Source organism: Pseudomonas sp., assembly GCF_048269965.1.
Lineage (GTDB): Bacteria > Pseudomonadota > Gammaproteobacteria > Pseudomonadales > Pseudomonadaceae > Aquipseudomonas.
On sequence record NZ_JBLWTV010000001.1, the window covers coordinates 332532 to 387186 of the forward strand.

General features: G+C 63.5%; 58 protein-coding genes (2 of these 58 only partly in view). 38 read left to right on the forward strand and 20 right to left on the reverse strand.

Going from position 1 to position 54655, the window contains the following annotated elements; genetic code table 11:
* Window positions 1-585, forward strand: the 3' portion of a protein-coding gene (gene pdxH, locus ACN0X6_RS01600) for a pyridoxamine 5'-phosphate oxidase (RefSeq protein ID WP_417701527.1). It extends 63 nt beyond the left edge of the window; 585 of the gene's 648 nt are visible here — the last part of the coding sequence; its start codon lies off the left edge, out of view; its stop codon occupies window positions 583-585.
* Between the two features lie 55 nt (window positions 586-640).
* Here the strand turns inward: pdxH and ACN0X6_RS01605 are convergent, their stop codons facing one another.
* Window positions 641-1225: a TetR/AcrR family transcriptional regulator gene (locus ACN0X6_RS01605; protein WP_417701529.1), complete on the reverse strand. Its 585-nt coding sequence runs from the start codon at window positions 1223-1225 to the stop codon at window positions 641-643.
* Window positions 1226-1415: 190 nt separating this feature from the next.
* On the opposite strand from ACN0X6_RS01605, the gene ACN0X6_RS01610 reads away from it, so the two are divergent.
* The 17 genes from ACN0X6_RS01610 (at window position 1416) to ACN0X6_RS01690 (ending at window position 17402) form a co-directional block, all read left to right on the forward strand.
* Window positions 1416-2684 carry an NADH:flavin oxidoreductase/NADH oxidase family protein gene (locus tag ACN0X6_RS01610; protein ID WP_417701531.1) on the forward strand — a complete coding sequence of 423 codons (1269 nt, stop codon included), beginning with the start codon at window positions 1416-1418 and terminating at the stop codon, window positions 2682-2684.
* A 78-nt stretch (window positions 2685-2762) separates the two neighbouring features.
* Window positions 2763-3578: an oxidoreductase gene (locus ACN0X6_RS01615; RefSeq protein ID WP_417701532.1), complete on the forward strand. Its 816-nt coding sequence runs from the start codon at window positions 2763-2765 to the stop codon at window positions 3576-3578.
* Between the two features lie 117 nt (window positions 3579-3695).
* Window positions 3696-4286, forward strand: coding sequence for a 2-hydroxychromene-2-carboxylate isomerase (locus ACN0X6_RS01620; RefSeq protein WP_417701534.1), 591 nt, complete (start codon window positions 3696-3698; stop codon window positions 4284-4286).
* Window positions 4283-4984 carry an SDR family NAD(P)-dependent oxidoreductase gene (locus tag ACN0X6_RS01625; RefSeq protein WP_417701535.1) on the forward strand — a complete coding sequence of 234 codons (702 nt, stop codon included), beginning with the start codon at window positions 4283-4285 and terminating at the stop codon, window positions 4982-4984. The genes ACN0X6_RS01620 and ACN0X6_RS01625 overlap by 4 nt, the downstream gene beginning before the upstream one ends.
* A gap of 232 nt (window positions 4985-5216) precedes the next feature.
* Window positions 5217-5735, forward strand: coding sequence for a ProQ/FinO family protein (locus ACN0X6_RS01630; RefSeq protein WP_417701537.1), 519 nt, complete (start codon window positions 5217-5219; stop codon window positions 5733-5735).
* Between the two features lie 109 nt (window positions 5736-5844).
* Entirely contained in the window at window positions 5845-6975 is a 1131-nt protein-coding gene (locus ACN0X6_RS01635; protein ID WP_417701539.1) for a CdaR family transcriptional regulator, read from the forward strand.
* A 185-nt stretch (window positions 6976-7160) separates the two neighbouring features.
* Window positions 7161-8528, forward strand: coding sequence for a GntP family permease (locus ACN0X6_RS01640; RefSeq protein WP_160020517.1), 1368 nt, complete (start codon window positions 7161-7163; stop codon window positions 8526-8528).
* Window positions 8529-8583: 55 nt separating this feature from the next.
* Window positions 8584-9717: a glycerate kinase gene (locus ACN0X6_RS01645; RefSeq protein ID WP_417701541.1), complete on the forward strand. Its 1134-nt coding sequence runs from the start codon at window positions 8584-8586 to the stop codon at window positions 9715-9717.
* A 114-nt stretch (window positions 9718-9831) separates the two neighbouring features.
* The gene (locus tag ACN0X6_RS01650; RefSeq protein ID WP_417701543.1) at window positions 9832-10293 is read left to right on the forward strand and encodes a hypothetical protein; all 462 of its coding nucleotides are present in this window, start codon (window positions 9832-9834) and stop codon (window positions 10291-10293) included.
* Between the two features lie 358 nt (window positions 10294-10651).
* Window positions 10652-13444, forward strand: a complete 2793-nt coding sequence (locus ACN0X6_RS01655) for a monovalent cation/H+ antiporter subunit A (RefSeq protein WP_417701545.1) — start codon at window positions 10652-10654, stop codon at window positions 13442-13444.
* 1 nt (window position 13445) lies between these two features.
* Window positions 13446-13775: a Na+/H+ antiporter subunit C gene (locus ACN0X6_RS01660; RefSeq protein WP_074860431.1), complete on the forward strand. Its 330-nt coding sequence runs from the start codon at window positions 13446-13448 to the stop codon at window positions 13773-13775.
* Window positions 13772-15283, forward strand: coding sequence for a monovalent cation/H+ antiporter subunit D (locus ACN0X6_RS01665; RefSeq protein ID WP_417701547.1), 1512 nt, complete (start codon window positions 13772-13774; stop codon window positions 15281-15283). Before ACN0X6_RS01660 ends, ACN0X6_RS01665 begins: the two co-directional genes overlap by 4 nt.
* A complete protein-coding gene (locus ACN0X6_RS01670) occupies window positions 15280-15777 on the forward strand; it encodes a Na+/H+ antiporter subunit E (RefSeq protein WP_160020513.1) in 498 nt (165 codons plus the stop codon). Before ACN0X6_RS01665 ends, ACN0X6_RS01670 begins: the two co-directional genes overlap by 4 nt.
* Window positions 15762-16031: a K+/H+ antiporter subunit F gene (locus ACN0X6_RS01675; RefSeq protein ID WP_013714638.1), complete on the forward strand. Its 270-nt coding sequence runs from the start codon at window positions 15762-15764 to the stop codon at window positions 16029-16031. Before ACN0X6_RS01670 ends, ACN0X6_RS01675 begins: the two co-directional genes overlap by 16 nt.
* A 13-nt stretch (window positions 16032-16044) precedes the next feature.
* Complete coding sequence (locus ACN0X6_RS01680) at window positions 16045-16383, forward strand: Na+/H+ antiporter subunit G (RefSeq protein WP_417701549.1); 339 nt, start codon at window positions 16045-16047, stop codon at window positions 16381-16383.
* 108 nt (window positions 16384-16491) lie between these two features.
* Window positions 16492-17004, forward strand: coding sequence for a GNAT family N-acetyltransferase (locus ACN0X6_RS01685; RefSeq protein ID WP_417701551.1), 513 nt, complete (start codon window positions 16492-16494; stop codon window positions 17002-17004).
* Window positions 17001-17402 carry a hypothetical protein gene (locus ACN0X6_RS01690; protein ID WP_417701553.1) on the forward strand — a complete coding sequence of 134 codons (402 nt, stop codon included), beginning with the start codon at window positions 17001-17003 and terminating at the stop codon, window positions 17400-17402. Before ACN0X6_RS01685 ends, ACN0X6_RS01690 begins: the two co-directional genes overlap by 4 nt.
* Before the next feature lie 63 nt (window positions 17403-17465).
* Here ACN0X6_RS01690 and ACN0X6_RS01695 read toward each other — a convergent pair whose 3' ends face one another.
* From ACN0X6_RS01695 to ACN0X6_RS01710, 4 genes are all read right to left on the reverse strand, one after another.
* Window positions 17466-19079, reverse strand: a complete 1614-nt coding sequence (locus tag ACN0X6_RS01695) for an NAD(P)/FAD-dependent oxidoreductase (RefSeq protein WP_417701555.1) — start codon at window positions 19077-19079, stop codon at window positions 17466-17468.
* A gap of 164 nt (window positions 19080-19243) precedes the next feature.
* Window positions 19244-20455: an MFS transporter gene (locus ACN0X6_RS01700; RefSeq protein WP_417701556.1), complete on the reverse strand. Its 1212-nt coding sequence runs from the start codon at window positions 20453-20455 to the stop codon at window positions 19244-19246.
* Window positions 20456-20472: 17 nt separating this feature from the next.
* Window positions 20473-21075 carry an NADPH-dependent F420 reductase gene (locus tag ACN0X6_RS01705; protein ID WP_417701733.1) on the reverse strand — a complete coding sequence of 201 codons (603 nt, stop codon included), beginning with the start codon at window positions 21073-21075 and terminating at the stop codon, window positions 20473-20475.
* 78 nt (window positions 21076-21153) lie between these two features.
* The gene (locus ACN0X6_RS01710) at window positions 21154-21918 is read right to left on the reverse strand and encodes a 3-oxoacyl-ACP reductase family protein (protein ID WP_417701557.1); all 765 of its coding nucleotides are present in this window, start codon (window positions 21916-21918) and stop codon (window positions 21154-21156) included.
* Between the two features lie 116 nt (window positions 21919-22034).
* On the opposite strand from ACN0X6_RS01710, the gene ACN0X6_RS01715 reads away from it, so the two are divergent.
* Window positions 22035-22964, forward strand: coding sequence for a LysR substrate-binding domain-containing protein (locus tag ACN0X6_RS01715; protein ID WP_417701559.1), 930 nt, complete (start codon window positions 22035-22037; stop codon window positions 22962-22964).
* Window positions 22965-23023: 59 nt separating this feature from the next.
* Here the strand turns inward: ACN0X6_RS01715 and ACN0X6_RS01720 are convergent, their stop codons facing one another.
* Entirely contained in the window at window positions 23024-23683 is a 660-nt protein-coding gene (locus ACN0X6_RS01720) for a COG3650 family protein (protein ID WP_417701560.1), read from the reverse strand.
* A 255-nt stretch (window positions 23684-23938) separates the two neighbouring features.
* On the opposite strand from ACN0X6_RS01720, the gene ACN0X6_RS01725 reads away from it, so the two are divergent.
* On the forward strand, window positions 23939-24820 hold the full coding sequence (locus ACN0X6_RS01725) for an RluA family pseudouridine synthase (RefSeq protein WP_417701562.1): 882 nt from the start codon (window positions 23939-23941) through the stop codon (window positions 24818-24820).
* Window positions 24821-24910: 90 nt separating this feature from the next.
* Here the strand turns inward: ACN0X6_RS01725 and ACN0X6_RS01730 are convergent, their stop codons facing one another.
* The 5 genes from ACN0X6_RS01730 to ACN0X6_RS01750 form a co-directional block, all read right to left on the reverse strand.
* Entirely contained in the window at window positions 24911-25933 is a 1023-nt protein-coding gene (locus ACN0X6_RS01730) for an AbrB family transcriptional regulator (RefSeq protein WP_417701563.1), read from the reverse strand.
* Window positions 25917-27437, reverse strand: a complete 1521-nt coding sequence (locus ACN0X6_RS01735; RefSeq protein ID WP_417701564.1) for a tripartite tricarboxylate transporter permease — start codon at window positions 27435-27437, stop codon at window positions 25917-25919. The genes ACN0X6_RS01730 and ACN0X6_RS01735 overlap by 17 nt, the downstream gene beginning before the upstream one ends.
* 1 nt (window position 27438) lies before the next feature.
* Window positions 27439-27882, reverse strand: a complete 444-nt coding sequence (locus ACN0X6_RS01740) for a tripartite tricarboxylate transporter TctB family protein (protein WP_417701566.1) — start codon at window positions 27880-27882, stop codon at window positions 27439-27441.
* A 90-nt stretch (window positions 27883-27972) separates the two neighbouring features.
* The gene (locus ACN0X6_RS01745; RefSeq protein WP_417701567.1) at window positions 27973-28953 is read right to left on the reverse strand and encodes a Bug family tripartite tricarboxylate transporter substrate binding protein; all 981 of its coding nucleotides are present in this window, start codon (window positions 28951-28953) and stop codon (window positions 27973-27975) included.
* Window positions 28954-28986: 33 nt separating this feature from the next.
* The gene (locus ACN0X6_RS01750; protein WP_417701735.1) at window positions 28987-30252 is read right to left on the reverse strand and encodes an OprD family porin; all 1266 of its coding nucleotides are present in this window, start codon (window positions 30250-30252) and stop codon (window positions 28987-28989) included.
* Window positions 30253-30520: 268 nt separating this feature from the next.
* Between ACN0X6_RS01750 and ACN0X6_RS01755 the strand changes: the two genes are divergently transcribed.
* Together ACN0X6_RS01755 and ACN0X6_RS01760 are read left to right on the forward strand one after the other, a co-directional pair.
* Window positions 30521-31192 carry a response regulator gene (locus ACN0X6_RS01755; RefSeq protein WP_417701568.1) on the forward strand — a complete coding sequence of 224 codons (672 nt, stop codon included), beginning with the start codon at window positions 30521-30523 and terminating at the stop codon, window positions 31190-31192.
* Window positions 31189-32586, forward strand: a complete 1398-nt coding sequence (locus tag ACN0X6_RS01760) for a sensor histidine kinase (RefSeq protein WP_417701569.1) — start codon at window positions 31189-31191, stop codon at window positions 32584-32586. Before ACN0X6_RS01755 ends, ACN0X6_RS01760 begins: the two co-directional genes overlap by 4 nt.
* Here ACN0X6_RS01760 and ACN0X6_RS01765 read toward each other — a convergent pair.
* The 3 genes from ACN0X6_RS01765 to ACN0X6_RS01775 form a co-directional block, all read right to left on the reverse strand.
* Complete coding sequence (locus ACN0X6_RS01765) at window positions 32569-33324, reverse strand: substrate-binding periplasmic protein (protein ID WP_417701571.1); 756 nt, start codon at window positions 33322-33324, stop codon at window positions 32569-32571. The genes ACN0X6_RS01760 and ACN0X6_RS01765 overlap by 18 nt on opposite strands.
* A 139-nt stretch (window positions 33325-33463) precedes the next feature.
* On the reverse strand, window positions 33464-34300 hold the full coding sequence (locus tag ACN0X6_RS01770; protein ID WP_074675378.1) for an HDOD domain-containing protein: 837 nt from the start codon (window positions 34298-34300) through the stop codon (window positions 33464-33466).
* Between the two features lie 46 nt (window positions 34301-34346).
* Window positions 34347-35288, reverse strand: a complete 942-nt coding sequence (locus ACN0X6_RS01775) for a YgfZ/GcvT domain-containing protein (RefSeq protein WP_417701573.1) — start codon at window positions 35286-35288, stop codon at window positions 34347-34349.
* Window positions 35289-35433: 145 nt separating this feature from the next.
* On the opposite strand from ACN0X6_RS01775, the gene ACN0X6_RS01780 reads away from it, so the two are divergent.
* Together ACN0X6_RS01780 and ACN0X6_RS01785 are read left to right on the forward strand one after the other, a co-directional pair.
* The gene (locus ACN0X6_RS01780) at window positions 35434-35688 is read left to right on the forward strand and encodes a succinate dehydrogenase assembly factor 2 (protein ID WP_004423874.1); all 255 of its coding nucleotides are present in this window, start codon (window positions 35434-35436) and stop codon (window positions 35686-35688) included.
* Entirely contained in the window at window positions 35672-36139 is a 468-nt protein-coding gene (locus ACN0X6_RS01785) for a protein YgfX (protein ID WP_417701575.1), read from the forward strand. Before ACN0X6_RS01780 ends, ACN0X6_RS01785 begins: the two co-directional genes overlap by 17 nt.
* Here ACN0X6_RS01785 and nadB read toward each other — a convergent pair.
* Window positions 36093-37724 carry an L-aspartate oxidase gene (nadB, locus tag ACN0X6_RS01790; protein ID WP_417701577.1) on the reverse strand — a complete coding sequence of 544 codons (1632 nt, stop codon included), beginning with the start codon at window positions 37722-37724 and terminating at the stop codon, window positions 36093-36095. The two genes, ACN0X6_RS01785 and nadB, sit on opposite strands and share 47 nt — an antisense overlap.
* A gap of 506 nt (window positions 37725-38230) precedes the next feature.
* Here nadB and rpoE point away from each other — a divergent pair.
* The 12 genes from rpoE to pdxJ all read left to right on the forward strand — a co-directional run bounded on the left by rpoE (window position 38231) and on the right by pdxJ (window position 48629).
* Window positions 38231-38812, forward strand: coding sequence for an RNA polymerase sigma factor RpoE (rpoE, locus tag ACN0X6_RS01795; protein ID WP_017677768.1), 582 nt, complete (start codon window positions 38231-38233; stop codon window positions 38810-38812).
* 30 nt (window positions 38813-38842) lie between these two features.
* Window positions 38843-39415, forward strand: coding sequence for a sigma-E factor negative regulatory protein (locus ACN0X6_RS01800; RefSeq protein ID WP_417701579.1), 573 nt, complete (start codon window positions 38843-38845; stop codon window positions 39413-39415).
* Window positions 39416-39430: 15 nt separating this feature from the next.
* Entirely contained in the window at window positions 39431-40378 is a 948-nt protein-coding gene (locus tag ACN0X6_RS01805; protein ID WP_417701581.1) for a MucB/RseB C-terminal domain-containing protein, read from the forward strand.
* Complete coding sequence (locus tag ACN0X6_RS01810) at window positions 40375-40860, forward strand: SoxR reducing system RseC family protein (RefSeq protein WP_417701583.1); 486 nt, start codon at window positions 40375-40377, stop codon at window positions 40858-40860. The genes ACN0X6_RS01805 and ACN0X6_RS01810 overlap by 4 nt, the downstream gene beginning before the upstream one ends.
* A 4-nt stretch (window positions 40861-40864) precedes the next feature.
* Window positions 40865-42289, forward strand: a complete 1425-nt coding sequence (locus tag ACN0X6_RS01815; protein WP_417701585.1) for a DegQ family serine endoprotease — start codon at window positions 40865-40867, stop codon at window positions 42287-42289.
* A gap of 149 nt (window positions 42290-42438) precedes the next feature.
* A complete protein-coding gene (gene lepA / locus ACN0X6_RS01820) occupies window positions 42439-44238 on the forward strand; it encodes a translation elongation factor 4 (protein ID WP_417701587.1) in 1800 nt (599 codons plus the stop codon).
* A gap of 6 nt (window positions 44239-44244) precedes the next feature.
* A complete protein-coding gene (gene lepB, locus ACN0X6_RS01825) occupies window positions 44245-45099 on the forward strand; it encodes a signal peptidase I (RefSeq protein ID WP_192981285.1) in 855 nt (284 codons plus the stop codon).
* Window positions 45100-45187: 88 nt separating this feature from the next.
* Window positions 45188-45565, forward strand: coding sequence for a DUF4845 domain-containing protein (locus ACN0X6_RS01830; RefSeq protein WP_017677761.1), 378 nt, complete (start codon window positions 45188-45190; stop codon window positions 45563-45565).
* Window positions 45562-46251, forward strand: a complete 690-nt coding sequence (gene rnc, locus ACN0X6_RS01835; protein WP_417701590.1) for a ribonuclease III — start codon at window positions 45562-45564, stop codon at window positions 46249-46251. Before ACN0X6_RS01830 ends, rnc begins: the two co-directional genes overlap by 4 nt.
* Window positions 46238-47143: a GTPase Era gene (gene era, locus ACN0X6_RS01840; protein WP_417701591.1), complete on the forward strand. Its 906-nt coding sequence runs from the start codon at window positions 46238-46240 to the stop codon at window positions 47141-47143. The genes rnc and era overlap by 14 nt, the downstream gene beginning before the upstream one ends.
* A gap of 57 nt (window positions 47144-47200) precedes the next feature.
* Window positions 47201-47890, forward strand: coding sequence for a DNA repair protein RecO (recO, locus tag ACN0X6_RS01845; RefSeq protein WP_417701592.1), 690 nt, complete (start codon window positions 47201-47203; stop codon window positions 47888-47890).
* Entirely contained in the window at window positions 47883-48629 is a 747-nt protein-coding gene (gene pdxJ, locus ACN0X6_RS01850) for a pyridoxine 5'-phosphate synthase (RefSeq protein WP_417701594.1), read from the forward strand. Before recO ends, pdxJ begins: the two co-directional genes overlap by 8 nt.
* 332 nt (window positions 48630-48961) lie before the next feature.
* Here pdxJ and ACN0X6_RS01855 read toward each other — a convergent pair whose 3' ends face one another.
* Entirely contained in the window at window positions 48962-49861 is a 900-nt protein-coding gene (locus ACN0X6_RS01855; RefSeq protein ID WP_417701596.1) for a LysR substrate-binding domain-containing protein, read from the reverse strand.
* Between the two features lie 116 nt (window positions 49862-49977).
* Here ACN0X6_RS01855 and ACN0X6_RS01860 point away from each other — a divergent pair, with 116 nt between their 5' ends.
* Entirely contained in the window at window positions 49978-50238 is a 261-nt protein-coding gene (locus ACN0X6_RS01860; RefSeq protein ID WP_417701598.1) for a hypothetical protein, read from the forward strand.
* 63 nt (window positions 50239-50301) lie between these two features.
* Here the strand turns inward: ACN0X6_RS01860 and cmoB are convergent, their stop codons facing one another.
* From cmoB to ACN0X6_RS01875, 3 genes are all read right to left on the reverse strand, one after another.
* A complete protein-coding gene (cmoB, locus tag ACN0X6_RS01865) occupies window positions 50302-51270 on the reverse strand; it encodes a tRNA 5-methoxyuridine(34)/uridine 5-oxyacetic acid(34) synthase CmoB (protein WP_417701600.1) in 969 nt (322 codons plus the stop codon).
* The gene (gene cmoA, locus ACN0X6_RS01870) at window positions 51267-52010 is read right to left on the reverse strand and encodes a carboxy-S-adenosyl-L-methionine synthase CmoA (RefSeq protein ID WP_417701602.1); all 744 of its coding nucleotides are present in this window, start codon (window positions 52008-52010) and stop codon (window positions 51267-51269) included. The genes cmoB and cmoA overlap by 4 nt, the downstream gene beginning before the upstream one ends.
* Before the next feature lie 216 nt (window positions 52011-52226).
* Entirely contained in the window at window positions 52227-52865 is a 639-nt protein-coding gene (locus ACN0X6_RS01875) for a lysoplasmalogenase (protein ID WP_417701604.1), read from the reverse strand.
* 153 nt (window positions 52866-53018) lie between these two features.
* Between ACN0X6_RS01875 and ACN0X6_RS01880 the strand changes: the two genes are divergently transcribed.
* The gene (locus tag ACN0X6_RS01880) at window positions 53019-54251 is read left to right on the forward strand and encodes an RNA polymerase sigma factor (RefSeq protein ID WP_417701606.1); all 1233 of its coding nucleotides are present in this window, start codon (window positions 53019-53021) and stop codon (window positions 54249-54251) included.
* Between the two features lie 142 nt (window positions 54252-54393).
* On the opposite strand, the gene rapA is transcribed toward ACN0X6_RS01880, so the two are convergent.
* A protein-coding gene (gene rapA / locus ACN0X6_RS01885; RefSeq protein WP_192981276.1) for an RNA polymerase-associated protein RapA crosses the window boundary here: on the reverse strand, window positions 54394-54655 show its end. 2582 nt of this gene lie beyond the right edge of the window; only the last 262 of its 2844 coding nucleotides appear in the window; the start codon falls outside the window, past its right edge — the gene reads right to left on this strand; it ends in the stop codon at window positions 54394-54396.

Here is a 54655-nt window from a genome sequence, read left to right on the forward strand (position 1 = left end):
GCCCCGCTGGAACCCTTTGCCCTGTTCCGCCAGTGGTTCGATGACGCGGTCAAGACCGAGCAACTGCCGGTCGAACCCAACGCCATGACCCTGGCCACCGTCGATGAAGAGGGCCGCCCGCACTGCCGGGTGCTGCTGCTCAAGGGGCTCGACGAACGTGGCTTCACCTTCTTCAGCAACTACGACAGCGCCAAGGGTCGGCAACTGGCGGCGCGTCCGTTCGCCGCGATGACCTTCTTCTGGCCCAGCCTGGAACGTCAGGTACGTATCGAAGGCCGGGTCGAGCAGGTTACCCCGGCCGAATCCGACGGTTACTTCCAGGTACGCCCGCTGGGCAGCCGTATCGGTGCCTGGGCCTCGCCGCAGAGCAAGGTGATCCGCGACCGCGCCGAGCTGGAGAACCTGCTGGCGGAAACCGAAAAACGTTTCCTCAACCAGACACCGCACTGCCCACCGCACTGGGGGGGCTACCGCCTGCTGCCGGAGCGCATCGAATTCTGGCAGGGCCGCCCCAGCCGCCTGCACGACCGCCTCAACTACCGCTTCAAGGGCGAGGCCTGGATTCGCGAACGGCTGGCGCCCTGACAGCCAGGCCGGCGTAGCGAGCGCGTCGGTCGGCTGCTTCCAAGCTTCTGGAGCGTTACCCAGTCGTCATCCGAGCTTCACGCGATTGAAGAATGGCTGTGCGGCAGGTCTGCAGAATTTCATCCGCCAGTGGAGAGTCATCAGGGCAGGCCCGGGACAGAACGAGTGCCCCCAACGCATGGGCAACGGTGTCAATTGTCCGAGCCCGCGCGTGCCGCAGCTCTTCTTCACTGCGAGTACCCCCGGCGGCCAGCAGGTCGGCCAGCATATTTTCGAGCCCCGTCGCGAACGTCGCCTTGATCGCATCGGGCTGTCGCGCCGCATCCCCACTCAGCGCCGCCAGGGTGCAACCGCCACTGCGGTCATCGCGATGCTCACGCGAGAGGTAGTGGCCAATGAAATCAGCCATGTCCACGCCGTCCATCAGTGACCTGGTCTTGGCGACCCCGCACGCGGCAGCTTCTGCCATCAGCTCCGCCTTGGAGGCGAAGTGCCGGTAGAACCCACCATGGGTAAGACCGGCAGTCGCCATCAACTCCGCCACACCTATGCCGTCGTAACCGCGCTGACGAAACAATGTGCAGGCGGTTTCGACGATGTGGGCTCGATTTGCCTCGACCTGTGCCTTTGTAACCTTCATGCCCGGCTCCTCTTTCTGCCGACATCGACACGGCAAGAATACATTGATGCTGATCATCATCAAAACATTTGACTATTTTGATTATGGTCATCATCATAAATTTCATCATCTTCGGAAAGCGCTTCTGGCGCCCTGAAGACCAAGAGACTTGCTGGCGAATCTTGCTCATTTCATCCTCAGGTAGCCCCACATGTCCCAATCTGCCTCGCTCAACACAAACTTCCTGGCGCAACAACTGCGCCTGCCCAACGGCAGCCTGTTGCGCAACCGTCTGGCCAAGGCGTCCATGAGCGAGGCGCTGGGCACCTACGACAACCGTCCGACCCAGGGGCTGGTCACGCTTTACCAGCGTTGGGCCGCGTCCGGCATTGGGCTGATCCTGACCGGCAACGTGATGATCGATCGGCGTGCACTGGGTGAGCCGGGTAACGTGGTCATCGAGGACGAGACGGACTTGCCTGTCCTGCAACAATGGGCGCGCGCCGCCACCGAGCAGGGTGCGGCTATCTGGGTGCAGCTCAACCACCCCGGCAAGCAAGCGACCAAAGGCTTGAACACCCGTAATATCGCGCCATCGGCGGTGCCGTTTCGCGAAGACATGGCGGCGTTCTTCGAAACGCCTGAAGAAGCCACCGCCGAAGAAATTCAGGACATCATCGAGCGCTTCGGCCGCAGTGCCGCCATCTGCAAGAAAGCGGGTTTCAGCGGTATCGAAATCCATGGCGCACATGGCTACCTGATCAACCAGTTTCTCTCGCCACACCACAATCAACGCACAGATCAATGGGGAGGCTCGCCGGAGAACCGCCGCCGCTTCCTGCTGGCCGTCTACGCCGAGATCCGTCGCCAGGTGGGCACCGACTTCCCGGTGGCGATCAAGCTCAATTCCGCAGACTTCCAGCGCGGCGGCTTTACCGAAGAAGAGTCGCTGGCAACGATTCACGCGCTTGTCGATGCGGGCATCGATCTGCTCGAGATATCGGGTGGCACCTACGAGGCCCCAGCCATGAGCGGCGCACTCCAGGAGCAGAAGAAGGCCTCCAGCATGGCGCGCGAAGCCTACTTCCTCGAGTTCGCCGAGAAAGTACGCGCTGCGGTGCAAGTCCCGTTGATGCTGACCGGTGGGTTTCGCAGTGCCGCTGGCATGAATGCCGCGCTGGCTTGCGGTGCAGTGGATGTCATTGGCCTGGCACGGCTGCTGGCGATTGACCCTGACGCGCCGGCTGCACTGCTGCAGGGCAAGGACAGCGCACACCAGGTGCACACCATCAAGACAGGCATCAAGCCGGTCGACCGCATGGGGCTGATGGAGATTCTCTGGTACTCCCTGCAACTCAAGCGAATCGCCAAGGGTGGCGAACCGCGTGCCAACGAGAGTGGCCTGCTGGCGCTCGTCAAGTCGCTGGCCATGAGCAGCTGGGGCACCTATCGCACCCGACGCTTGCGTGCGCGTACTTAAGACAATCACTCAGCGAAAACCTTGATTGCAACAGCTCGCCGAGCGGTTGCCGCAATCGCTCACGCATGAGGTACTGCCATGACTTCCAAAACCCCCATCGCACTGGTCACCGGCGCTTCATCCGGCATTGGCGAAGCCACGGCCAAGCGGCTGGCGCAGGCTGGCTACAAGGTTTACGGCAGCAGCAGGCGTGCAACCCAGGCCGCGCACAGTGCCGTCACGATGCTAGCGCTCGATGTCACGGATGATGCGTCCGTCTCGGCGGCGGTCAGCGAGCTGATCCGGCTTGAAGGGCGTATCGATCTGCTGGTGAACAATGCCGGTTTCGGCATTGCCCCGGCCGGCGCAGAAGAAAGCTCGATCGAGCAGGCTAAAGCGCTCTTCGATACGAACTTCTTCGGCATCGTGCGCATGACCCGCGCCGTGGTCCCGCACATGCGCCGCCAAGGCAGTGGCCGGATCATCAATATCGGCTCGATTCTGGGCGTCGTGCCCATGCCTTACATCGCGCTGTATTCCGCCAGCAAGCACGCCGTAGAAGGCTATTCGGAAGCCCTTGATCACGAACTGCGCACGCGCGGCATTCGCGTTGCAGTCATCGAGCCGGCCTTTACCAAGACCGCATTCGAGGCGAACACCATCGAGCCCGATGCCACGCTCGACGAGTACCACAGCGTACGTGCAAGCCTTGCCAAGGTGTTCAGCCAATCGATGGCAAGTGCCGATGATCCAGACGTCGTGGCCAGGGTCGTGGTCAAGGCGGCTGGCGCCGCGCGCCCCAGGTTGCGTTACACCGCAGGAGTCGCTGCCGGCCGCCTGAGCCTGCTGCGTACCTTCGCGCCAGCGGGAGTGCTCGATGCCGGCATCCGTAAAAGCCTGCAGCTCAATGACTAAACCGCTGCAAACACTGGATAGCCACAAACATTCCCGGCGGGCGCGCTCGACTGCTCCCCGGACCCGGCGCGGATGAAAAGACTCGCGCTTTCATACTGCACCCACAGGAGCTCGCACATGACGCAAACCTTTGAGTTTTTCTTTGATTTCGTCAGCCCCTACAGCTATCTGGCGTATAGCCAGCTGGACAGCCTGCCGGCGGACATCAGCCTGCGCCCCATGCATGTTCTGAGCGTTATGAAGGCCGTTGGCAATACGCCAACCACTGTCACCTGCTCCGCGAAAGGTCGTTACGCCGCTGCTGATCTCGCGCGTTGGGCGCGCCGCTATGGCGTGGTGGTCAAGCGTCCGGACATGCGCGCCATGAACAACGCTGCCTGCGCGCGGGCCGTGCTTGCTGCGCCGTCCAGTGAGCTCGCATGGCAGATCACCACTGCGTTGTTCAATGCCTGCTGGCGGGATGGTCAGACCCTGACCACGACTGCTGAAGTGCTCAGCGTGCTCGCAGCGGCAGGCATCGAAACGGCGGGCCTGGCCGGTCTGATCGATGCACCGGAAACCCTTGAGCAGTTGGAAAAAAACAACCAGGAAGCGGCCGAGCGCGGCGTCTTTGGGGCGCCGAGCTTTCTGCTCGGCGAGAGTTTGTTCTTTGGCAATGATCGACTCGATTTTGTTCGCGAACAGTTGGCAGGAGCTCAACCATCATGACTACAGCTACTCAGCAACCTCTGGCGCTGATTACCGGCGTTGGCCCGGGCGTCGGTTCATCCCTGGTTCGTCGTTTTGCCGAGAGCGGCTATCGCGTTGCGATGATCGCCCGCGATACTGCCCGATTGGCCGAACTTCAGGCCGAAGTGCCCGGCGCCTTTGCCATGCCCTGCGATGTCACCGACGTAACGGCGCTCAAGCAGGTGATCGAGCAGATTGGCGTACCGCAAGTCGTGGTGCACAACGCGGTGGGCGGTTCCTTTGCCCCCTTCCTGGAGACCGATCCGCAAACCCTGCGCCGCAACTTCGAAGTCAACACCATGGCGCTGCTGAACCTGGCGCAAATGGTGGCCCCGGGGATGATCGAGACAGGCGAGGGCGCCATCGTCGTCACCGGCAATACCTCGGCGCTGCGTGGTTCACCCAACTTTGCCGGGTTCGCGCCCACCAAGGCCGCACAACGCATTCTCGCTGAGTCGCTGGCCAGGGACCTGGGGCCCAAAGGGGTCCACGTGGCGTATCTGGTCATCGATGCCGTAATCGATGTGCCGTGGGCCCGAGAAATGTACAGCAACGCGCCGGATGATTTTTTCATCCAACCCAAGAGCATCGCCGCTGAAGTCTTTCACTTGGCAAATCAGCCCAAAGATGCCTGGACCTTTATCTCCGAGGTGCGCCCCTATCGCGAGAAATGGTAGTAGCGCAGGAACGGCATGAATCGGCCGGGGGCGTGCCCTTGATTGCGGTTGCCTTTGGCCTGTTGCTGCATCACCCCGCAACAGTCATGTAGCGAAAGCGGCCCTTCATAAGTCCCTCAAACGCCTGCCCATCACCTACCACCGAGCATGCCGGTTGCCAATAAGGCTGTACGAAACGAGCACATGAGATACCCTTGCGCGACGAACCAACCAGGACGCTGCGAACCGAACGATGGGTTTTGAACAATTAGCCGAGCTACGTGACCGCCTGCGCGCCGAGAAGCAGCAGGTACAGCAGGTAAAAACCGAAAGCGCGAAGCCGCAAAAGCGCAAGGCGCCGCCCAAAGCCAAGCCGCGCGAGCAGGATCCCACCGTCGAGGCGATCTGGCGGTTGCAGAAGCACTTCCCCCTGGCCTTCCCGGTCAATCCGGCGCCCAAGGTGCCGTTGAAGGAAGGCATTCTCAAGGATGCCGAGCAGCATCTGCAGTTGCTCGGTATCACCGCTGAGCAGCTCAAGGCGGGTATTGCCGCCTGGTGCCGTGGCGGTCGCTACTGGGCTGCGATGACGGAAAATGCACCGCGTCTGGATCTGCAAGGCCAGCCCGTTGGCGTGGTGACGGCGGCGCAGGCGCTGCATGCCAGGCAGCAGGCCAGGCGGCACCGTGCCGAGGCTCGGCGCAATCAGGCCAAGGCAAAAGCGCCAGCGGACGACAAGGCCGCCGAGAGCGTTGAGCAGCCAAGCGCGGAGTAAGCCCACTGGCAGCCTGATGGTTTTCAGGCTCGCTGGCGTCTCGATGGCCGCATCGTGAAGCGCCGCTGATCGGCCTACAATGGCGGCCTCACTCGCGAGGCCGCTTCCGATGCTCGAACTCGACTCCACCCTGGCGCAGCATATCGTCGACCGCGCCATGGCCATCCTGCCGCACAACATCAACGTGATGGATGCGCAGGGCATGATCATCGGCAGCGGCGACCCCAGCCGCCTGCACACCCGTCATGAAGGTGCGCAACTGGTGCTGGCCAACCGGCGCGTGGTGGAGATCGACGCTCAGGCAGCGGCGTGCCTGCGTGGCGTCAAACCCGGTGTCAATCTGCCGTTGCTGCATGCCGAGCGCCTGATTGGCGTGCTCGGTATCACGGGTGATCCCGAGGTCGTGCGGCCTTATGCCGAACTGGTGCGCATGGCTGCGGAGATGCTGGTCGAGCATCGCGTTCTGCAGGCCGAACGGCACTGGCAGCGGCATCAGCAGGAAGCCTGGTTGCGACAGTTGCTCGACCCCATGCTGCGCCTGTCCAGTCTCGAGGTCGATGCCGAACGCCTGGGGCTGCAACTGACCTGGCCGCGACAGATGTGCCTGCTGCAACTCGATGGAGAGGGCGATCCGCTGCCGCGTCAGGCGCGTGTGCTCGCTGCATTGGGGGGCAAGAGTGAACATCTGGTAGCGCCGCTCGGGCGTCACGAACTGCTCTGGTGTCGACCTTACAGCACCACGCGCGATGATCGTGCCTGGCTCCTGCAGGCTGACGAACGCGAGTGGGGCGTGAGCTCGCTTGCGCTCAGCGATCCGCTGCATGATCTGACCGAGCTGCGCCAGGCCAGCCTGGCTCTGCGCGATCTTCAGGCCTACGGCCAGGCGCGTTTTCCCGGTCGTCGGCTGCTGCGTCTGGACGAATTGCGCCTGCCGACGTTGCTCTATGCCCAGCGCCACAGCTGGTTGCTGCAGGGCTGGCTGGCACCCTTGCGTCAGGTGCTGACGCAGGACTCACAGGGCACGCTGAGGGCCACGCTGGAAGCCTGGTGCGCGCATGACGGCCAGGTGCAAACCTGTGCGCAGGCGTTGGGCATTCATCGCAATACGTTGCGCTATCGCCTGGAGCGCATCGCCGAACTCAGTGGCCTGGACCTCAATCGGCTGGATCAGCGCCTGCAGCTATCCTTGGGGCTGGGCTTGCTGGAACCCACCGAGACGGCTCAGCTGAACGCTCGGTAATCCGCTCCCGTTGGGGGAGGCGGGCCGATGGCTTTGTGCGATTGCACAGCCTTCTGGGTTTGGCTGCGGCTGTTTTAGTGCCAGCGCACAGGGCGAGGCTGGGGTTGGCTGAGCCACAATGTGGCGCCTCTCGGCATTCCCATCCGGGCCCTGCGCCCGCCATAACAACAATGAGGAGACTGGTCATGGGCCTGGTCCTGATTCTGGTGGCACTGATCGCGTTCATCGTGCTGTCCACTACCCGTTTGAAATTGCACCCCTTCCTGGCATTGCTCGCCGCTGCGCTGATCGCCGGTTTCGCCTACCAGCTGCCCGGCGGCGAAATCATCAAGACCATGACGGCCGGCTTCGGCGGCATCCTCGGTTACATCGGTATCGTCATCGTCCTCGGCACCATCATCGGCGTGATCCTCGAGCGCAGCGGCGCTGCCATCACCATGGCCGAGACGGTGATTCGTCTGCTGGGCCAGCGTTTCCCCACCCTGACCATGTCGATCATCGGCTATCTGGTCTCGATTCCGGTGTTCTGCGACTCCGGCTACGTCATTCTCAACTCGCTGAAGAATGCCCTGGCCGCCCGCATGAAGGTGTCCGTGGTGGCCATGAGCGTGGCTCTGGCCACCGGCCTGTACGCCACTCACACCTTCGTGCCACCAACTCCTGGTCCGATTGCTGCGGCCGGCAACCTGGGCCTGGAAACCTCGCTGGGTCTGGTGATTCTGGTCGGTTTGCTGGTCGCCGCGGTCACCGCTGTGGCCGGTATGCTGTGGGCCAACCGTTTCCTCAAGCAGAACGACCACGAGTTGCTGGAAGAAGCGCCGAGCGAACTGCTCGCCGATAACGTCGATTTCGATGCGCTGCGTGCCCGCTATGGCAAGCTGCCCAGCGCCTGGCAGGCATTTTCGCCAATCTTCGTGCCCATCATCCTGATCTGCCTGGGCTCGCTCGCTGCTTTCCCGAGCAAGCCCTTCGGCACTGGCGCATTCTTCGACGTGCTGAGCTTCCTCGGTCAGCCGGTTGCCGCGCTGCTGGTAGGCCTGGTGCTGGCGTGCTCGCTGCTCAAGGGCGAAGGCAAGCGTCAGCAGTTCCATGATCATGTGGCGCATGGCCTGAAAGAGGCGGCGCCGATTCTGCTGATCACCGGTGCCGGTGGCGCCTTTGGTGCCATTCTCAAGGCCACCGCGCTGACCGGCTACCTGGGCGACACCCTGTCGGCGCTGGGTATCGGTCTGTTCATGCCGTTCCTGGTGGCGGCCGCGCTGAAGAGCGCCCAGGGTTCCTCCACCGTTGCCCTGGTCACCACCTCGGCCATGGTTGCGCCACTGCTGGGCAATCTGGGGCTCGACAGCGAGATGGGTCGCGTGCTGACCGTGATGGCCATCGGTGCGGGTGCAATGACCGTTTCTCACGCCAACGACAGCTTCTTCTGGGTCGTGACCCAGTTCAGCCGCATGAAGGTGGCGACCGCCTATCGCGCCCAGACCATGGCGACCCTGATTCAGGGTATTGCCGGTATGGCCGCTGTCTGGTTGCTTAGCCTGGTTTTGCTGTAATCCCGCTTTGCCGGCAGGCGGCTACGGTCGCCTGCCTCCTTTCGAGGTACCTATCATGAAAATCGTCATTGCTCCTGACTCCTTCAAGGAGAGCCTCAGCGCGCCCGACGTGGCCGCTGCCATCGCCCGTGGCTGGCAGCAGGTGTTTCCCGAGGCCGAGTGTCTGCTGCGGCCAATGGCCGATGGTGGCGAGGGTACGGTCGATGCGTTGCTGGCCGCCGTGGGTGGCGAGCGTCGTGAATGCGACGTGCGCGGCCCCATGGGGGAGCCGGTCAAGGCACATTGGGGCTGGCTGGGGCAGGCTACGGCGGTCATCGAGATGGCGGCTGCCAGCGGTCTGCACTGGGTGCCGCGTGAACAGCGCGACGCCCGTCTGGCCAGCAGCTTCGGCACTGGCGAGCTGATTCGTGAGGCGCTGGATGCCGGTGCCACGCGAATCATCCTGGGGCTGGGCGGCAGTGCCACCAATGACGCCGGTTTTGGCCTGTTGCAGGCGCTGGGAATGCGTTTTCTCGATGCCCAGGGGCGTGAGCTGACGCCGGGCGGTGCGGCCTTGGCCAGTCTCGACCAGCTTGATCTGAGTGGGCTGGACGCGCGTCTGCTCAAGGTGCAGATCGAGGTCGCTGCCGATGTCGACAATCCCTTGTGCGGGCCACGTGGCGCGTCTGCGGTGTTCGGTCCGCAGAAGGGGGCGACGCCTGAGCATGTCGCCGAGCTGGACTCGGCACTCGGCCACTTCGCCCGTATCGCAGCGGCGACGCTGGGCGAGGATCACGCCGAGTTTCCCGGCGTGGGCGCCGCGGGTGGTCTCGGTTTCGCTGCGCGTGCCTTCCTCAAGGCCAGTTTCCGCCCCGGTATCGCGCTGGTGGCCGAACTGTCCGGCCTCGCCGCAGCAGTGGAGAACGCGGATCTGGTGATTACCGGGGAAGGGCGCATGGATGCCCAGACCCTGCACGGCAAGACACCGGTCGGTGTAGCGCGCGTGGCGCGTGCGGTCGGGGTCCCGGTCATCGCCTTGTCCGGTAGTCTGGGTGACAACTATCAGGCGCTGTACGAGGCGGGTATCGAAGCTGCATTCAGCCTGGCGCCGGGCCCGTTGTCCCTGGAGCAGGCGATGGCCGGCGCGGCGGCTGAGTTGCAGGCGCGTACCACGGATATCGCCCGGCTCTGGCGCCTCGCGCGGTCCTGACAGGGCGAACCTGACTGAACCTGGTCTGTCTTAAATAACTATTGTTCAGGCTCCGCCGTGACAGTTACGCTCGCCCGGCGTCTAATGGATCGAGATATCTCTGGAGGAATTGCTATGCGTAAACCCACTCTGCTCATTACCTCGCTGGCCGCGATGCTGGCCCTTGGGGGCTGTCAGTCCAGCCTGACTGGCGATACCTACAGCCGCGATGAGGCCCGAGCGGTGCAAACGGTACGCATGGGGACCATCGAATCGCTGCGCCCGGTGAAGATCGAAGGGACCAAGACTCCGATCGGTGCCGGTGCCGGTGCTGTGGTCGGTGGTATCGGTGGCAGTGGCCTCGGTGGCGGGCGCGGCAGCGCGGTGCTGGCTGTGGTCGGTGCCGTTGCCGGTGGTCTGTTGGGCGCCGCCGCTGAAGAAGGCCTGACCCGGACTCAGGGTGTTGAGATTACCGTGCGAGAGGACGACGGCACCCTGCGCGCCTATGTCCAGGAAGTCGAACCGAACCAGGTGTTCCGTGTCGGCGAGCGCGTGCGCATCATGACGGTCAACGGCACCAGCCGCGTCGCCCACTGATCGTGACAAACGAGCCGGAGCAGCGTTGGTTGCTCCGGCTTTTTGTTGTCTGTCATCCCTGGTCGACAACTCGTCGGGCTGCACAAAGAAGTGCTCCCGGCAATTTTTTGTGGCCTCGCTATAGTGGTGGTCGGCTGTCAGCAGCACTGCCAGTAGCCTGCATGTTACCAAGTGTGTTTAACGATAATTCAATGCATGACGTTGTGTTGATAGTTATGGATAATCGGCCGTTATGCTTGTGCCGACAACGACTTAGCGGAACCGTTGTGGTGCATGAACTATCACCGTCAGGGACTTGCGACTCCAATTCTCGTCGTTGGGTCAGCTGGTCTGGCGTGCCTGCTTAAGGGGTTTTCCGATGGCGCTTGCGCTGATTGTCGCCTTGCCATTTCTTGGGTTGTTTCTGCCGGTGCTTGCCGATCGGCTCGGACGCTCGGCCTGTGCCGCGGCTGCGGCTATGGCGCCCATCGTGGCGCTGGTACTGCTGTTCAGCTACCAGCCTGCGGTGTTCGCAGGCGAGGTGTTGCGGGTCAAGCTGGAGTGGCTGCCGCACCTGGGGCTGAATCTCAGTCTGCGCCTCGATGGTCTGGGCTTTCTGTTCGCCCTGCTGATTCTCGGCATCGGCCTGTTGGTCATCCTCTACGCGCGCTATTACCTGGCCAAGACCGAGCCGATGGGGCGTTTCTTCGCCTTCCTGCTGCTGTTCATGGGCGCCATGCTCGGCGTGGTGCTGTCGGAAAACCTGCTGCTGATGCTGATGTTCTGGGAGCTGACCAGCCTGTCGTCGTTCCTGCTGATCGGCTTCTGGGGTTCGCGCTCCGATGCCCGCAAGGGCGCGCGCATGGCGCTGGCGATCACCGGTGGCGGTGGCCTGGCGCTGCTCGCCGGTATCCTGCTGATCGGCCACATCGCCGGTAGCTTCGAGCTGTCTCAGGTGCTGGCGGCCGGCTACGCGATCCGTGCGCACGAGCTGTATCCGCTGGCGCTGGTACTGGTGTTGCTGGGTGTATTCACCAAGTCGGCGCAATTCCCTTTCCATTTCTGGCTGCCGCATGCGATGGCGGCGCCGACACCGGTATCGGCCTATCTGCACTCGGCGACCATGGTCAAGGCCGGGGTCTTCCTGCTGGCGCGTCTGTACCCGGCACTGGCCGGTTCCGAGTGGTGGTTCTACATGGTCAGCCTGACCGGTCTGGCCACGTTGCTGGTGGGTGCCGGCATGGCGCTGTTCCAGCATGACCTCAAGGGCCTGCTGGCGTATTCGACCATCAGTCACCTGGGCCTGATCACCTTGCTGTTCGGCCTGGACACCCAGCTGGCGGCTGTCGCAGCGGTGTTCCACATCATCAACCATGCGACCTTCAAGGCTTCGCTGTTCATGGCCGCAGGCATCATCGACCACGAAACCGGTAGCCGCGACATGCGGCGAATAAACGGTTTGTGGAAGTACATGCCACATACGGCCGTGCTGGCGATGGTGGCGGCCTCGGCCATGGCCGGCGTGCCGTTGCTCAACGGCTTTTTGAGCAAGGAAATGTTCTTCACCGAAACCCTGCACCAGCACCTGCTGGGCGGTTTCAACTGGGTGATTCCGGCTGCTGCGACCCTGGCCGGCGTGTTCTCGGTGGCCTACTCGCTGCGCTTCATTCACGACGTGTTCTTCAACGGCGAGCCGATCGACCTGCCCAAATATCCGCCGCACGAGCCGCCGCGCTACATGAAGGTGCCGGTCGAGGTGCTGGTGTTCCTCTGCCTGCTGGTCGGCATCGTGCCTGCCTACACGGTAGCGCCGTTGCTGGCGGCCGCAGCGGCTTCGACGCTGGGTGGTCAGTTGCCCGAATACAGCCTGGCGGTCTGGCACGGCTTCAACCTGCCGCTCCTGATGAGTTTCGTCGCGCTGTTCGGCGGGATCATCGTCTACGCCTGTCGCAAGCCGCTGTTCCGCTGGTACGAAGGGTTGCCGACCCTGGATGCCAAGGACGTCTTCGACCAGGTGGTGCGCTACATGACGCGTACGTCCGTACGCTTCACCGCGTTTCTGGAGTGCGGTTCGCTGCAGCGCTACCTGGCCTGGATGCTTGGCAGTGCCCTGATCCTGGTAGTGGTCGCGCTGTCGCCGCTCGAGCAGTTGGCCGGTAGCGTGCCGATGACCCCCATCGATCCGCTGACCGTCACGGGTATGCTGATCCTGATGGTGACTGCGGTGCTCACCGTGTTTTTCCACCGTCGCCGCCTGGTGGCGCTGATGATTCTCAGCGCCGCTGGTCTGATGGTGGCGCTGGCCTTCGCCCGCTTCTCCGCCCCGGATCTGGCGCTGACCCAGCTGTCGGTGGAGGTGGTGACCATCATCCTGCTGATGCTCACCCTGTACTTCATGACCGACCGCACCCCGGCCGAGTCCAGCAGTTTGCGTGGCCTGCGCGATCTGGTCCTGGCGCTGGGCAGCGGCACCATGGTGGCGATGCTGACTTACGCCGTGCTGACCCGCCCTTACCAGAGCATTTCCTCGTTCTTCCTCGAGAACAGTGTCTCCGGGGGCGGCGGTACCAATGTGGTCAACGTGATTCTGGTGGACTTCCGTGGCTTCGATACCCTGGGCGAGATCACCGTGCTGGCGATTGCCGCCATCGGTATCTACGCGCTGCTGCATGGTCTGCACCTGCCGCATCCTGCCCATGACAAGAACGGTCGTCCGTGGTCGACCGATGCCCATCCGATGATCCTCGACAACCTGGCGCGTGCCATGCTGCCGATGGCACTGCTGATTTCGGCGTTCATCTTCCTGCGCGGGCACAACCTGCCGGGCGGCGGCTTCATCGCCGGCCTCATCACGGCGGTGGCGCTGATTCTGCAATATATCTCCCATGGTGTGACCTGGACCCAGGAGCGCCTGAAGTTCAGCTATCACGCCACCGCCGGTTGGGGCGTGCTGATCGCCGGGTTGACGGGGCTGGGCAGCTGGCTCTTCGGCTCGCCGTTCCTGACTTCGGCGTTCGGCCACTTCCATATTCCGCTGATTGGTGAAATCGAGTTGGCCACCGCGATCCTCTTCGATCTCGGGGTGTATCTGGCCGTTGTTGGCGCCACCCTGCTGATTCTTTCCAACATCGGCCATGTCAGTCAGGACGAGTCGTGCAAGGAGGTCATCTGATATGGAGGCTGTATTCGCAATCACCCTCGGGGTGCTGACTGCCAGCGGCGTCTACCTGCTGCTGCGTGCGCGCATCTTTCCGGTGGTGATGGGGCTGACCCTGATCTCCTATGCGGTCAATCTGTTCATCTTCGCCATGGGCCGGCTCGGCACGGGTGTACCGGCGGTGATCGGCAAGAGCGCCGAGTACGGTGACCCGCTGCCACAGGCACTGGTGTTGACCGCCATCGTCATCGGTTTCGCCATGACCGCGTTCGTCGTGGTGCTGGCCCTGCGTGGCATGGGTGAACTGAAAACCGATCACGTCGATGGCGAGGAGCCGCGCGCATGAGTCACGCCATCATCCTCCCCATTCTGCTGCCGCTGTTCTTCGGCGCGCTGTTGCTGGTCGGCCACGGCTGGTCGCGTGACGTGAAGCGGGGTATTTCCCTGGTTGGCTGCCTGGCGTTGCTGCCGATTTGCCTGTATCTGGTGTGGCTGGCCGGAGCGGGGCAGTTGCAGGTTTATGCGCTGGGCAACTGGGCTGCGCCATTCGGCATCATGCTGCTGCTCGACCGCTTCAACGCGGCACTGTTGCTGCTCACCTCGCTGCTCGCCTGCTTCGCCCTGCTTTATGCCTGTCGCGGTGACGATGAGCGCGGGCCGAACTTCCATGCGTTGTTCCAGTTTCAGTTGCTGGGCATCAACGGCGCGTTCCTGACCGCCGACCTGTTCAACCTGTTCGTGTTCTTCGAGGTCCTGCTGATCTCCTCTTATGCATTGCTGCTGCATGGCAACCGCGCCAATCAGGTCAGGGCCGGTGTGCATTACGTGGTGCTCAACCTGCTGGGCTCGTCATTCTTCCTGATTGGCGTGAGTCTGCTGTATGGCCTGACCGGCACTCTGAACATGCCGGACCTGGCTGTGCGCGTGGCCAGCGCCGACGTTGCTGACGCACCGCTGATCAAGGCGGCCGCCTACCTGCTGCTGATCGTCTTCGGCCTCAAGGCTGCCGTGCTACCGCTGTGCTTCTGGTTGCCGCGCGCCTATGCCGCAGCGCCCGCTTCGGTGGCGGCGTTGTTCGCGATCATGACCAAGGTGGGCTTCTACGCCATCGTCCGTGTGTTCACCCTGGTGTTCGGCGAAGAGGCCGGGCCACTGGCCAATCTCGGCCATGAACTGCTCTGGTGGCTGGCACTGCCGACCATTGCCTTCGGTGTGATTGGCGCCTTGGGTGCGCGGCAGTTGCAGGCGCTGCTGGCCTATCTGGTGCTGGTCTCGGTGGGCACGCTGATGGCCGGCTTCGCCATCGGTAACGTGGCGGCGCTGAGTGCTGCGCTTTATTACATGGTGCACAGCACGTTGATCAGCGCCGCATTGTTCCTGTTGGCGGGGCTGGTGGTCGCCCAGCGTGACAGCGCCGGTGGCGATCTGCAGCAGGAGCGTGTGCTGCGTCAGCCGCTGGTGCTGGGTTGCATGTTCTTCTTCGCCTCCATTTCCGTGGCCGGGTTGCCGCCGTTCTCTGGTTTCCTCGGCAAGATGTTGCTGCTGCGGGCGGCGGAGCCGGGGTGGCAGGCCTGGAGCCTGTGGCCGGTGGTGCTGATCGGCGGTCTGCTGACCCTGGTGGCGTTGAGCCGCGCCGGTACCAGTCTGTTCTGGCTCGGTCAGCAGGCGGACGCAGCCCCTTCGACCGCTGCTCCGGCTGACCGCGTCAGCCTCCTGGCTGCGCTAGGCCTGTTGCTGGCCAGCCCGCTGCTGTTGATCGGCGCTGCCCCGATACTGGCCTACCTGGAGGCTGCAGCGGCGCAGTTGCTCGATCTGCAACCCTATCTGTCGATCATCGCTGGAGGTGCGGCATGAGGCGTTTCTTTCCCCACCCGCGGATGATGCTGGTACTGACGGTGCTCTGGCTGCTCTTGGTCAACACCTTCAATCTGGGCCATCTCCTGCTCGGGCTGTTTCTGGGGTGGTCGATCGTGCACCTGTGTGGCGATTTCCTGCTGAGCGTGCCGAAGGTGCGCAAGCCCTTGGGGCTGCTGCTGTTCATCGGCAAGGTGTTCTACGACATCGTGGTGGCCAATCTGCAGGTGGTGAAGCTGGTGTTGGGGCCGAAATCGCGCCTCGAGCCGGCATTCGTCGAGGTGCCGGTCGAGATCGAGGATGAGTTCGTGCTGTCGACGCTGGCCTGCATCATCTCGCTGACCCCCGGCACGGTTTCTGCTGGCCTCAGCTCAGACCACAAGACACTGCTGCTGCACGGGCTCAACGTGCCGGATCGCGACGAACTGATCGCGGCGGTCAAGAGCCGTTACGAAACGCCGCTGCTGGAGATATTCGAATGCTCGAGAACGTAGTCTTTCTGTGCATGGGCATCCTCACGCTGGCCATGCTGCTCAATGTTGCGCGTCTGGTCGAAGGGCCGAGCGTGGTCGACCGTGTCCTGGCCCTGGATACCCTGTACATCAACGCGTTGGCGCTGATCGTGCTGTTCGGCATCTGGCTGGCATCGGATCTGTTCTTCGAGGCTGCACTGCTGATCGCGGTGATGGGCTTCGTCGGTACGGTTGCAGTGGGTAAGCACCTGCTGCACGGCGACATCATCGATTAAGGGGGGAATGACCATGCCGTTCTGGCTGGAGTTGTTGATTTGTGCCTGCCTGATCCTGGGCAGTCTGTTCGCCCTGGTGGGTGCCATCGGTCTGTATCGGCTGCCGGACTTCTTCACCCGCCTGCACGGGCCGACCAAGGCCACGACGCTGGGCGTCGGCGCTACGCTGATCGCTTCGATGCTGTTCTTCGCGCACCACACCGGCAACCTCAGCCTGCACGAACTGCTGATCACTCTGTTCCTGTTCCTGACTGCGCCGGTCAGTGCGCATATCCTGTCCAAGGCCGCGATGCAGCAGAAGGTGGAGCTTTTCGAGCAGACGCGTGGCCAGCCTTGGGACGATGATCACTGATCCACTGTCAGGCATTTCTTGCCTCTGGCTGTCACTGTCGTCAGGCAATTACCCGCTCTAGACTGCGCTCTTGAATCAAACGAGGTATTGCCTCAGGGGAGTCAGGAGATGAGCGAGCGGGTCATTCGTCAGGCCTGTGTCGAGGATATCGAGGCGCTCTGCGCGCTGATTCTCGAGCATGGACCCAACCCCTGGAACCATTTGCCCGAAGTCGAGGTTCGCCAGCACCTGCAGGGTATTGCAGCCAGCACGACGCTGGCCGTGCTGGCCGAGCAGCAGGGGCAACTGCTGGGGTTCGTCAGTTATCGCCTGACCCAGGATTTCGCTGCTCATCAACCTGCCGCGCGTGCCGGGCAGGTGCATGGCTATATCTGCGAAGCGGTAGTGCATCACGACTGCGTCGGCCGAGGTTTGGGTGCGCGGCTTCTTCATGAGGCCGTCACCGAGCTGTGGCGGCTGGGTGTGTGCGACGTCTATATCGATCGCCACGAAGAGAACGCGGCGTCGGCGGGGATGATGCGCAAGGCCGGCTTCACCGAGCTGTTGACCTACGTCGACCCGGTGCGTCGACCGAATGGTTCGCGGCGTTCGACCCTGTGCTGCCAGCGGGTCAGGCAATGATTCGGCGACTGCTCGCGATGGCTGTGCTGGCCGCCGCACAGATGCTGCTGGCGTTGCTGCTTTACCGCAGCGCCATCGAGGCCTATCGGCAGGTGTTCGGCGGGATTCGCCGCGATATCAGTTATGGCCTGCAACTACAGCACTCGTTGTACCTCTTCGGCGCTCTGGCAGTGTGCAATGCTGTCTGGTTGCTGAGTTGCCGTAGCCGGCGCAGCGGTCTGATCGGTTCTGGCGTCTGCCTGCTGCTCTGGGCGACATTCTGGGCCAATGCCTTCGCTAGCATGCCGTACCGCAGCCTGCTGGTGGTTGGAGTGGGCACTTTGGCGCTGGCCATGCCACTGCCCCTGCTGATGCGTTTCAGTACAGTTGGGTGGGTTAGGCGCTTGTCGAATAGGTGAATGAGTCCGTACGTCAAGGTGCGCCGTAACCCACCCGGCAGGGGTGGGTGATCCGAAGAGGGTTTAGCGATTCAACCCGAGCATGTCCTTGGCCACCGCCTCGGCCACGCGAATGCCGTCGACGCCAGCAGAGAGAATGCCGCCGGCGTAACCCGCGCCTTCGCCTGCCGGGTACAGGCCCTTGAGATTCAGGCTCTGCAGGTTTTCGTCACGGGTGATGCGCACCGGCGAAGAGGTGCGCGTCTCGATACCGGTGAGTACCGCATCGGCCAGGTCGAAGCCCTTGATCTGCTTGCCGAAGGCCGGCAATGCCTCGCGGATGGCTTCGATGGCGAAGTGCGGCAGCGACGGCGCCAGGTCGCCCAGTTTCACCCCGGGCTTGTAGGAGGGCTGCACTTCGCCCAGCGCAGTGGACGGCGTGCCCTTGATGAAGTCGCCGACCAGTTGCCCCGGCGCTTCGTAGTTGCGCCCGCCGAGCACGTAGGCGTGGGATTCCAGCTGCTCCTGCAGCTCCACGCCGGCCAGCGGGCCATCCGGATAGTCCTGCTCGGGAGTGATGCCGACGACGATGCCGGCGTTGGCATTGCGCTCGTTGCGCGAGTACTGGCTCATGCCGTTGGTGACCACGCGCTCCGGCTCGGAGGTGGCAGCGACCACGGTGCCGCCCGGGCACATGCAGAAGCTGTAGACCGAGCGACCATTGCTGGCGTGGTGCACCAGCTTGTAGTCGGCGGCGCCGAGTTTCGGGTGACCGGCGTACTTGCCCAGGCGTGCGCGGTCGATCAGCGACTGCGGGTGCTCGATACGGAAACCGACCGAGAAGGGCTTGGCCTCCAGGTACACGCCACGGGCATGCAGCATGCGGAAGGTGTCGCGCGAGCTGTGGCCCAGGGCCAGTACCACATGGCGGCTGATGATCTGCTCACCACTTTCCAGCACCACACCGGTGAGCTGGTCGTCTTCGATCAGCAGATCGCTGACGCGCTGCTGGAAGCGCACTTCGCCGCCGAGGGCCTTGATTTCCTCGCGCATGGTGGCGACCACGCCGGTCAGGCGGAAGGTGCCGATATGCGGCTTGCTGACGTAGAGAATCTCGTCCGGCGCGCCGGCCTTGACGAACTCCTGCAGCACCTTGCGTCCGTGGTGATTCGGGTCCTTGATCTGGCTGTACAGCTTGCCGTCGGAGAAGGTGCCGGCGCCGCCTTCGCCGAATTGCACGTTGGAGGTCGGGTCGAGCACGTTCTTGCGCCACAGGCCCCAGGTGTCCTTGGTGCGCTGGCGCACTTCCTTGCCGCGTTCCAGGACGATGGGGCGCAAGCCGGCCTGGGCCAGGATCAGCGCCGCGAAGATGCCACAGGGGCCGAAACCGACGACGATGGGGCGTTCTTCCAGCGGCGTTTCTGCCTTGCCGACCGGCTTGTAGGTGATGTCCGGTGCCGGGCCGACATGCTTGTCATCGCTCAGGCGAGCGAGCAGGGCGGCTTCGTCTTTCACTTCGCAGTCGAGGGTGTAGATGAAGGGCATGTCGCCGAACTTCTTGCGCGCATCGTAGCTGCGCTTGAACAGGCTGAAGGCCAGCAGGTCGGCGTCGTCGATGCCCAGGCGCTGAACGATGGCCGGGCGCAGGGCCTCATCGGCATGGTCGAGGGGTAGTTTCAGTTCGGTCAGGCGAAGCATGGGCGGTGTCCTGGTTGGCCGGTGGTGATCCGGCAAGGTGAAGAAGGTCGGCGATTGTACGGGATTCGCGGTTCGGGTGGAGAGGACGGCATTCTCGAACTACTGACGGCTTTGCTCCGTTGAGCGTAGGTGAACGATGTCTCGAACGCTGCGCGAGTAAGTGCTTAGCCGTGCTGACGTTCGATTGCGCGACCCCGAATGAACATCAGGGCAGCGCCCGCGAAGGCTGCTGTCGCGGCATAGACGATCACGGCTTGCGAGTCGAGGCTGTCGATGATCAGCCCGCCTAGAACCGCACCTGCGGCAATGGCGACCTGGAAGGTCGATGACAGCAGGGCGCCAGCGCTTTCCGCGTGATCGGCGGCGGCGCGCGCGTTCCAGATCGAGATCGATACCGGGAAGGCGCCGAACGCGAAGCCCCACAGCGCAATCGCGACGAAGGCAACGTCAGCCTGTGTGCCGAACAGGATCAGCGTGAGTGCAACGGCAGCGATCAGGAACGAGCAACTGCTGACTGCCCAGGCCGGACTGCGCGCGGCGACGGCGCCGCCGGCAAGGTTGCCGAAAAAGCCGCTGACACCGAAGGCCAGCAAGGCAAGCGAGACGGTCGCGACATCCAGGCGGGGGACCTCCTCGAGGAAGGGACGAATGAAGGTCAGAGCGGCGAAGTGCCCGGAAATGACCAGAAGCCCAGTGCAGATGCCGACGACGACCGCACGCCGCGTCAGCGCTGCCTTGAAGGAGGCCAGGCCTGGTGCTGCTGTGGCCGGCAGTTTGGGCAGGGTCAGCATCTGAATCACCAGCGTCACCACGCCAATACCGGACGCGGCCAGGAAGGTTGCCTGCCACCCCCACAGTTCTCCCAGGTAGGCACCCAGCGGGGCAGCGAAGATGGTTGCGAGCGAAATGCCCATCATGATGATCGAAATGGCACGCGGCACCTTGTCCGGAGGCACCAGGCGCAGGGCGAGCGCTGCCATCATGGCCCAGAAGCTGCCGAGGGCGAAGCCCAGCAGTCCACGCGCGATCAGCAGCACCGTGATGTTTGAGGCATAGGCCGAAAGGATGCAGGAGAACACCAGCATGCCCATCAACCCCCAGACGATCTTTTGTCGATCCAGACGGCCCGAGAACAGCACCACCAGTGGTCCGGCGAATGCGGCGACCACGGCGGTAGCGGTGATGGCCTGGCCCACCGCGCCGTTGGATACGCCCAAGTCGGCGGCCATCGGCGTCAGCAGGCTGATCGGCAGGAACTCCGCCGTGACCAGGCCGAAGGCGCCCAGGGCAAGAGAGATGACGGCCCACCACGCAGCAGATATGGATCTGGTATCAGCAGTAGATGAATCGGTATGGGGCATGATGGAATCCTTCATTTTTGTCTTCCGGTAGCTCAGCCGAACCGCACCAGTTCGAGCGAGGGCAACGGCCCACCGGGGAATTGCGTCAGGCGCCCACCTTCGGCCAGCTCGCCAAGGTCGATAGCGGCGAAGCCCAGCTCATCGATCAGTGCGCTGACCTGGTTTTTCGCGCGATTGTCGTCACCCGCCAGGAACAGCACACGCCGGCCGCCGCGCTCGGCGGGATCGGCGATGAGCAGTCTGGGGTTCAGGTGATTGAACGCCTTCACTACATGGGCGCCCGGCACCAGGTCGGCAAACACTTCGCTTGAGGTGCGGCCATGCAGATCGATAGGGTTGAACAGTGGCGCTTCGATCGGGTTATTGCTGTCGATGACGATTCGCCCGGCGAAGTCCGCGAGCCCGGACAGCGCGGCTGGCAGCTTCGACCAGTTCACCGCGACCAACACGATGGGCTGCGCTGCCGCCTGTTCACGGGTGCCGGCACGGATGCTCGGGCCGATGGATTGTACAAGGGCTTGCAGGCTCTCTGGCCCTCGGCTGTTGGAGAGAATTGCCGGAATGTTCCGACGCGCCAGGGCGCGTGCGAAGGCCGCGCCGATATGGCCGGCGCCGATGATGCCGATGGAGGGCAATTTGCTCATGCTGGGACTCCTTGAGGCCAGAAGTGTCGGAAAACTGTGGGGCAGGCTGACTGGCCTGCCCCGGCAGACTCAAGAGGTCAATCCGCCGTCAGCGAGGATGTCCGCACCTGTGATGAACGAGGCTTGCGGGCTGGCGATGAATGCCACGAGGCTGGCAATTTCGTGTGGCTCTCCATAGCGACCCACTGCCATGCGGGGGGTCAGGAGCTGGGCAACCTCGCTATCGGCCGGGTTCATGTCGGTGTTCACCGGGCCTGGGTGGATGCTGTTGACCGTGATCCCGCGTGGCCCCAGATCATGCGCCAGGCTGCGGTTGAAACCGGCGACGGCGCCTTTGGTCAGGCTGTATGCGGCAAGTCCGGGCACACCTGCGTACTTGGTGACCGAGCTGGCTATGTGGATGACGCGACCGCCTGCCTGCATGTGCCTTACCGCTTCCTGGGTGGCGACGAATACACCGGTCACGTTGACCGCGAGCATCTTCTGGTAATCCTCGAAGCTGGTTTCTTCGAACTGGCTGAACACGCCGATACCGGCGTTATTCACCAGAATGTCCAGGCCGCCGAACGCTTCCACCGTCGTCGCGACGGCGGCGCGCACGGCCTCGGGGTCGGCTGCGTTGGCCTGGATCGCCAGCGCTCGACCGCCTGCCGATTCGATCTCGACGGCGACCTCTTCAGCCAGCTTGGGCGAGCCATTGTAGGTGAAGGCAACCTGGGCGCCGTCGGCGGCCAGGCGTTTGGCGATAGCTGCGCCGATAGAGCGAGAGCCGCCTGTGACGAGAGCCGTCTTGCCGGCCAGGGGAAGGGGTTGGGAAGAGGTTAGGTTGCTCATGATTCACTCCGGTTGATTGCCGAGACATTCGGTGGAGTGACTATCGCGTTTTCATTGGCCGTTTATTAGTAGCTAATAATTTGGTTTATCTTCAAGTATCTGTTTAAGATCGGCCTATGGAAACATTGGCCAACCTGGAATCATTCGTGCGCAGTGCCGAGAGTGGCAGCTTCTCGGCGGCCGCGCGCCGGCTTGCGCTCACGCCGGCTGCGGTGAGCCGCAACGTCGCCATGCTGGAGCGTAACCTGGGTGTACGGCTGTTCCAGCGCTCGACACGCAAGTTGACGCTGACCGAGGCGGGCGAGGCTTTCCTGGCCGCGGTTGGCGGCAATCTGGAGTCCCTGCAGAACGCCATTGCAGCGGTATCAGCCGATGATGGCCAGCCGGCTGGTGTGCTCAAGATCAGCGTGGCGCCATCCTTCGGGATCGGTTACCTGCTGCCGTTGTTACCCGAGTTCCTGCAGCGCTATCCTCGCGTCCGCCCTGAATGGCATTTCGAGAACCGTACGGTCGACCTGATCGCCGAAGGCTATGATGCCGCCATCGGTGGCGGTTTCGAGCTGGCAAGCGGTGTGGTCGCCCGCACACTGGCGCCGCTGCACGTCGTTGCCTTTGCCTCTCCCGCTTATCTGGCTCGGCACACTTTGCCGGCCGATCCATCAGGTCTGATCGAGCTGGATTGCATCGTCATGCGTTCGCTGTCGTCGGGTCGTATCCGTACCTGGAACATGCGCAATGCGCAGGGCGATGAAGTGATCGCGACGATGCGCGAGACCGTAGTGGTCAACGATCCAACTGCCGTGCGAGAGGCTGCGCGGTTGGGCCTGGGGGTGGCGATGCTTGCCGTACCCGATGTACTGTCCGAGCTGGAGTCGGGTGAGCTGGTACGGGTGCTGCCGCGCTGGTGGGCGGATGCCGGCGCGTTGTCGCTGTATTACCCCAGTCGCCAGTTGTTGCCGGGCAAGACGCGCAGCTTCATCGACTTCGTGGTCGAGGCTTTCCAGCGTGAAGACTATGCACGGCGTTTTGCCGGGAGTTTGGGCTAGCGCCCCGTTGAGCGATCAATGCCGGTGACACCTGGCGGGGCCACCGGCATTGGCGCGGCTCAGTTGCGCATGGCGCCATAGTGCGCGCAGCCACGCAGCACCTGGCCATCGAGGCGCAGTTCGGCGCTGAGGTGGTTGACCGCGCCGCTCATGCCGTCGACGCAGCGCTGTGGGGCCACCCACAGATCCAGACGCTGGCCGTTGGCTTCACTGCTGAAGTTCAGGCGGCCATCCGGCAACTGTTCTTCCAGGTAAGGCAGGGCCAGCGGCTCCTGCCCGGGGCGGTTGAGCACCAGGCCCTTGCTGCCGACTTCCAGTTGCCAGAACGGCTCGTTGCCGCTGGCGCGCAGGGTCAGGCGTTTGAAGTTGAGGTCGTCGCAGCCATGCCCTTCGCCCTGCAGGCGATAGATCTTGCTGACCTCGAAGCGGCCATCGCTGCCTTTGCCCTGGCTGCCGCCCAGGCGTCCAGCCAGATCGGCGAACAGGTCGCTACCGAGTTGGCTGGCTTCGCGCTCGATACCGGTGTTATCGCCATCAACCAGCACGAAACGGCGCTGCTCCTGGCAGGGGCTGAAGACCAGCTGACCATTTTCAACCTGTACCTGCCCTTGCAGGCGGGTTGCCGGTGGCGGGCCTTCCGGCTTGCCGGTGTAGACCTGGCAGGCGGCCAGAAGTGGGAGCAGGGCGACGCTGGTAAGCAGGGAGCGGGTGATGGACATGAGTCTCTCCAGATACGAGCGGCCACCATAGCCACAGCGCGACCTTGGCTCAAGCCGTGAGCATGAAAGTCGCGCAGCGACGTCCTCCCTTTTGTCCTTCTCCCTCTGGGAGAAGGTGGCGCGAAGCGCCGGATGAGGGGACATGCCTCGCAGGCTTTCATTGTTCGGCTGCTGTTGCAGTATGCCCTGGCTTTGACTGAGCCACGCGAGTGCGGCCTAATGCGCCGGTCCAGAACTGACCGAGCACCTTCTGCAATGCCCAGCCCCGCCATGCGCCCCAGCACGCTTCATTTGCCCCAGGGCGACTGGGCGACGGTGCTTGATTGCCTGTGCGATCACTTTCCCGCCATCGACCGCGCCACCTGGTTGCAACGTATGGCGCGCGGTCGGGTGCTGGATGCGGCTGGCGCGCCCATCGACGCCACGCATCCCTATCGGGCCGGGCTCAAGGTGCGTTACTTCCGCGAAGTGCCGGACGAGACGCCAATTCCTTTCGTCGAACAGGTGCTGTGGCAGGACGAGCACCTGCTGGTCGCCGACAAGCCGCACTTTCTGCCGGTGATGCCGGCCGGCGAATACGTCGAGCAGACGCTGCTGGCGCGGTTGATCAAGCGCACCGGCAATCCCGATCTGGTGCCGATCCACCGCATAGATCGGCTGACTGCCGGCCTGGTGCTGTTCTCGGTCGATCCGGCCAGTCGCGGTCAGTACCAGGCGCTGTTTCGTCAGCGTGCGGTGGAGAAATACTACGAGGCCATCGCCCCGGCTTTGCCGCAGCTGCAGTTTCCCTACCTGCATCGTTCGCGGATGGTCGAGGGCGAGCCGTTCTTTCGCATGCAGGAAGTGGCGGGAGAGGCCAACAGCGAGACGCGTATCGAGGTGCTGGAGCGCCGGGACGCACTGTGGCGCTATGGTTTGTCGCCGGTGACGGGGCGCAAGCATCAGCTGCGCGTGCACCTGGCCGGGCTCGGTGCGCCCATCGTCGGCGACGATTTCTATCCCGAGCTGCACGAGAGTCGCAACCAGCCGGACGATTACGCCAGGCCGCTCAAGCTGCTGGCGCGCGGCCTGCGTTTCGTCGATCCGCTCAGCGGCCAGCTGCGCGAGTTCGAGAGTGGATTGCAGTTGCAGTGGTAGCGCTGGGCGCATGGCGCACCCTACGGAGCGGCATGGTCGTAGGGTGCGCCGTGCGCACCAGGGGTCATAAAAACGCCCGCACAAGGCGGGCTAAGCGTGGCGCTTGCACCAGAGCTTGAATAAGGGTTCGGCGAGGAACATCACCAGAAACAGCCGTAGCACCTGCAATGCGGTGACCAGCGCCACCGATAGCTGCAAGGCTTCGGCGGTCAGGCACAGCTCGGTAATGCCGCCTGGCATCATGCCCAGCATCAGCGACAGGTGGTCTTCGCCGGCCAGCCAGCCAAGGGCTTCGCCGAGCACGGCAGCGGCGAGCATCGCCAGCAGGGTGAAGGCCAGCACACGGGCGAGAAAACCCGGCGCGCTGCGGAAGAAGGCACGGTCGAAGTGACAGCCCAGGGCGCAACCAATCAGCCACTGGCCGAGCTGGCCGAGGCCTTGCGGCAGGCCCAGATGCAGATCGAAACTGGCGCTGGCAACGGCGCAGGCGGTCAGTGGGCCGAGCATCCAGGGGTTGGGTTGTTTCAGGCGGCCCCAGAAGATCGCCAGTACCGCGCCAGCCGCCAGCAGACCGATCAGCCAGGTCCAGTCCACCGGCGCGCGAGTCGGCGCGCTGACGGCGGGCAGGCCCCAGGTGAACAGGGCCGGAATCAGCAGCACCACCAGCAGCAGACGCAGGCTGTGCGCCGCCGCCACGCGCGCAGGCTGGGCATCGTGACGCAGGGCCAGGTTGACCATCTCGCTGGCGCCGCCAGGCATGCTGGCGAAGAAAGCGGTAGCGCGGTCGACGCCAGCGCGGCGCAGCATGGCGATGCCGATCAGGCTCAGAAGCAGCGTGCCGAAGGCGCCCATCACGATCACCGGCAAGTGGCTGAGCACCTGCTCCAGCACGTCGCTGGTGAAGTGCAGGCCGATGCCGCTGGCGACCAGCCATTGGCCGGCCTTGCGCCCGCCCGGCAGTTCACTGAAGGCGCGATTGGTCAGGCAGCGCACGACGATTACCGCCAGCAAGGATCCGACCATCCATGGCAAAGGCCAGCCGGCGAGGCTGGCCAGGTAACCGCCGACCGCTCCGGTCAGCGGTGTTACCCACAGGTCACGCGGCAGAGGCATCAGCCTGCGCCTTGATCTGCTTGCGTCGACGCATCCAGCGGATACCCGGCAGAGCCAGCATCAGTACGACAAGCGCCCACAGTACCAGGGTGATCGGGCTGCCCCAGAGGATGCTCAGCTCACCCGCGGAAATCGACAGGGCGCGACGCAGGTTGTCTTCCATCATCTCGCCCAGCACGAAGCCGAGGATCACCGCCGAGAGCGGGAAGTCCAGCTTGCGCAGGATATAGCCGAACACACCCAGGCCGATCATCAGCACCAGATCGAAGGTGGTGCTGTGCACGGCGTAGACCCCGACCATGCTGATCACGGTGATGGCGGGTACCAGCACCCAGTTCGGCACGCTGAGCATGCGCGAGAACAGGCCGACCAGCGGGATGTTCATCACCAGCAGGATGACGTTGCCGATGAACAGCGAGGCGATCAGGCCCCAGACCACGTCTGGCTGCTGTTCGAACAGCAACGGACCCGGGGTGATGTTGTACAGCGTCAGTGCGCCGATCATCACCGCAGTGGTGCCCGAACCGGGTACGCCGAGGGTCAGCATCGGGATCAGCGAGCCGCAGGCCGAAGCATTGTTGGCCGACTCGGGAGCGGCCAGACCGCGCAGGTCGCCCTCGCCGAATTTTCCGTTGTCACCGGCCAGGCGCTTCTCGGTCATGTAGGTCATGGCGCTGGCGATGGTCGCACCGGCACCAGGCAGTACGCCAATGACGAAACCGGCGACCGAGCTGCGAATCATGGTCCAGAAGGTGAAGCAGTATTCCTTGAAGTTGAACAGCACACGACCGCTGGCCTTCACCGCCTTCTGGCCATTGTGGGTGTTTTCCAGCATCAGCAGAATCTCGCTGACACTGAAGAAGCCGATCACCACGATGACGAATTGGATGCCGTCGGACAGACTGACGCTGTCGAAGGTGAAGCGGTAGACCCCTGTGGTGGAGTCGACCCCGACCGTGGCCAGGGCCAGGCCGATCAGCGCCGAGAGCAGGGTCTTGACCGGTTTGTCGCCGACCATGCCGCCGAGGCAGGCAATCGCGAAGATCATCAGCACGAAGTACTCGGCCGGACCGAAGGCGACCGCCCATTTCGCCAGGATCGGCGCGAACAGCACCACACCGCAGGTGGCGATCATGCTGCCGGTGAAGGAGCTGACTGCCGACAGCGACAAGGCGATACCCGCCTTGCCCTGACGAGCCAGCGGGTAGCCGTCGAGGGTGGTCATCACCGCGGCTGCGTCGCCGGGAACGTTGAGCAGGATGGCGGAAATGCGACCGCCGTACTCGCAGCCCAGGTACACGGCGGCGAGCAGAATCAGTGCGGTTTCCGGTGGCAGGCCAAGGGCGAAGGCCAGTGGCAGCAGCAGGGCGACGCCGTTGATCGGGCCCAGGCCTGGTAACAGGCCGACGATGGTGCCAACGAAGGCGCCGAACAGTGCAACCAGCAGGTTGGTCGGCCGGGTGGCGACGTCAAAGCCCTGCATCAGAAAATGTAAAGTTTCCATCTCAGCTCTCCACCAACGCTTCGAACACGCCCAGTGGCAGTGGAACGTCTAGCGCATAATCGAACAAGGCATACAGCAGCACGCCCATCAGGACGCCGCTGATCAGGCACGGCAGTACACGACCCGTGAACAGCAAGCCCAGGACGAAGGTGGCCAGTGCAGTGCTGAGGACGAAGCCCAGGGGCTCGAAGAGCAGGGCGTAGGCCAGCAGCGTGAGGATGCACAGGCCGCTGCGCAGCAGTGCCTGGCGGGTGAGTTTCTCGGTGTCCGCGCCTGGCTTGAACACCAACCAGGCAGCACCAGCGCCCATCAGAGCCAGCAGCAACAACGGATAGGCACGAGGACCAACCGGGTCATAGGCAAAGGGAGCCTGGAAGCCCCAGGCGATGACGGCGAGGCAGGCGCACAACAGCAGCCAGATCGCAGCGAACAGGCGAACGTACATAGCAATGGTCTCTTGCGGAGGGTCGTTGTCGAACGGCAGGCCGTTCCAATGCGGGTTCGGTGTCGGACGACGCCGAACCCGCCGATGCACTTATTCCTGCATCAGGCCGAATTCACCGGCCAGGGTCTTGTACTCAGCGACCTGCTTGAACACCAGGGCCTTGAGTTCATCACCGGTCACCGACAGCGGCAGCAGGTCACGTTGTTCGCGCAGCTTGGCGAAGTCTTCGCTGGCCAGCAGGGTATCGAACTGCTGCTTCCACCAGTCGAACTGCTCGTCGCTGACTTCCGGGCCCATGTAGAAGCCGCGGATTACCGGCCAGGTGATGTCGTAGCCCTGCTCCTTGGCGGTCGGGATTTCGGCCAGCTTGCCCGGCAGGCGCTCATCGGAGAGCACGGCGAGGATGCGCACTTTTTTCGCTTCCAGCTGCGGGGTGACTTCACCGAGGCCGCTGCTGGTGACCTGCACATGGCCGCCGAGCATCGCGGTGAGGGTTTCGCCGCCGCCTTCGAAGGCGACATAACGCAGGTTTTTCGGGTCGATCCCGGCCAGGCGGGCGATCAGCGCGGTCTGCATCCAGTCCTGCCCACCGATGGTGGCGCCGGCGCCGAAGACGATGCTGGATGGATCTTTTTTCAGAGCCTGGACCAGGTCATCGAGGTTCTTGTAGGGAGAGTCGGCACGCACGGTAATCGCGCCGTAGTCGGTACCGACCGCGGCCAGCCAGCGTACGGCGTTCTCGTCATAGCGACCGAACTTGCCCTGGGCCAGGTTCAGCAGCGAACCGCTGGAGAAGGCGGTGATGGTGCCTGGGTCCTTGGCACGCTGGGCGACCACGGCGTTGTAGGCCACGGCGCCGACGCCGCCCGGCATGTAGGTGACGCGCATCGGCGCCTTGAGCAGACCTTCATCCTTGAGGCCGCTCTGGGCCAGCTTGCAGGTCAGGTCGAAACCACCACCGGGCTTGGCCGGGGCGATGCATTCGGGGCGCTTGGGTTCGGCGGCCAGCAGTTGACCGGCAAAGGCCAGGCAGGCGGTTGCCAGTGCGGCGCGGGTGAGGACAGATTTCATGATGGGGTGATTCCTCGCGGGTCTTTTTGTTGTTTACCAGATCGGCAGGGTATAGCCGACGATGACACGGTTCTCGTCCGCGTCGCGGGCGAAGTCGGAGCGGAAACTGGCGTTGCGCACGCGTACGTAGAGATCCTTGAGCGGGCCGGTCTGCACCACGTACTTGAACTCGATGTCGCGTTCCCATTCGCCGCCACGGTCGTTGGAGCCGGCGATGCGGGCATCGTCACCACGGATGTAGCGGGTCATGAAGGTCAGGCCGGGCACGCCGATGCTGGCGAAGTTGTAATCGTAGCGGGCCTGCCAGGAGCGCTCGTCGGCGTTGGCGAAATCGTTGATCTGCACGAAGTTGACCAGGAACGGATCGCTGCCATCGATGTAGGCAAAGCCGGTGTCGCCGTTCATGTCCTGGAAGCCCAGGCCGAACTTGTGGCTACCCAGGCCGTAGCTGACCATGGCGTTGAAGGCCTGATTGTCGACCTTGCCGGCGTTGGCCGCGCCGCTGTCACGACTGACGATATAACGCAGGTCGCTGCTCAGGGTGCCCGCACCGATCTTGTGGCTGCTCAGCAGGCCGAAGAAATGCTGGCGATAGATGTCATCCAGATCGGCAAAGTAGTAACGGCCGGTAAAGCCGGGGGCGAACTTGTAGTCGACGCCGGCCAGGTCCAGGTGGTCGGCTTCGACGCCGGAGGCGAAGCGGCGGTTCTTGGCGTTGAGCACCATCTCTTCGGAGTCGGTCGAAGCGCGGTCGATGACCTTGTCCAGGCGACCGCCGGTGAAGGTCAGACCTTCCAGTTCGGAGGAGGTCAGCAGGCCGCCTTCGAATACCTGCGGCAGCAGGCGGCTGTCACTGGCCTTGACCACCGGCAGTTCCGGCACATGCGAGCCATAGCGCAGTTCGGTGGCAGAGACCTTGACCTTGGCAGTCAGGCCCAGGCGGCTGAATTCGTCGGCAGAGCGGCCATCGTCGTGTACCGGCAGCAGATCGGTGCCGGTGCGGCCGCGACCGGAGTCGAGCTTGAGGCCGAGCAGACCCATGGCGTCGACACCGAAACCGACGGTGCCTTCGGTGAAACCGGACTGCAGATCGAGGCGAAAGCCCTGGCCCCATTCTTCACGCTTGTTCTGGCCGTCGAACTGGCGGAAGTCGCGGTTCAGGTAGATGTTGGTAGCGGTGAGGCTGGCGCCGCTGTCTTCGATGAAGGCGGCGTTGGCGAGGGGGGCAGCGCCGGTAGCGGCGATGGCCAGGCAGAGCAGGCGGACAGGCGGCAGGGCCTGGCGTGAGGCTGCGAGCATCATGTGGTCTCCGTTTTTGTTCTTGTCGCGACCTGGCACCACTGCCAGGTCACTTGAGCAGGTGGATCGAGCCACCTTGCAGCGATGCTATGAGGGCAAGCTTTCACGAGGCTTTCATGAACGAAAGATTTTCATGATCCTGTGTTGTCGCGTCATGGCGGGTGGCGCAATGCAGCTAACAGATGCTGCTTTGGCATTTGGGCAATTCACAGCAGCCGTGACGGCGCTAAACTGCGCGCCTTTAACGATGCTGCAGTCGGAGGTGGCGGTGCGGATTCTGCTGGTCGAAGACCATCCGCAATTGGCGGAAAGCGTGGCCCAGGCGCTCAAGGGCGCCGGCTGGACGGTGGACGTGCTGCACGATGGCGTCGCCGCTGACCTTGCGCTGTGCAGCGAAGAGTACGCCCTGGCGATTCTCGATATCGGGTTGCCTCGCCTGGACGGCTTTGCCGTGTTGGCGCGCCTGCGTGATCGCGGCCAGACGTTGCCGGTGCTGATGCTGACGGCGCGTGGCGAGGTCAAGGATCGTGTGCATGGCCTCAATCTGGGGGCCGATGACTACCTGGCCAAGCCCTTCGAACTGACCGAGCTCGAAGCCCGGGTCAAGGCACTGCTGCGGCGCAGCGTGCTCGGCGGTGAGCAGTTGCAGCGTTGCGGCGACCTGGTCTACGACCTCGGTGCACGTCGTTTCAGCCTCGATGGCGAGACGCTCAGCCTGACAGCTCGTGAACAGGCGGTGCTGGAGGCGATGATCGCCAGGCCGGGCAGGGTGATGAGCAAGGAGCAACTGGCGGCACAGGTCTTCGGTCTGGACGAGGACGCCAGCCCCGATGCCATCGAAATCTACATTCACCGCCTGCGCAAGAAGCTCGAGGGCAGTGCCGTACGCATCGTCACCTTCCGTGGCCTTGGCTACCTGCTGGAAGCGGTCGAGGCATGAGTCGTGGTGTCAGTCTGCGTGGGCGTCTGCTGCGGCGCCTGGCATTGCTGTTGTCGCTGATCCTGCTGCTGAGCAGTTTCAGTGCCTACTGGAATGCAAGGCGCGCAGCCGATACCGCCTATGACCGTACGTTGCTGGCGTCGGCGCGCGCGGTGGCCGATGGCCTGTATGCCGATGATGGCCGCCTGCATGCCAATATTCCCTATGTCGCGCTGGATACCTTTGCCTACGACAGCGCCGGGCGCATCTACTATCAGGTGCTCGACCTGCGGGGAACTCATGTTTCCGGCTATGAGGACCTGCCACCCGCGCCGCCGGGCACGCCGCGTACTGACGATTATCCGGCTCTGGCGCACTTCTACGACGCCGAGTACCGCAGGCAGGGCGTACGTGTGGTGAGCCTGCTGCAGCCGGTCAGCGAGCCGCAGATCAACGGCATGGCGGAAATCCGCGTGGCGGAAACCCAGGGCGCGCGTGAACGCATGGCCCGTGAGCTGCTGATCGGCACCCTGTGGCGCATGGGGTTGCTTTCAGTCGGTGCGCTGCTGCTGGTGTGGTTGGCCGTGAACCTGGCCTTGCGACCACTGGAGGCGCTGCGCCGGGAAGTGGCCGAAAGGGCCAGCGACGACCTGCAGCCACTGCCGGACAGCGGTCTGCCGCGCGAGGTGCTGCCGCTGGTGGAGGCGTTGAACCAGTTCAACGAGCGCTTGCGCGGTCTGTTCGAGCGGCAGTCCCAGTTCATAGCCGATGCCGCCCATGAGTTGCGCACGCCGCTGGCAGCGCTGAAAGCGCGTATCACCCTGGGCTTGCGTGCCGAACAGCCCGAGCAATGGCGCAGCACCCTTGAACAGGTGGCGCAACAGGGTGATCGTCTGACTTCGCTGGCCAATCAACTGCTGTCCCTGGCGCGTATCGAGAGTGGTGCGCGTGCCATTACCGAAGGCGGCGCCGAGCGTATCGACCTCAGCCAGCTGGCGCGTGAACTGGGTCTGGCCATGGCGCCACTGGCTCACGCCCGTGGTGTCGCGCTGGCGCTGGAGGCCGATCAGCCGGTGTGGATCGATGGCGAGCCGACGTTGCTCAACGAGTTGCTGAACAACCTGCTGGACAACGCGTTGGCGCATACGCCAGCCGGTGGCAACCTGATCATCCGTGTACTGGCGCCGGCGGTGCTTGAGGTCGAGGACGACGGTCCGGGCATTCCCGAGGCCGAGCATGAGAAGGTTTTCGAGCGTTTCTACCGACGCAGCAGGCTGGGCAACGGTGCAGGCCTGGGGCTGGCCATCGTTGGCGAAATCTGTCGTGCCCATCAGGCTCGAATCAGCCTGCATCAGGCACAACCGCATGGCCTGAGGGTGCGTGTCGAATTTCCGCTGTCAGTGGCTGAGGCTTAGCGGCTGCTGAATCTCCAGCAGGTACTGGGAGACCTTGCCGCTGTCGCGCAATTGATTCAGGCCACGATTGAAACGCCGCATCAGCTCGGCATTGCCCGGCACCTCGCGTGACAGCAGCAGATGCAGGCTGTCGCTGCGCAGGGGCTTGCGATGAAAACTCAGGCGCTGGCGCTCGGCGGCGCTGAATTTCTGATAGAGCAGGTCGAAGCCCACCACCTTGTCCACGGGAAACAGATCGACCCTTCCGGCCAGCAACTGGCGCAGGCCCTGTTCATCACCGGTCAGGCGCGCCACCTCGAGTTCGCCGGCGGCTTCGGCGCGTTCAAAGGCTTCGCCGTAGTCATAGCCGCGAGTGCCGGCAATGCGCAGGCCGCGCAGATCCTCGACATCGTTCCAGTCAAACGCATGGTTCTTGCGATGAAACAGGTAGTAGCCGCTTTCGACCACCGGCTCGCTGATGTGAAAGCGCTGTTCACGTTCCGGGTTGGCAAGCCAGACGGCGCTGCCGTCGCGCCGGCCCTGTTCGGCCATTTTCAGCGAGCGTGCCCAGGGGTGAAATTCCCACTGCACTTCGACGCCCTGCAGTGCGAAGGCCTCGGCAACGATGCGTGAGGCCACGCCGTGGTGGGGCAGGGTTTCACCGAGATAGGGCGGCCATTCGCCATTGGTCAGACGCACCTGTTCGGCAGCCTGGGCGCTGCAGAACAACAGGACGAGCAGGACGAATGCGTAACGCATGGCTCTACTTCCTCAAACGAGTCACTCGAGTGTAGAGGCGTTTTGTGATCTACATCCCTGTAGATCACCCTTCGGGCCGTCGCGCAGCGACGTCAAAAATTGCTCCCGACAATTTTTTGCCATCCATGGCGAGATGCTTTTATTGCAGCATGCTCATGGCCGCTTCCATGGCGGCGGAGAGGTCTTCGTCGGCCTGCATGTCGACCTGCGGGTCGAGGCCGAGCTTGGCGAACGCCGGCACCTTGCTCCAGTCCAGCTGGGTGTAGGGGTGCTCGCTGCCCAGGTAGCTCTGCAGCGTGGCGACCTGGACGATATCGACGTAATCGACCTTGGCCGAGTCGCGCGTGAAGTCCAGGTACTGGCTCGGCACGATGGCGATAGGCTCGGGGAACTCCCAGGTGCGCAGGATCTTGTCGCCGATGATCGGGTGAATCTGCTCGATCACATGGTTGAGGCTGATGGAGTCGGCCAGCAGTTCGTTGTGCTCTTCGGCGTAGGTGAGGATCGGCAGCACACCGATCTGGTGCACCAGGCCGGCGAGAGTGGCCTGGTCCGGCATCAGGCGGGTGTAGTGGCGGCACAGCACGTGACAGATACCGGCGATCTCGGTGCTCTTGTTCCACACTTCGCGCATCTTGCGGTCGACCACATCGCTGGTGGCCTGGAACATCTGCTCCATGGCCAGGCCAGTGGCCAGGTTGCAGGTGTAGTTGATGCCCAGGCGGCTGACGGCCATCTGCAGGTCGGTGATTTCCTTGTTGCTGCGCAGCAGCGGGCTGTTGACCACCTTGATGATGCGCGCGGTGAGGGCCGCGTCGTTACCGATGACCTTGCTGATCTGCGGGATGCCGATATCCGGGTCTTCCGCTGCTTCACGCACCCGCAGTGCGACCTCGGGCAGGGTGGGCAGTACCAGCTCATCGTTCTCGATGGCGTGGATCAGTTCCTGTTGGACTTTTTCGGCAAGCTTGCTCATGAAATGGCTCTCTTAGGCGATTCGATACGGTGCCGGGGAAATTCAGTCAGCGCTGGATTTCCAGATTGGCGTCCAGCTGATAGGGCAGGTCGAGCAGGGTCAGCGCCGGGCCTTCACTGCTGCCGAGATGAATGCGGCCGTCGTTCACGGCGTCTTCCTGCAACACGGCGAGCAGCTCGATGGCGTCGCCGGCCTGGGCCGCCAGCACCACTTCGCCAACGCTGGAGCCATGCACCGGTGAGAACAATTCGACGCCGACGGCCGGTAGCTCTGCCGCGACCAGACGCAGGCGCTGCAGGCGGCGCTTGAGCTTGCCCAGGTACTGCATGCGCGCGACGATCTCCTGGCCGGTGTAACAGCCCTTCTTGAAGCTCACGCCGCCCAGGGCCTGCAGGTTGATCATCTGCGGGATGAACTGCTCACGTGTGGCGCCGAACACCTGGCCCACGCCCGCCCGTACCTGAGCCAGCAGCCAGTCGTTCAGGGGTGCCTGCGGCAGCTGGGCGGCCAGGTGGGCTTGCAGTCCTTGCGCTTGCGCTGCTGGCGCCCAGAGCTCGGCGCGGCCATCGCTCAGGCGTACGGCGAGCAGTTGGCCGGCGCTGGCCAGGGAATCACTGGCGCTGCCCAGCTGCAAATCGAGCTCGCTCAGCACGGTATCGGCGCCCGCCAGGCCAAAGCGGACCCAGGCGGCGCTTTCGTCGCTGAGCCTGGATTTGGAGAACACTGCATATTTCTGCAGATCGGCCTGCTGCGACTCGATCAGCTCGCGCGCCATGGCCAGCAGGTAGCCGTCTTCCACCGGGACGATGCGAAAGCTCGACAGCATGCGACCCTTGGGCGTGCAGCGGGCGCCAAGGCTGGACTGGCTGGCACTGAGGTAATTGAGGTTGCAGGTCACTTGGCCCTGCAGGAACTTGGCTGCGTCCGCCCCGCGTACGGCGAGCAGGCCTTCGTGATCGAGGAGTGTGAAGTAAGCGCTATCGGCCATGATGCAAATCGAATCACTGAATAAGGGTCAGGGGCCTCATCATAGTGGTCGGGGTGGGGCCTTGTCAGCGCAATTGCGCAGCGTCGCGGTGAACAGCGAGGCAATTCGCCGTTATACTGCCGCCCTCGTTCGAGGAGTCCGTTGCATGGTTGAGCAAAGTGAACTGAATCGCCTGTTCTGGCATAGCCGCCGGGGCATGCTGGAGCTGGACGTGCTGCTGGTGCCTTTCGTCAGGGAGGTGTACCCGAGCCTGGATGCCGAGAACCAGGCGCGCTACCGCAAGCTGCTGGAGTGCGAGGATCAGGACATGTTCGGCTGGTTCATGCAGCGCGGCGAGCCCGAGGATGCCGACCTGCGCCACATCGTGCGAATGATCCTGGATCGTGTCCAGCCCAAGTGATGTCTTCGAGTGCCGTTGGCAGCCATCGCGCTGGCTGCTGAGGCTCTATCTGTCGGTCCTGGCGCTGGCCTTGCTGGCGCCGTGGCTGGCCGACATTCCCATCTGGTCAAGGCTGCTGTCACTCGCGGCGTGTCTGGCACATGCGGCCTGGGTGCTGCCGCGACATGTCCTGTTGACTGCGCCGCAGGCCATCACGGGGCTGCGCCGTGATGGCCTCGGCTGGCATCTGTACAGCGCTGCAGCCGGCTGGCAGGCGGTGCAGCTGCGTCCTGACAGTCTGGCGTTGCCGCTGGCGGTCGTGCTGCGTTATCGCCTGCCAGGCCAGCGTTGCAGTCGCGGGCTGTGCATTGCCCGCGATGCGCTGGCGCCCGAGCAGCATCGGCGCCTGCGTCTGCGTCTGAAGTTCAGCCGGCGGCGCTGGGCTGAGCCTGGGACGGCGGCGTCAGAATAGTATCGCGGGCTTCGGCCAGCTGCTCGGGATAGTCAAGGGTGTAATGCAGCCCTCGGCTTTCATGGCGCTGCATGGCCGAGCTGATCATCAGCTCGGCGACCAGTGCGAGGTTGCGCAGCTCGATCAGGTCGCGACTGACCTTGTAGTTCGAATAGAACTCGTCGATCTCGTCCAGCAGCAGGCGCACGCGGTGTTGCGCGCGCTGCAGGCGCTTGTTGGTGCGCACGATGCCGACGTAGTCCCACATGAAGCGGCGCAGCTCATCCCAGTTGTGGGCGATGATCACGTCCTCGTCCGAGTCGGTCACCTGGCTGGCGTCCCAGCCCGGCAGGTTGGCGGGCATGTCGATGGCGTCCAGCTGCCCGGTGATATCGGCGCAGGCCGAACGCGCATAGACGAAGCATTCAAGCAGCGAATTGCTGGCCATGCGGTTGGCGCCATGCAGGCCGGTGAAGCTGGTTTCGCCGATGGCGTAAAGGCCGGGCACATCGGTGCGGCCATGCTGGTCGACCACCACGCCGCCGCAGGTGTAATGCGCCGCCGGTACGACCGGAATGGCCTGCTTGGTGATGTCGATGCCAAAGCCCAGGCAGCGTTCGTAGACGGTGGGGAAGTGACTCTTGATGAACTCGGCCGGCTTGTGACTGATGTCCAGGTACACGCAGTCGACACCCAGGCGCTTCATTTCGTGGTCGATGGCGCGGGCAACGATATCGCGCGGCGCCAGCTCGGCGCGCTCATCGAAACGCTGCATGAAGCGTTCGCCATTGGGCAGCTTGAGCAAGCCGCCTTCGCCGCGCACGGCTTCGGTGACCAGGAAACTCTTGGCCAGCGGGTGATACAGGCAGGTCGGGTGGAACTGATTGAACTCCAGGTTGCCCACGCGACAACCGGCACGCCAGGCCATGGCGATGCCATCGCCACAGGCACCGTCCGGGTTGCTGGTGTAGAGGTAGACCTTGGCCGCGCCGCCGGTGGCGAGAATCACGAAGCGCGCGCTGAAGGTATCCACTTCACCGCGATCACGATCCAGCACGTAAGCGCCCAGGCAGCGCTCGCCATTCAGGCCGAGCTTGCGCTCGGTGATCAGGTCGACAGCGACGCGCTGCTCCAGCAACTCGATGTTCGGACGTTGCCGGGCCTGTTCCAGCAGGGTGTTGAAAATTGCCGCGCCAGTGGCGTCGGCTGCGTGGATGATGCGTCGATGGCTGTGGCCGCCCTCGCGGGTCAGGTGGAACTCGAAGCCGCCGTCCTCGCGCGCGGTTTCATCGTCCCGGGTGAAAGGGACGCCCTGATCGATCAGCCACTGGATGGCCTCGCGGCTGTGTTCTACGGTGAAGCGCACGGCGTCTTCGCTGCACAGGCCTGCACCGGCATTGAGGGTGTCGGCGACGTGGGATTCGACCGTGTCGGTATCGTCCAGAACGGCTGCCACGCCGCCTTGCGCCCAGTAGGTCGAGCCATTGGCCAGCTTGCCTTTGCTCAATACCGCGATGCGCAGATGGGAAGGCAGGGTGAGGGCGAGCGTCAGGCCAGCGGCGCCGCTGCCGATGACCAGAACATCGTGCTGCAAGTGTTGGCTCATGTCCGAGTTCCGCGTGAAAGCGAGCCCTAGTATATAGAGAGGGGCGGCGGCACAATAGCCAGCCAGAGCCACATCAGTATCCGCTGCGCGTCGGCCCTGCTGCGTTGAAGCCAATCTTGGACTGCTCATTTACAGCTGTAAATTCCGCGTCCTCGCTTGCCTTCGCCTTGCAGGGCTCTAGCTCGCAGATACTGAAGAGGCTCTTATGACCGACCGCGGTGCTCGGGAACTTTCTTAGTCATTAAGGTTCCATAGAAGGTCGCCCATATAAGGGAGAGCGCTTGCGCGTGCCTGCATCTGAAGTCGGCGGAGGATGTGGAAATGAGCGGCGATAAGATTATTTGCGCGAGCGGAAAGGTTTCGCTCGCGCCATTCCAGGCAGAGGGAAGAAAACTCTGCGGGAAGCTTGCTTGGAGGGGAGAACTTTTGCGTAAGACCCGAGTCTATCTTGGCAGGCTGATTCGCTTACGGGCGCAAACCTCCTCCGAGCGTTACGAGGAGAGTGCATGCTAACCCAGGAAGATGATCAGCAACTGGTCGAGCGAGTGCAGCGTGGCGACAAGCGTGCCTTCGATCTGTTGGTATTGAAGTATCAGCACAAGATCCTCGGTCTGATCGTGCGATTCGTGCACGACACCCACGAGGCTCAGGATGTCGCTCAGGAAGCGTTCGTAAAAGCTTATCGAGCGCTTGGAAACTTTCGCGGTGACAGCGCGTTCTATACATGGCTGTACCGCATCGCCATCAACACGGCGAAGAATTATCTGGTGTCCCGCGGTCGGCGGCCGCCGGATAGTGATGTCAGTAGCGATGACGCGGAGTTCTATGACGGCGATCACGGCCTCAAGGACATCGAGTCACCGGAGCGGGCATTGCTGCGCGACGAGATCGAAGCCACCGTGCATCGAACCATCGCCCAGTTGCCGGATGACCTGCGCACGGCTCTGACCCTGCGTGAGTTCGAGGGCTTGAGTTACGAGGACATTGCCGGCGTCATGCAGTGTCCGGTCGGTACGGTGCGTTCGCGGATCTTCCGTGCGCGTGAGGCAATTGATAAGTCCCTGCAGCCTCTGTTGCAGGAAACCTAAGGCAGCGGCGACAGCCAAGAGAGGAACACCATGAGTCGTGAAACCCTGCAGGAATCGCTGTCCGCGGTGATGGATAACGAAGCGGACGAACTGGAGCTGCGGCGTGTGCTTGCAGCCAGTGAGGATGGCGAGCTGCGTGGCACCTGGTCGCGTTACCAGATCGCTCGTGCAGCCATGCACCGTGAGCTGTTGGTGCCGCAACTGGATATTGCAGCTGCGGTCTCTGCGGCGCTGGTCGACGAAGCCGTCCCGGCACGCAAGACGCCGATCTGGCGCAGTGTCGGGCGTGTAGCCGTGGCAGCATCGGTGACCGTTGCAGTGCTGGCGGGTGTGCGCTTCTACAATCAGGATGACCTGAGTGGCGCTCAACTGGCCCAGCAGGAAGCTTCTCCGGTACTCTCGGTGCCGCAGGTGCAAGGTCCTGCACTGCTCGCGGGCTACAACAGCAGCGAGGAAGCCGGTGAGCCTGCCGAGGTGGGTACCGCCAGCTGGCATGAGCAGCGTTTGCCGAGCTACTTGCGTCAACATGCGCAGGAAGCCGTGATGGGTACCGGTGAAACCGCTCTGCCTTATGCTCGTGCTGCAAGTCTGGAAAACCGCTAAGCGCTAAGGAGTCACATGCGCGCGATTCCCCTCTATCTTCTCGGTGGTCTGCTGGCGTTGCCGGTTCAGGCCGCCGAGGTGCAAGACTTGCTCGGGCGCCTCGCTGCGGCAGAGCGCCAGCAAAGCTTCCAGGGCACGTTTATCTATGAGCGCAATGGGAGTTTTTCCACCCATGCCGTGTGGCATCGGGTAGAGGAGGGGGGCGAAGTTCGCGAGCGCCTTCTGCAGCTCGATGGGCCTGCCCAGGAGGTGCTGAAAGTCGATGGTCAGGCTCAGTGCGTCAGTGGTGCGTTGGCCGACCAGGTCAGTGAGGGGCAGGCCTGGTCTGCTCGCCAGTTGGCTGTCGAGCAGTTGGGTAACTGGTACGACATTCGTGTCGTGGGTCAGTCGCGCATCGCCAATCGTCCGGCGGCCGTGCTGGTGCTGGCACCCAAGGACCAACATCGCTACGGCTTCGAATTGCATCTGGATCGGGAGACCGGTCTGCCGTTGAAATCCCTGCTGCTGAACGAGCGTGGCCAGCTTCTGGAGCGTTTCCAGTTCGCCCAGCTGGACACGTCGGTGCCTACTGAAAATGCCATGCAGCCGAGTTCGAGTTGCAGGCCGGTGCGCTTGCGCGCTGCCGACAGCATGGCCGACGGTAGCTGGCGATCCGACTGGTTGCCGCCGGGCTTTACCCTGACCACTGCGCGGGTGCGCCGCGAGCCTTCCTCTGATGAGTCCGTCACCTACCTGATGTACGGCGATGGGCTGGCGCGATTCTCGGTTTTTCTCGAGCCGCTCAAAGGTCGCGTCGTCGAGGACGCGCGCAGTCAACTGGGCCCGACCGTCGCCGTTTCGCGGCGGATGAGCACCGATGCAGGTGACGTGATGGTGACCGTGGTCGGTGAGATTCCTCTGGGAACTGCCGAGCGCATCGCCTTGTCCATGCGCGCTGGAGTGCCTGAACAGGCTGGCCAATGATCGAGGAGCAGGGGCGTGTAGTGGCGCTCGAGCCCGGCGCTGTCTGGGTCGAGACGCTGCGCAAGAGCACCTGCTCCAGTTGCTCGGCCAATGCGGCTTGTGGTCAGGGGCTGATGGATCGTCTCGGTGTGGGTCGTCAGCGCGGCTATGTGCGTGCGCTCAGTCAAAGGCAGCTGGCGATTGGCGATAGCGTGATCATCGGTGTGCGCGAAGATCTGCTGGTGCGCAGTTCTCTGCTGGTTTATCTGCTTCCGCTTCTGGGGCTGTTCGCCGCTGCGCTGCTGGCCGATGGTCTGGGGCTTTCCGAGCCTCTGGTGATCCTGGCCGGCCTTGGTGGCCTGTTCGCCAGTTGGCTGATGGTTCGCTGGCGCGCCGCTCGCGTTGCCGAGAACCCCTCTTTGCAACCCGTTGTCCTACGTACGCTGCTGGTGTCTGTGCCAGTGGCGGGTGAGTGTGTTCGAGTTTTACATGGGGAGTCGTAGTTCGATGAGAAAACTCAAGTCCATTGCGCCGTTGTTGGCGGTTGCCTTGCTCTGGGGGCAAAGTCTGTTGGCTCAGGCCAGCCTGCCCGATTTCACCGATCTGGTAGAGGAGGCCTCGCCTGCGGTGGTCAATATCAGTACCCGCCAGAAGATGCCCGAGCGCGCCGTTGCCGGGCAGCCGGGCTTGCCTGATCTGGAAGGTCTGCCGCCGATGTTCCGCGAGTTCTTCGAGCGCAGCATCCCGCAGGTTCCGCGTAACCCGGGTGGTCGCCAGCGCGAAGCGCAGTCGCTGGGTTCCGGGTTCATCATCTCGCCGGACGGCTACATCATGACCAACAATCATGTGGTCGCCGACGCCGACGAGATCATCGTGCGTCTGTCCGATCGCAGCGAGCTGGAAGCCAAACTGATTGGTGCCGATCCGCGCAGCGACGTCGCGCTGCTCAAGGTCGAGGGCAAGGACCTGCCTGTGGTGCGTCTGGGTAAGGCTGATGATCTGAAGGTTGGCGAGTGGGTGTTGGCCATCGGTTCGCCGTTTGGCTTCGATCACTCGGTGACGGCAGGGATCGTCAGTGCCAAGGGGCGCAACCTGCCGAGCGACAGCTACGTGCCGTTCATTCAGACCGATGTGGCAATCAACCCGGGTAACTCCGGCGGTCCACTGTTCAACCTGCAGGGTGAGGTAGTGGGTATCAACTCGCAGATCTTCACCCGCTCCGGCGGTTTCATGGGGCTGTCCTTTGCCATCCCGATGGAAGTGGCCATGCAGGTGGCCGACCAGCTCAAGGCTGATGGCAAGGTGACCCGCGGCTGGCTCGGCGTGGTGATTCAGGAAGTGAACAAGGATCTGGCCGAGTCCTTCGGCCTGGAGAAGCCGGCTGGCGCGCTGGTCGCGCAGGTGCTGGAAGATGGTCCGGCGGACAAGGGCGGCCTGCAGGTGGGGGACGTGATCCTCAGCCTCAATGGCAAGCCGATCATCATGTCGGCTGATCTGCCGCACCTGGTCGGTGGCCTGAAGCCGGGTGAGAAAGCCGAGATGGATGTCGTGCGTGATGGCTCGCGCAAGAAGCTCAACGTCACCGTCGGCACGTTGCCGGAGGAGGGCCAGGAACTGGCGTCGTCCGGTTCGGCGCAGGGTGGTGAGCGCAGCAACAACCGCCTGGGCGTCACGGTGGTGGAGCTGACCGCCGAGCAGAAGAAAGGCCTCGACCTCAAGGGTGGGGTGGTGGTCAAGGAAGTGCTCAATGGTCCTGCGGCCATGATTGGTCTGCGGCCCGGTGACGTGATCACGCACCTGAACAATCAGGCCACTGACTCCACCAGCGCCTTTGCTCAGGTGGCGCAGGAGCTGCCGAAGAATCGTTCGGTGTCGATGCGCGTGTTGCGTCAGGGGCGTGCCAGCTTCATCACCTTCAAGCTGGCCGAGTGATCCAGGCACGTTGAGGAGGGCGCTTTCGGGCGCCCTTCTTCGTATCTGCACCAGCGCTGTGCAGACGTGACGTGGTTGCGAGGGATCGGGTACAATCTGCGGCTATTTTCGGCAAGCGTCTTGCCCGTGCCTTCTTTGAGTGTTGATCTGTGAGTGACCTGAGTCATATCCGCAATTTTTCCATCATTGCCCACATTGACCACGGCAAGTCCACCTTGGCTGACCGTTTCATCCAGATGTGCGGCGGTCTCACCGCGCGTGAAATGGAGGCTCAGGTTCTGGACTCCATGGATCTGGAGCGTGAGCGCGGCATCACCATCAAGGCTCACAGCGTCACGCTGCACTACAAGGCGCAGGACGGTAAGGTCTACCAGCTGAACTTCATCGATACGCCCGGTCACGTTGACTTCACCTACGAAGTCAGCCGCTCCCTGGCCGCCTGCGAAGGCGCGCTGCTGGTGGTCGACGCCGGTCAGGGCGTCGAGGCGCAATCGGTTGCCAACTGCTACACCGCTATCGAGCAGGGCCTCGAGGTCATGCCGGTGCTGAACAAGATGGACTTGCCGCAGGCCGATCCGGACCGCGTCAAGGACGAGATCGAGAAAATCATCGGCATCGACGCCACCGACGCCGTGGCCTGCAGCGCCAAGAGCGGCATGGGCGTGGACGAGGTGCTCGAGCGCCTGGTGCACACGATTCCCGCGCCGACTGGTGATATCGAAGCACCGCTGCAGGCGTTGATCATCGACTCCTGGTTCGACAACTACCTGGGCGTGGTCTCGCTGGTGCGTGTGCGCCACGGTCGAGTGAAGAAGGGCGACAAGATTCTGGTCAAGTCCACCGGCAAGGTGCACCTGGTCGACAGCGTCGGTGTATTCACCCCGAAGCACACCGCCACCGCTGACCTCAAGGCCGGTGAAGTGGGCTTCATCATCGCCAGCATCAAGGACATTCACGGTGCGCCGGTGGGTGACACCCTGACCCTGTCCTCGACCCCCGAGGTCGAAGTGCTGCCGGGCTTCAAGAAGATCCAGCCGCAGGTCTACGCCGGCTTGTTCCCGGTCAGCTCCGACGACTTCGAGGACTTCCGCGATGCCCTGCAGAAGCTGACGCTCAACGATTCGTCGCTGCAGTACGCGCCGGAAAGCTCCGATGCGCTGGGCTTCGGCTTCCGCTGCGGTTTCCTCGGCATGCTGCACATGGAGATCATCCAGGAGCGCCTGGAGCGCGAGTACGACCTCGACCTGATCACCACCGCGCCGAGCGTGATCTACGAGCTGGAGCTCAAGACCGGCGAAACCATCGTCGTCGACAACCCCTCCAAGCTACCGGACGTTTCTGCGGTCACCGATTTCCGCGAGCCGATCGTCAATGCGACCATCCTGGTGCCGCAGGAGCATCTGGGTAACGTCATCACCCTGTGCATCGAGAAGCGCGGTGTGCAGCGCGACATGCAGTTCCTCGGCAGTCAGGTGCAGGTGCGCTACGACATGCCGATGAACGAAGTGGTGCTGGACTTCTTCGACAAGCTCAAGTCCACCAGTCGCGGCTATGCGTCGCTGGACTATCATTTCGATCGCTACCAGTCCGCCAATCTGGTCAAGCTCGATGTACTGATCAACGGCGACAAGGTCGATGCCCTGGCATTGATCGTGCACCGCGACAACGCGGCCTACAAGGGCCGTGCGTTGACCGAGAAGATGAAGGAACTGATTCCTCGGCAGATGTTCGATGTGGCGATCCAGGCGGCCATTGGCGGCCAGATCATCGCGCGGACCACTGTCAAGGCGCTCAGAAAGAACGTACTGGCCAAGTGTTACGGTGGCGACGTGAGCCGTAAGAAAAAGCTGCTGGAGAAGCAGAAGGCCGGTAAGAAACGCATGAAGCAGGTCGGCAACGTGGAAATTCCACAAGAAGCCTTCCTTGCCGTGCTCAGGTTGGATAGCTAAGGCTCTATGTCGATCAATTTCCCGCTCCTGTTGGTTATCGCGGTCGCCGTTTGCGGCTTCCTGGCCCTGATCGATCTGATCCTGCTGGCTCCGCGCCGCCGTGCGGCGATTGCGGCGTACCAGGGGCGGGTCGACGACCCCGACGACAGGGTGCTGGAGCGCCTGAACAAGGAGCCCTTGCTCGTCGAGTACGGCAAATCCTTTTTCCCTGTGCTGGCTATCGTGCTGGTGCTGCGCTCGTTTCTGGTCGAGCCGTTCCAGATTCCTTCCGGGTCGATGAAGCCGACCCTGGAAGTGGGCGATTTCATCCTGGTCAACAAGTTCGCCTACGGCATTCGCCTGCCGGTGATCGACGAGAAGATCATCGAGGTGGACAACCCGCAGCGCGGCGATGTGATGGTGTTCCGCTACCCCAGCGATCCGAGCATCAACTACATCAAGCGTGTGGTGGGTCTGCCGGGGGATCGTATCGAGTACACCCAGGGCAAGCGTCTGCTGATCAATGGTGAGCCAGTGGCCGAGAAGCTGATCGGCGAAGAAGCTGGCAGCCTGGGCAGTGCGATGCTCTACCAGGAGCGCCTCGGTCAGGTCGAACACACCATTCGCAAGGAAATGACTCGCATGCGCCGCGAGCCTGGCGGCCAATGGGTGGTGCCACAAGGGCACTACTTCATGATGGGCGACAACCGTGACAACTCCAACGACAGCCGTTACTGGCGTGATCGTCATATCCCTCAGGAGCTGTGGGGCATGGTCCCGGACGATCATATCGTCGGCAAGGCCTTCGCCATCTGGATGAGCTGGCCGGAGCCCAAGACCAGCAATCTGCCCAATTTCTCTCGGGTCGGCCTGATTCATTGAGCACTGGCGCGCTGTTCAATGCAGCGCCGCAGGCTATAAATAGTCTAGCCGTCAGGCTTTCCAACAAGACCGTTCATTGGGGATACACATGACTTTCGCGCGCTCGCAGCAGGGGCTTTCCATTCTGGGTTGGCTGATGGTTCTGGCCGTGGTGGCATTCTTCGCCAGCACGGCATTCAAGGTGATGCCGCACTATCTCGACTATATGTCGCTGGAGAAGATCATCACTTCGGTGGAAACCGACAAGGCGTCGGATGTGCGCACCGTCGGTGAGTTTTACAACCATGTGAGCAAGGGCATGCAGGTCAACAACATTCGTGACCTGAACATGCGCGACGCCTTGCAGGTGAAGGTGGAGAACAACGAGTTTCTGGTCCACCTCAAGTATGAAAAACGCGAGCCGCTGATCGAGAACCTCGATCTGGTGGTGAATTTCGACAAAGAATTTCGTGTACGGATGCCGTGAGTCCAAACCTGTCCCGCCTCGAGCGCAAGCTCGGCCATAGCTTCAAGGACCAGGACCTGATGGTCCTGGCCCTGACCCATCGTAGTTTCGCCGGCCGCAACAATGAGCGGCTGGAATTTCTCGGTGATGCCATCCTCAATTTCGTAGCCGGTGAGGCGCTGTTCGAGCGCTTCCCGCAAGCCCGCGAAGGCCAGTTGTCGCGCCTGCGTGCACGCCTGGTCAAGGGCGAGACCCTGGCCGTGCTGGCGCGCGGTTTCGAGCTGGGCGAATACCTGCGCCTGGGCTCCGGTGAGCTGAAGAGCGGCGGGTTTCGTCGCGAGTCGATCCTGGCCGATGCCCTGGAGGCGCTGATTGGCGCCATCTACCTGGATGCCGGTATGGATGTGGCACGCGAGCGCGTGCTGGACTGGCTGACCGGCGAGCTGGACGGCCTGACCCTGGTCGACACCAACAAGGATCCGAAAACGCGACTGCAGGAATTCCTGCAATCGCGTGCCTGTGAGCTGCCTCGTTACGAGGTGGTGGACGTTCAGGGCGAGCCGCACTGCCGCACCTTCATGGTCGAGTGCCAGGTTTCCCTGCTCAATGAAAAGACCCTGGGCCAGGGCGGCAGCCGGCGTATTGCCGAGCAGGTCGCTGCGGCTGCGGCGCTGATCGCCCTCGGGGTGGAGAATGGCAATGACTGATACACCTATGACCCGCTGCGGCTACGTCGCCATCGTCGGCCGGCCCAACGTGGGCAAGTCGACGCTGCTCAACCACATCCTCGGGCAGAAGCTGGCGATCACCTCGCGCAAACCGCAGACCACCCGCCACAACATGCTCGGGATCAAGACCGAGGGCGAGATTCAGGCGGTCTACGTCGATACGCCCGGCCTGCACAAGCAAAACGACAAGGCGTTGAACCGCTACATGAACCGCAGCGCCTCCACCGCGTTGAAGGATGTCGATGTGGTGGTGTTCGTGGTCGACCGCATGCGCTGGACCGACGAAGACCAACTGGTGCTGGAGAAGGTGCAGCACGTCAAATGCCCGATTCTGCTGGCAGTGAACAAATCCGACCGCCTGGAAGACAAGAGCGAGCTGCTGCCGCACCTGGGCTGGCTGGCCGAGCAATTGCCGCAGGCCGAGATCGTGCCGATCTCCGCGCTGCAGGGGCAGAACCTCGACACCCTGGAAAAGCTGGTGGGCGAGCGCCTGCCGGAGTCCGAGCATTTCTACCCGGAAGACCAGATCACCGACCGCTCCAGCCGTTTCCTGGCTGCCGAGCTGATCCGCGAGAAGATCATGCGCCAGCTCGGTGCCGAGCTGCCGTACCAGATCACCGTGGAGATCGAGGAGTTCAAGCAGGAAGGCCGCATTCTGCATATCCACGGCCTGATCCTGGTGGAACGCGACGGACAGAAGAAAATCATCATCGGCGACAAGGGCGAGCGCATCAAACGCATCGGCCAGGAAGCGCGCAAGGACATGGAAACCATGTTCGATTCCAAGGTGATGCTCAACCTCTGGGTCAAGGTCAAAGGTGGCTGGTCCGACGACGAGCGCGCCCTGCGCTCGCTGGGTTACCTGGATTGATCGGGGCGTCATGCGCATCCTCGTCGTTGCTCATGGCGCATTCTGGCGGTTACCCACATGATTCCTGCCGCCTACGTTCTGCATAGCCGTCCGTACAAGGAAAGCAGCGCCCTGGTGGATTTCTTCACCGCCCAGGGGCGCGTGCGTGCCGTGCTGCGCGCCGCACGCGGCAAGGTTGGCAGCATTGCCCGGCCTTTTGCGCCGCTGGAGCTGGAACTGCGTGGGCGCGGTGAGCTGAAGACCGTCGGACGCCTGGAAAGTGCCGGCATTCCGCTGTTGCTGACGGGCGAGGCGCTGTTCTCGGGGCTCTATCTCAACGAACTGCTGATTCGCCTGCTACCGGCCGAAGACCCGCACCCGGTGATGCTCGAGCACTACGGCCTGACCCTGCAGGCGCTGGCTGCCGGCAGGGCGCTGGAACCGTTGCTGCGCGCGTTCGAATGGCGCCTGCTGGACGAACTGGGCTATGGGTTCGCCCTGGATCGTGACCAGCACGATCACCCCATCGATCCCACGGCACTTTACCGCTGGCAGCAGGACATCGGCCTGGTGCCAGTGGTACAACTGCAACCCGGTGTGTTCCAGGGCCGCGAGCTGCTGGCCATGGCCGAGGCCGACTGGCAGACGCCGGGCGCGCTGGCCGCCGCCAAGCGCCTGATGCGTCAGGCGCTGGCCCCCCATCTCGGCGGCAGGCCCCTGGTCAGCCGCGAACTTTTCATGACGCTCAAGGAGTCCAAGCGTGACTGAGGCCAATCGTATTCTGCTCGGCGTGAACATCGACCACGTCGCCACCCTGCGCCAGGCTCGCGGGACGCGTTACCCGGACCCGGTCAAGGCTGCGCTGGACGCCGAAGAAGCCGGTGCCGATGGCATCACCGTGCACCTGCGTGAAGATCGCCGTCACATCCAGGATCGCGATGTGCGCGTGCTGGCTGACGTGCTGCAGACGCGGATGAACTTCGAAATGGGCGTCACCGATTTCATGCTCGGTTTCGCCGAGCAGATCCGCCCGGCGCACGTGTGCCTGGTGCCGGAAACCCGCCAGGAGCTGACCACCGAAGGCGGCCTGGACGTGGCCGGGCAGGAAGCGCGTATCGCCGCAGCGGTCGAGCGTCTGACCCTGGCGGGCTGCGAGGTGTCGCTGTTCATCGACGCCGAGGAGCGGCAGATCGAAGCGGCCATGCGTGTCGGTGCGCCGGTCATCGAACTGCACACCGGTCGCTACGCCGATGCCCATACGGCGGAAGAAGCTGCGCATGAGCTGTCGCGCATTCGTGATGGCGTCATCTGCGGTCTGAACCACGGTTTGATCGTCAACGCCGGCCACGGCCTGCATTATCACAATGCCGAAGCCGTGGCGGCGATTCCTGGTGTCAACGAACTGAACATCGGCCACGCCATCGTCGCTCATGCCCTGTTCGTCGGCTTCAAGCAGGCAGTCGCCGAGATGAAAGCGCTGATCGTCGCTGCAGCCAATCGCGGGTAAACGCAGACGCCTGGCCGATCAGCTATCGCGCGGCCGGCCTCTCGTAGGGTGCGCCGTGCGCACCAGGCCGGCACCGCGATATTCCCGGTGCGCACGGCGCACCCTACTGAGCTCTGCCTGAACCCCTGAACCCAGGCAGGCGTGGGGTTGCCGGATGTTTGCCGCAGGTCAGCTATCGCGCACCCTACTTGGCTTTGCGTGAGCGCCAGGACCCTCTAAACGAATGCGTGCGCTATGCCGCCGTTCAACTGTCGGTTGGACTGCCTCTCTTAGGGTGCGCCGTGCGCACCAGGCCGGCGCCGCGATATTCGCGGTGCGCACGGCGCACCCTGTTAGTGGTGCAGGGCTCGGCTCTGCGCGAACGCCTGAATCATCTGCGTGGCGAGCGCCTCGATGGCGTCATTGCGCTGATGACCGCGTATCAATTTGATGTGGTATTCACCCAGGGCGGGCAGGCCCTGTTCCGCTCCCAGTCGACGCAGTGGCGGCTTGACCAGGCTACGCGGGAAGGGCGCGATGGCCAGGTCGGCCGTCATCGCCGCTTCCTGGCCGGCGCACTGCTCGCAGGAGTAGGCGATGCGATAGGCCATACCCTGGCGATCCAGCGCATCGATCGCAGTCCTGCGCCAGGCGCAGCCCGGGTTGGCCAGCGCCAGCGGCAGGGGGGAGCGCTGTATGGCCAGGCCGCCATCGCGTCCGGCCCAGACCAGTTCCTCGGAATAGATCACTTCGCCGCGAGAGTCATCCAGGCCGTCGTTGCCGGCGTTGATCAGGGTCAGATCCAGCTCGCCGGCATCCAGCTTCGCCACCAGGTCCACGCTGCGCCCCACGTTCACTTCGACTTCCACGGCCGGGTGGCTGCGCGCGAACAGGGTCAGCACGCCTGGCAGCACGCGGTCGCCGATGTCGTTCGGCGTACCGAAGCGCACGCGACCACTCAGCGTCGGAGTGAGAAAGCGCGCCACGGCCTCCTCGTTGAGCTTGAGCAGGCGCCTGGCATAGCCCAGTAGCAACTCGCCTTCGACAGTCAGGCGAACTTGTCGTGCCTCGCGGATGAACAGGCGCTGGCCGAGGGTTTCCTCCAGGCGCTTGATCTGCAGGCTGACGGCCGCCGTGCTGCGAAATACCTGGGCGGCGGTACGGGTAAAGCTGCCGCTATCGGCGATGGCGACGAAGGTACGCAGCACATCGCTTTCCAGAAGCGGTGGGGAGATGGGGGATGATGCGTTCATGATCGTTAAATATTTCTTAATTTATCGTTTGATATTTGTCGATTGTTTGAACGATAGGCGCGTTCCATCCTGATCGCAAGCCCGGCATACGCCGGCAGCGAAATGGAGGAAAGTTCATGAACAGTTCGAGCAAGCACGACAAGTCGCGCCCAGCCATGCCCGAGTTCTACATGCCGGCCATGTGGCCGCTGGATCTGCAGAACGCCATCGTCGACTGGATTGGTGCCTGGTTCTGGCGTCGGCGCATGCGCCGCCTGCTGGCGCAGGACATCGAGGGAGGGATTCGCCTGGGCAGCGCCCGTGGCGTGGTGGAGCAGGGCGCAAGCGAGCCGCTGCGGCTGATTGCGCAGCGGCGTGCACGTTGGCTAAGGCCGTAGGGCGGGTGCAACCCGCCAATTGCGCTCAGGCAGGTTTCACCCGCCCTACGAGAACGGCTGTCTTCAGGTTTTGCGTGCGACCAGCACGGCGCGGGTCGGCGCGGGTAGGCCTTCGACGGTGCGACTGTGGTCGGCCGGGTCGAGGAACTCCGGCAGCGACTGGAAGCGCATCCACTCGGTGGCGCGTTGCTCTTCCACCGAGGTGGTGCTGACGTCGACGCAGCGCACGTCCTCGAAACCGGCGCGGCGCAGCCAGCGCTCCAGCGCCGGTACCGAGGGCAGGAACCAGACGTTGCGCATTTGCGCGTAGCGATCCTCGGGCACCAGTACCTGCTCGGCGTCGCCTTCGACCACCAGGGTTTCCAGCACCAGCTCGCCGCCCTTGACCAGGGCATCCTTGAGGTCGAGCAGGTGATCGATGGGCGAGCGGCGGTGGTACAGCACGCCCATGGAGAACACCGTGTCGAAGCCCTGCAGCCTGGCCGGCAGTTCCTCGAAGGCCAGCGGCAGGTGCCATACCGGCTGATCCGGCAGGTAGCGCTTCATCGCCAGGAACTGGCAGAGGAACAGCCAGTTGGGGTCGATGCCGACCACGCTGTCGGCACCCGCACCGAGCATGCGCCACATGTAGTAGCCGTTGCCGCAACCGACGTCGAGGATGCGTTTGCCGGCCAGATCCAGATGCGGGGCAACGCGCCGCCATTTCCAGTCCGAGCGCCACTCGGTATCGACATGCACGCCGAACAGGTCGAACGGGCCTTTGCGCCAGGGAATCAGCCCTCGCAGGGCGGTATCAAGCTGCGAGCGGCTCGCCTCGTCGCAGGCGCCGCCAAAGGCGAAGCGCTGAACCAGCTCCACTTCGCTCACCGGCAGGTCTGGAAGCGCCTGTACGGCGCCGTACCAGCGCGCCAGGTCGCCGTGACCAACGGCCAGCTTGGCGTCGAGTTGGCCGGGCAGGTCGGCCGCCCACTCCTGCAGCGGGGTGCCGGCCAGTTGCGCCTGCAGGGCATCGAGGTCCAGGTCGCGCATCATGGCAGGGCCACCAGCGAGGCGAAGTTCAGGCACTGGAACCACGGCACCACCTTGCTGAAGCCAGCGGCCAGCAGGCGCTCGCGGTGCTGCTGGAGGCTGTCGGGCAGCATCACTTTTTCGATGGCGCTGCGCTTCTGTGCGATTTCCAGTTCGCTGTAGCCGTTGGCGCGCTTGAAAGCCAGGTGCAGTTCGGTCAGCAGGTCGTGCTCGACTGCATCCTCGAAACGCAGCTTCTCCGAGAGGATCAGCGCGCCACCAGGCAGCAGGACCTGGCGAATGCGCGTGAGCAGCTCCAGGCGCCGCTCCGGCGGGATGAACTGCAGGGTGAAGTTGAGCGTGACCAATGAGGTGGGCTGCAGGTCGAGGGCAAGAATGTCGGCCTCGATCACCTCCACCGGCAGCAACTCCTGGAACATGGCGTCCTGGGCATGCAGGTACTCGCTGCAACGCGCGACCATGGCCGGCGAGTTGTCCACGGCGATCACCCTGCAGCCATCGACGCGCACGTGGCGACGCAGCGCCTGGGTCACGGCACCGAGCGAGGCGCCGAGGTCATACAGCGTCGTCTGCGGCTGAGCGAACTGGCCGGCGAGCACGCCGATGTTCTCGACGATGGTCGGGTAGCCGGGCACCGAGCGCTTGATCATGTCGGGAAACACCCGCACCACGTCCTCGTTGAAGACGAAATCGGGCACCTCGGGCAGAGGCTGGGCGAATAGACGATCGGGTTCTTGGCTCACGGCAGTCGCAACGGGTAGCGGAAAAGGCCGGCATTTTAGCAAAAAGACGGTCGCAATCCCCAGGCTACGAGCTGCAAGTGCAGGACAATCCTTTTGCCTCCCCGGGGGAAAGCATGCTTTTGTAGGAGCGGATTTATCCGCGATATTCGCGATGAATTCGCTCCTACACGTTCATGCGATTGTCCTGGCTGCAAGTGGAAACCTTCGCTGGCTGCCTCAGGCGTTCTGGCGCTCGAACGCCGAGGCGGCAATGCCCCACTGGCCGAGCCAGTAGGTGAGGATGATGGCGTACGGCGCGGCGTCGAAGCTGGTGACGAAACGGTCGATGCCGATCAGGCTGTCGGACAGCACGAAGAGTGTCGCGCCGCCAGCGGCGAGCCAGGTCGAACGTGGCTGCAGCTGCGGCTGGCCGATACGAGCCAGGGCGCGCCAGAGCATCAGGCTGATTGCCGTGGCATAGCAGGCCACCGGGATCAACAGCTCGCCCAGGCCGCTGCTGGCCAGTATGGCGAACATTGCGCCACCGGCGACCAGCGCCAGCAGCAGGGCGGGCAGAGCCGGTTGCCGGCTGTCGGAGCAGTAGGCGCGCAGGTAGGCCAGATGGCCGAGCAGGAAGGCGCCGAGGCCGAACACGAACAGATCACCCGGCCAGTCCAGCAGGATGTCGCCGGCCAGGGAGAACACCAGGCCGATGCCGATCCAGCGGCGATAGGTGCCCACCGGCGCCTGGCGCAGCCAGAGCAGCAGGGCGATCACCGGGATGCCCTTGGTCAGCAGGCTGAGCTGCGCATCGCCGGTGATCCGGCCGTAGAGAAATACCGCAGCACCCACCAGACCGAGCAGCAACCAACGCATAGCAAGACTCCCTTCGTTATTGGAATGGCGCGACTATGCCCAGCGACCGAACGGATGCCAATGCGAGGGGTGCCAAATCGAGGGGCGGATCGTGCCGCTACTCGACGTCACCGGCAGTATTGGGCAACGTATGCGTTCGTTTAGGAGAAGCGCATGTCGATATCGCCACCTGTCACCGAGCTGATCGCGCGGCTATACCACGAGGAGTCACGGCGCGTGCTCGCTACTCTGATCCGCCTGCTGGGTGACTTCGACCTGGCCGAGGAGGCGCTGCACGAGGCATTTCGCAGCGCGGTCGAGCAATGGCCGCAGGCAGGTGTACCGGACAATCCGCGTGCCTGGCTGGTCTCTGCCGGACGCTTCAAGGCCATCGACAGCCTGCGTCGGCAGCGTCGCTTGCAGCCGCTGGATGAACAGGTCGAGTTGCCATATGAGAGCGGCACCGAGGGGGACGAGCTGCTCGAAGACGACCGCCTGCGCCTGATCTTCACCTGTTGCCACCCGGCGCTGGCCAGTGACGCCCAGGTGGCACTGACCCTGCGCGAGGTATGCGACCTGAGCACCGAGGAGATCGCCCGCGCCTTTCTCTCCAGCCCGTCGACCCTGGCCCAGCGCATTGTGCGGGCCAAGGCCAAGATTCGCGACGCGCGCATCCCTTACGAGGTGCCGGGACGCAGCGAGCTGCCCGAGCGCCTGGAGGCGGTGCTGCGCGTTGTCTATCTGGTGTTCAACGAAGGCTACTTCGCCAGCTCCGGTGATTCGCTGACCCGCAGCCAGCTGTCCGACGAGGCGATTCGCCTGGGCCGTTTGCTCTTGGAATTGCTGCCCGAGCCGGAAGTACAGGGGTTGCTGGCGCTGATGCTGCTGCACGAGTCGCGTCGTGCTGCGCGCAGCGGCGTCGATGGTGAAGTGATCCTGCTGGAGGCTCAGGATCGAGGCCTGTGGAATCGCGAGCTGATCGCCGAAGGCGAGGCCCTGGTGTTGCAGGCGCTGCATTCGCGACGTTTCGGCCCTTACAGCCTGCAGGCGGCAATTGCTGCGGTGCATGCCGAAGCGGCCAGCCTGGAGCAAACCGATTGGGTGCAGATCGTCGGTCTGTATGACGAGTTGCTGCGGCAGCAGCCTTCGCCGGTGATCGAACTCAACCGCGCCGTGGCGCTGGCCATGCGTGACGGTGAGCAGGCAGGGTTGGAGGAAATCGACCGTCTGCTCGCTACCGGCGAGTTGGACGGTTACCACCTGGCCCATGCGGCGCGGGCCGACCTGCTGCGTAGACTGGGCCGCCGTGAGCAGGCGATTGCTGCCTACCGCCAGGCCCTGGCGCTGGCGCAGCAGGGGCCTGATCGGCAGTTTCTGCAGAAGCGGCTGGAAGAGCTGGGTGCCTAGCACCTGTATCCGTTGCCCGGGGGGATGACGTACTCCCGGATTGCATCCGGGCTTGTAGGGCTGCACGTAGGGTGTGCTGCGCGCACCAGCATTATTGTGCGCGCAGGAGGTGCGCACGGCGCACCCTACGGTGGTGTCGGGCTTAGCCCGCCACCAGTACGCGAATCGCTTCCAGGCGCAGGGCGGCCTTGTCGAACATCGCCAGGCTCTGTTCGCGCTGCTCGCGCAGGGCGTCGATCTCGCTGTCACGCACGCTCGGGTTGACCGCACGCAGGGCGACCAGGCGCGCCAGTTCCTCGTCCAGTTCGGCGATCAGGCGACGCTTGGCTTCGGCTACACGCTCGACGTGACGCGGCGTGACCTTGGCTTCGGCGTCGTTGATCTGCTTGGCCAGAACATCGCGC

Excerpts from the sequence above, each read along its gene's own strand:
- ACN0X6_RS01745 (WP_417701567.1), bottom strand. The coding sequence starts at position 28,953 with ATGAAATCTGTCCTCACCCGCGCCGCACTGGCAACCGCCTGCCTGGCC.
- ACN0X6_RS01720 (WP_417701560.1), bottom strand. The coding sequence starts at position 23,683 with ATGTCCATCACCCGCTCCCTGCTTACCAGCGTCGCCCTGCTCCCACTT.
- ACN0X6_RS01875 (WP_417701604.1), bottom strand. The coding sequence starts at position 52,865 with ATGCGTTGGTTGCTGCTCGGTCTGGTGGGTGCTGCGGTATTTCTCTAC.
- cmoB (WP_417701600.1), bottom strand. The coding sequence starts at position 51,270 with ATGATGCGCGACCTGGACCTCGATGCCCTGCAGGCGCAACTGGCCGGC.
- ACN0X6_RS01665 (WP_417701547.1), top strand. The coding sequence starts at position 13,772 with ATGAGTCACGCCATCATCCTCCCCATTCTGCTGCCGCTGTTCTTCGGC.
- ACN0X6_RS01725 (WP_417701562.1), top strand. The coding sequence starts at position 23,939 with ATGCCCAGCCCCGCCATGCGCCCCAGCACGCTTCATTTGCCCCAGGGC.
- ACN0X6_RS01620 (WP_417701534.1), top strand. The coding sequence starts at position 3,696 with ATGACGCAAACCTTTGAGTTTTTCTTTGATTTCGTCAGCCCCTACAGC.
- ACN0X6_RS01815 (WP_417701585.1), top strand. The coding sequence starts at position 40,865 with ATGAGAAAACTCAAGTCCATTGCGCCGTTGTTGGCGGTTGCCTTGCTC.
- ACN0X6_RS01880 (WP_417701606.1), top strand. The coding sequence starts at position 53,019 with ATGTCGATATCGCCACCTGTCACCGAGCTGATCGCGCGGCTATACCAC.
- ACN0X6_RS01700 (WP_417701556.1), bottom strand. The coding sequence starts at position 20,455 with ATGAAGGATTCCATCATGCCCCATACCGATTCATCTACTGCTGATACC.
- ACN0X6_RS01805 (WP_417701581.1), top strand. The coding sequence starts at position 39,431 with ATGCGCGCGATTCCCCTCTATCTTCTCGGTGGTCTGCTGGCGTTGCCG.
- ACN0X6_RS01655 (WP_417701545.1), top strand. The coding sequence starts at position 10,652 with ATGGCGCTTGCGCTGATTGTCGCCTTGCCATTTCTTGGGTTGTTTCTG.
- ACN0X6_RS01810 (WP_417701583.1), top strand. The coding sequence starts at position 40,375 with ATGATCGAGGAGCAGGGGCGTGTAGTGGCGCTCGAGCCCGGCGCTGTC.
- ACN0X6_RS01640 (WP_160020517.1), top strand. The coding sequence starts at position 7,161 with ATGGGCCTGGTCCTGATTCTGGTGGCACTGATCGCGTTCATCGTGCTG.
- ACN0X6_RS01765 (WP_417701571.1), bottom strand. The coding sequence starts at position 33,324 with ATGCGTTACGCATTCGTCCTGCTCGTCCTGTTGTTCTGCAGCGCCCAG.
- ACN0X6_RS01660 (WP_074860431.1), top strand. The coding sequence starts at position 13,446 with ATGGAGGCTGTATTCGCAATCACCCTCGGGGTGCTGACTGCCAGCGGC.
- ACN0X6_RS01610 (WP_417701531.1), top strand. The coding sequence starts at position 1,416 with ATGTCCCAATCTGCCTCGCTCAACACAAACTTCCTGGCGCAACAACTG.
- ACN0X6_RS01605 (WP_417701529.1), bottom strand. The coding sequence starts at position 1,225 with ATGAAGGTTACAAAGGCACAGGTCGAGGCAAATCGAGCCCACATCGTC.
- recO (WP_417701592.1), top strand. The coding sequence starts at position 47,201 with ATGATTCCTGCCGCCTACGTTCTGCATAGCCGTCCGTACAAGGAAAGC.
- ACN0X6_RS01690 (WP_417701553.1), top strand. The coding sequence starts at position 17,001 with ATGATTCGGCGACTGCTCGCGATGGCTGTGCTGGCCGCCGCACAGATG.
- ACN0X6_RS01775 (WP_417701573.1), bottom strand. The coding sequence starts at position 35,288 with ATGGCCGATAGCGCTTACTTCACACTCCTCGATCACGAAGGCCTGCTC.
- ACN0X6_RS01800 (WP_417701579.1), top strand. The coding sequence starts at position 38,843 with ATGAGTCGTGAAACCCTGCAGGAATCGCTGTCCGCGGTGATGGATAAC.
- ACN0X6_RS01645 (WP_417701541.1), top strand. The coding sequence starts at position 8,584 with ATGAAAATCGTCATTGCTCCTGACTCCTTCAAGGAGAGCCTCAGCGCG.
- ACN0X6_RS01615 (WP_417701532.1), top strand. The coding sequence starts at position 2,763 with ATGACTTCCAAAACCCCCATCGCACTGGTCACCGGCGCTTCATCCGGC.
- ACN0X6_RS01670 (WP_160020513.1), top strand. The coding sequence starts at position 15,280 with ATGAGGCGTTTCTTTCCCCACCCGCGGATGATGCTGGTACTGACGGTG.
- rpoE (WP_017677768.1), top strand. The coding sequence starts at position 38,231 with ATGCTAACCCAGGAAGATGATCAGCAACTGGTCGAGCGAGTGCAGCGT.
- ACN0X6_RS01695 (WP_417701555.1), bottom strand. The coding sequence starts at position 19,079 with ATGCTTCGCCTGACCGAACTGAAACTACCCCTCGACCATGCCGATGAG.
- ACN0X6_RS01780 (WP_004423874.1), top strand. The coding sequence starts at position 35,434 with ATGGTTGAGCAAAGTGAACTGAATCGCCTGTTCTGGCATAGCCGCCGG.
- ACN0X6_RS01740 (WP_417701566.1), bottom strand. The coding sequence starts at position 27,882 with ATGTACGTTCGCCTGTTCGCTGCGATCTGGCTGCTGTTGTGCGCCTGC.
- ACN0X6_RS01730 (WP_417701563.1), bottom strand. The coding sequence starts at position 25,933 with ATGCCTCTGCCGCGTGACCTGTGGGTAACACCGCTGACCGGAGCGGTC.
- ACN0X6_RS01715 (WP_417701559.1), top strand. The coding sequence starts at position 22,035 with ATGGAAACATTGGCCAACCTGGAATCATTCGTGCGCAGTGCCGAGAGT.
- ACN0X6_RS01675 (WP_013714638.1), top strand. The coding sequence starts at position 15,762 with ATGCTCGAGAACGTAGTCTTTCTGTGCATGGGCATCCTCACGCTGGCC.
- ACN0X6_RS01625 (WP_417701535.1), top strand. The coding sequence starts at position 4,283 with ATGACTACAGCTACTCAGCAACCTCTGGCGCTGATTACCGGCGTTGGC.
- ACN0X6_RS01750 (WP_417701735.1), bottom strand. The coding sequence starts at position 30,252 with ATGCTCGCAGCCTCACGCCAGGCCCTGCCGCCTGTCCGCCTGCTCTGC.
- ACN0X6_RS01855 (WP_417701596.1), bottom strand. The coding sequence starts at position 49,861 with ATGAACGCATCATCCCCCATCTCCCCACCGCTTCTGGAAAGCGATGTG.
- ACN0X6_RS01635 (WP_417701539.1), top strand. The coding sequence starts at position 5,845 with ATGCTCGAACTCGACTCCACCCTGGCGCAGCATATCGTCGACCGCGCC.
- ACN0X6_RS01680 (WP_417701549.1), top strand. The coding sequence starts at position 16,045 with ATGCCGTTCTGGCTGGAGTTGTTGATTTGTGCCTGCCTGATCCTGGGC.
- ACN0X6_RS01770 (WP_074675378.1), bottom strand. The coding sequence starts at position 34,300 with ATGAGCAAGCTTGCCGAAAAAGTCCAACAGGAACTGATCCACGCCATC.
- ACN0X6_RS01860 (WP_417701598.1), top strand. The coding sequence starts at position 49,978 with ATGAACAGTTCGAGCAAGCACGACAAGTCGCGCCCAGCCATGCCCGAG.
- ACN0X6_RS01710 (WP_417701557.1), bottom strand. The coding sequence starts at position 21,918 with ATGAGCAACCTAACCTCTTCCCAACCCCTTCCCCTGGCCGGCAAGACG.
- lepB (WP_192981285.1), top strand. The coding sequence starts at position 44,245 with ATGTCGATCAATTTCCCGCTCCTGTTGGTTATCGCGGTCGCCGTTTGC.
- ACN0X6_RS01830 (WP_017677761.1), top strand. The coding sequence starts at position 45,188 with ATGACTTTCGCGCGCTCGCAGCAGGGGCTTTCCATTCTGGGTTGGCTG.
- ACN0X6_RS01735 (WP_417701564.1), bottom strand. The coding sequence starts at position 27,437 with ATGGAAACTTTACATTTTCTGATGCAGGGCTTTGACGTCGCCACCCGG.
- ACN0X6_RS01650 (WP_417701543.1), top strand. The coding sequence starts at position 9,832 with ATGCGTAAACCCACTCTGCTCATTACCTCGCTGGCCGCGATGCTGGCC.
- ACN0X6_RS01685 (WP_417701551.1), top strand. The coding sequence starts at position 16,492 with ATGAGCGAGCGGGTCATTCGTCAGGCCTGTGTCGAGGATATCGAGGCG.
- ACN0X6_RS01630 (WP_417701537.1), top strand. The coding sequence starts at position 5,217 with ATGGGTTTTGAACAATTAGCCGAGCTACGTGACCGCCTGCGCGCCGAG.
- ACN0X6_RS01760 (WP_417701569.1), top strand. The coding sequence starts at position 31,189 with ATGAGTCGTGGTGTCAGTCTGCGTGGGCGTCTGCTGCGGCGCCTGGCA.
- nadB (WP_417701577.1), bottom strand. The coding sequence starts at position 37,724 with ATGAGCCAACACTTGCAGCACGATGTTCTGGTCATCGGCAGCGGCGCC.
- era (WP_417701591.1), top strand. The coding sequence starts at position 46,238 with ATGGCAATGACTGATACACCTATGACCCGCTGCGGCTACGTCGCCATC.